Source organism: Ruegeria sp. BH6 (assembly GCF_056538105.1).
This window is the reverse complement of sequence record NZ_JBQFSR010000012.1, coordinates 1-57,671: the sequence shown is the minus strand read 5'-3', so window position 1 is coordinate 57,671 and position 57,671 is coordinate 1. Positions and strand designations below refer to the sequence as shown.

Below are 57,671 nucleotides of genomic sequence, written 5' to 3'. Positions count from 1 at the left end.
CCGAACCAGAGCCTGTAATAGGCCAGATGCAGAAAGCGCGCCCAGCCGAGGCTGATTTTGATCAGGAAAGACGACCACGCCGACTGCCGCGAGACGATCAGACGGTGGGTGGCCACCGATTCACCGCCATAGATCAGTTTGTATCCGTATGCGCCGATCCCGGCCTCGATCCGGGTCACGCCTGCGCTAATCAGTTGCTCGATCATCTGGATCAGGCCGATCTTGCCCAGACTCAGGCGTTCCAGTTCCGGGTCGGTCGATCTGGCGGGCAGCCGCCAGTGGCAAACCTGTCCCGAGACCAGACAAAACTGGGTGGAAAGGGGGCCGTCCCGACCGTGCTGTTCGACGAACCAGGTTTCATGGCTTTGTAGCATTGCATCCGCCAGATCGCTGTAGAATGCCGCGCTGCCGGGCCAGTCTATGAAATGGCCGCCCTTTCCGATCTCTTGCCATTGCCGGTTGTGAAAGCCGACAAAATCCCGGAACTGATTGCTGCCGGGATGGACCAGCGCAGTGGTCAGACCGTGATCTTTCTGCAGGTGTTTCAGGTCCCGCCGATACTGGCTGCGCCGCTTCTTGGACAGGTTTGCAAGATAGCCGTCAAACGTGTCGGGCAGTTCGAAAACGGTATGTGTGCCAGAGGGTGCATCGGACAGGGTCAGGGCCGGGGTGTTGTTGTTTTGAGTCACAACATCCCGAACACCGGTGAGTATGGTGCCACGCTCAGACGCGGGGCTGAAGCTGACCAGATGGACGCGGCCTTCATCTAGCAGGCCGGTGAGGGCTTCTGCAAGGCTCTGCGCCAGCACGTGGTTTTCGGCCGCCAGCCGGAAAAGCACCGTGTTTGGGTCCGTCGCGGCCAGTTTGGCGATGCGTATTCTGACCGGCCCGGCCCAGACCGAATGGATCATGAAGGGCAGCAGAGCGACCAGCTGACCCTGCGCATCGTGGACCACAAGGGTTCTGAGCGCCCTGCCGCGCCCGAAATGGGCCCACCAGGTCAGGACCCAGACCGGTGTGGCATAGATATCCGCCCCTGTCCGCTGGGCCAGAGCAGTCCATTCTGCGGCGATGTCCTCAAGGGGCTCTGTCCCATCGACCCATTGAAACATCATCTGGGTGCCCGTGTCCTTCACTCTGTCGGCTCCTGCCGGGTCAGGTGATACCGCAGCGAGGCTCGCGCCAGACGCCGCCTTGCGGCGGCCTCGTCCCGCCGGTTCGCGGCTGACAGGGCGAAGCGCAATATGGAAGAGCCGACAAAGATCATCCGGCCCAGGAGCGCGCCACTCAGACCATAGTGTTTGCGCAGGTAGATCATCTTGCTTTTCTGCATCTGTACGAACATGCGTGACCGGATCTGAACGGTGCTTTTTCCACCGCCATCCAGATGCAGGATCTGCGCCTCGGGCGCAAAGACGCAACGCCAGCCTGCATCGCGAATGCGGCGGCACCAATCGGCCTCTTCCGAGTAGACAAAGAAGGCCTCGTCCAGCAGGCCCACGGCTTCAAAGACACGACGGGGCACCAGCATGAACATGCCCGAAACAACGTCAACCTCGCGTTCCGAGCACCGGTCCCAGTCGCCATATTCAGCATGGTTGAGGAACCGGTTCTGCGCTGACAGGCGGCGCAGCCCAAACTCGCTCAGCGCCAGATTGCCCGGACCGGGATCGGCAAAACAGGTGCGCTGGATCGTGTCCTCATCCTCCAGAACCTGACATCCGACACAGCCGACGTCAGGATGCTGCGCCAGCCAGGCCAGCATGGTGTCGATTGCGCCATTCAGAATGATAGTGTCGGGATTGAGTAGCAGCAGGTTGTCGCCCTGCGCGATCTCCAGCCCCTGATTGTTCGCGGCGGCAAATCCCCGGTTGGCGTCGTTGGCAATCAGCCGGACATCGGAAAACTCATCGCGGACAAGATCGGCTGATCCGTCGCTTGATGCGTTGTCGACAACGATGACCTCATGCGGGTGCTGCGTTTCGCGTGCGATCGAGAGCAGGCAGTCCCGAAGAATATCCCGGGTATTCCAGTTCACGATTACGATGGAAACAGAGCATTCGGCATGTGTGCTATGCGACGATGAAATCATGAAACCCTATTCTCTTTAAACGCATACATCTTCAAATTGTTTAGCCATTGTTCGAATCTATGAATACACTGAACTCGGTCAAACGATGACCGTTGTTAAAAAGTAGCTGTGGAATTCAAAGTAAATATATCAGCGTATTGAGGTATTAGTTTGGCAGTGCAGCATTTTGCGGGGCAAGACAGCGTTAAGATTGAATGCATTGATACCCTGAGCGCAGAGCAACGCGCTGAGTGGGTGGCGTTCCTGAATGCGGCCAAACGCCAGCACCCCCGGCAATCGCCACTGTTTGCAAATTCGGAACAAAAGCTGGGAAACAAGGTGATTTATGCCTTGGCGCGCCGTGGTGAGGCGCTTGCAGGTGTTGCCCTGCTTTCACTTGAACCGCATCCGTTTCTACCTGGCGCCTGGTCCCGTGCCTTTTGCCTGAGCGGACCGGTTTGCGACAATACAGCAGACATGAAAAGCTTTCTGGAAGCCCTGTGCCGACAGCCCGAGCTTGCCCGGGTCGGCAGTCTGAATGTCACGCCGTTCTGGACCGAAGAAGATGCGGAAACGCTAGATGCGGTTCTTGCGCGCTCAGGGTGGCGCATCGCCGAAGAAGAACAGTTTCGTCAAACCGGATGGGTCGACATAACCGGAACGCCGGACGAGATAATGAAGGCTTTTTCCAAAAGCGCACGGCGCGAGGTCCGGCGCGCCGAGCGGCAAGGTGTTTCGATCCATGCAGCACGCACACCCGATGAATTTCACATCTTTTTAGAAAGCATGAACCGGTTGCGGCACCAGCGAGGGCTGCAAGAGCTGGATGTGCCTGCCTACGAGGCGACGTTCGAGGACGTGTTGTTGTCGGGCGATCTGGGAACCGTACTTTTGGCTTGGCAGCAAGAGGTCTTTCTGGCGGGGCTTTTGGTGTATCGCAGCAAGGATGTCGTGCACGGGCGGCATTTCACCACCGAACCGGACCATCTGCGCGTAGCGGGCAACCTGCGGATCGCGCCGGCCCTGTGGCTGGAGGCGATGGTCTGGGCCAGACAAAAGGGCTGCCGTGTTCTGGATGTCGAAGGGTACCGGACGCCGGTTCCTGGCGAAAAGAAATTCAAAATCCACAAATATAAATCGGAATTCAATCCGCAGGTGGTTCAGCGCATTTCTGCGCGGGAAAAGATTGTGAACAGGCATGTCTATCTGACAGGGAATGTGCGCAGTCTGATCCGGGGGAAGCTGAAAAAGGTCAAGCGGGCTGTCACGGGTTGACCCTGCACTCCCGGACGAATGGTTGGTGAAACGAAACATGAAGCTGGTAAAAAAAGGTAAGATACAGCTGATTCTGGGCGCCGCGCAGCGGGGACCGGGGGCCTTGGCCCGGCAGGTCTGGCTGGCCCTGATGGACAGCTTTGTCCGCAAGCGCCATCTGGTTTTTCGGCTGGACGCGGGCAGCCGTGAAGGCGGCCCTAAGGCCGGGCAAAATGCGGCGCAGGTGCGGGAGATCCTGTCGCCGGGTGATTTCCCTCAAGACGCGCTGGCTTTGCTGAATGATCCCGAGGCCGCGCATGACTGGGGGGCGATGGGGTGGCTCGAGGCCGGATGGCGGCTTTGGGTGCTGGAAAAAGACGGTCACGTTCAGGCGTTGGCCTGGGTCCGGGATGCCGCACATAGCCGCGATTTTTTTGTGCCCCTGAATGAGTACGAGGAGTTGTTCTGGCATATCTACGTCCTGCCGCAATATCGGGGTAGGAATTTGCAGGGCCAGCTTTGGAAGGCGATCGTCGCCGACCGGATGGCCGATGGGGTTCAGGGTTTTTTCACCAATTGCCGGGATTACAATGTGCCATCCAAACTCAATATTCAAAAAGTGGGGTTTGTGCCCGTTGGACATTGCGATGAAGGCCGCCTGACACGCCGTCGCGTTTGGCGAAGCTACTAAGGGGCAGTGGGTGAGATGACCACCGACACAGGGAAGAACGCGCTTTATTGCGGTGATCCGCCAATGCGGCTGGCCAATCTGTTTCGCCGCGATCCCGCAGGCGGATATGCGGCCCTGTTTCAGGACCGTTCGGTTTTCTGGAGCTTCAATACCCGTGTCGCGATCCGGGCGGCCTGCGATCTTCTTGACCTGCAGCCGGGGGACGAGGTTCTGGTCCCAGCTTACAATTGCGGATCGGAGGTTGACCCGCTGATCGACGCTGGTCTTTCGGTCCTGCAGTATCCGGTTGCCGAAAATCTGTGTGCCGATCCAGAGCGTATTGCGCCGCTTATTACGGAGAGGACGCGTGCCATTTATGTGACGCATTATTTTGGAGTGATCCAACCCGCCCTGGCAGAGTTGCGCGCATTGTGTGACCGGCACGGTCTGCGCCTGATCGAAGATTGCGCGCTGAGCCTGCTGAGCGGCACTTCTCCGGCGGATGGCCGAACTGGCGATGTGTCGGTGTTCTGTTTCTACAAATTCCTCCCCGTCCTGGGGGGGGGCGCGCTGGTGATCAACGCCCCGGACCTGACCACAGCAAATCCGTTTTCACGGCCTGCGCCGCATAAACGAGTGGCAAAGACGCTGGCCCGCACCGGTTTGGTCAATGTGCTGGGTCCGCAGCGCATCAAAGGGTTGAAACAGGCCTTGCGCGGATCAGATCAGGTGGAACCACAGGCTGGCCGTGCCGACGGGCAGCTCGAAGATATTCCTTGGCATTACTATTTCGACCCGACCCTGCGGAATGCGCGCATGAGCTTCTTTGCGTCACGTCCGCTGCAGGCCTTTTCCGTGTCTCAGGCCATTGCGATCAGGCGGTCGAACTGGGAACGCTATCGGGACCTGCTGGAGGGCATGCCGGGCATACAGATGCTTGTTCCCGCGCTTGCGCCCTCGACCTGTCCGCTCAATATGCCGGTCATGGTGGACGACCGGGACCGGATCGTGCAGCGGTTGCAGGACCGCGGGATCGGGGCAACGCCCTGGTGGGCAGGCTTCAACCGCAATCTGGGCTGGACAGGTCAGGAGGAGGCGATGGCGATCAAGGACCGCACTTTGACATTGCCGTTGCACCAATATCTGTCAGAGGCGCATGTCGATCACATCGTATCCGAACTGAAAGACGCGCTGTCGGTCTGAGCCTGCAGGGTAGAATCTCAATGCGCCGCGACGAATCTGGACCTGATCTTGGCCACCAGTTCAAAAACCAGGCTTTCAACACCCTTGGGCTTTCCGGCCAGTTGCCACAGCAGTAGATGCGTGCCGATATAGGCAAACACTCCGACCAGAACCTTGACCGCAAACCGGAAGCGCAGCAGCGGCAGGTCATCCGCCGTTTCATAGGCCCAGCCCACCGCGTCGCCGCTGCCATAGGCGCTGCTGACAAACAGCACAGCCGCGATCATGGCCAGCGTGGATGCAAAAGACCGCCAAGCAACGGTGAGTGGCCCAAAGAACGTGCGGGTTCCATAGCGCTTCGCGATCATCAGGGTCGTAAAGATCGTAACCAGACTGGCGGTCCCCGCTGCCAGCAATGCGCCCGTAAAGCCGAACTGAACGCCTTCGCGCATCAGCAGGCAGACAAAGACCAGAAGAAACGTGTTCCGGATGAACAGGATCTTGGTCGACCCTTCAATGTAAGAGGCCGACCGGACGTTTTCCTGCAGCGTTTCAAGCGCCTTGAGCGGTGCCAGGATCCAGATCACCTGTGCCACGCCCAGCCATTGCCAGCCGATCACCACAACGACGATGTGATTGGCGACCAGCGCCATTCCAAGGGAAATGGGTAGCACGATTGCAAGAAGCAGTTCGTTCAAGCGGTTAAACGCCTCATCCTGTCGATCGGTATTGCGTGATATGTCTGCAAGCCCAGGGTAAAGTACGCGTTGCAAGGGGGCGAACAGCTGTGTTGTGACAAGCGTGCTCAACCTGTTGCCCAACCGGAATATACCGCCATCGGCCAGCCCGAGGGTCGCGCCGATGATGAGTTGCGGCATGTTGTTCGAAAAAAACAGAGAGACCTGAGCGCCCGTGGTCCAGACCGAAAATGACAAGCAGTCGCGCCAGCGGGCCAAGGACAGTCGCATTGTCATGGGGGCCATGCTGAATGTTAGGATGCTGCGGGTTACGAGTGCGCAGAAGCTGGCGACAATTATTGCCCAGAAATCACCCCAAAGCCAAGCCAAGCTGATTGCAATAATCGAATACACGATCCGGCTTATGGTTTCTTCCCCGGCAGCGAAACTGAAGCGCAGCTTGCGTTCAAAAAGGACAAAGCGCGGACTTTTCAAGGCGATGATCAGGGACAAGACACACAGCACCGGGGCAAGCTGGATCAGCTCGGGTATGTCAAGCAGGGCAAGTAAAGGCTGGGTCACGTAAAAAAACAGCGCCCCGGCGACACCGAGGATCACCTGAAAAGTGAACACCGTGCTCAAGTGTTCCTGGCTGACTTCGTCAAGTCGTATGAGAACGACGGCGATCTGCCGCTGCATCATCTCAAGGAAGGCTGTTGCAACCAGGAAATAGGCTGCGATGCCGAAATCTTTGGGTGTCAGCAGCCGGGCTGTTACGATCAGGGTAAGCAGCCCCAGTACTTGCCGAAACAAGCTGGATGCAAACAATGTGGTTGCCCCCACCGCAAGAGCGGACGTGCGGGAAGATGTGCTTTTAGCCGGAGCAGGCTCGGACGGCTGCTTCAAGATATTAACCTTCTAAACTCACAACAAACGACGCATCTCTACGTTAATGTTTCCAAATTCGCGATCCTTTGAGGAGTCCTGAGACGTATAGGAGCGCGATTCTGGCTTTCTGTCCGGACGATTGATAGTTGCCCGCATAGTGCTATTTTGTATGCGCCTCGCGACGGTTTTGTTTCATTTTATCAGAGTATACTCGTATCTCGTACCAGTAGATTGAATTCTGTTTCAAAGTGTAATCTCAATTGGTGCCATGAATTGGACACCAAATGCAGAAAGAAGCCAAGCGCGACGGTTTGTATGTCTTTGGTCGCGGTCAGGCAGAGAATTGAGTGCTGAGTTTTAGAGCGGTATTGCGGTATGAAAATTGCGATTTTTGGTTTGGGATATGTGGGCTTCACGGCAGCGTGCTGTCTGACCCGCGAAGGGCACGAAGTGGTCGGCATTGATGTGAACGCTGACAAGGTCGCGGAAATCAATGCCGGGCAACCCCCGATCAAGGAACCGAAAGTGGCCGAGCTGCTGACCGAGGCGCTCAGCAGGAAACTGGTTCATGCTGTGGTCGAGATACCGGACCTGTTCGATGTGGATCTGGCCATTGTCTGTGTCGGTACGCCCAGCTCGACCGATGGGTCGCATAACATGGATTTTGTGGCCGAGGTGACGCGCCAGATTGCCGAGACCGTGTCGCCTGATCGGGTGCGACCGTTGACGGTTGCGTATCGGTCGACCTTCCGGCCCGGCACGGTGCGCCAGCTGATCGAGCCGATCTTCCGGAGCCAACTGGGGGATCAGACGGCGCAGGCCGTCGAAATCATCTATAACCCGGAATTCCTGCGCGAAGTGTCGGCGGTGGACGATTACTTCAACCCGCCCAAGATCGTTGTCGGAACCGCGGACGGAAACCGGTCTGACGTGATGGATGCCCTGCACGAAAATCTGGATGCCCCGGTGTTCTACACCGCCTTTGAAGAGGCCGAGATCACCAAGTTCGTCGACAATACCTGGCACGCAACCAAGGTAGCCTTTGCCAATGAGATCGGCCGGATCTGCCACCGGATGGGGGTGTCGGCAAAAACCATGCATGAGATTTTTGTCTCGGACACCAAGCTCAACATCTCACCCTATTACACCCGCCCCGGGGGCGCGTTTGGGGGGTCCTGCCTGCCCAAGGATGTCCGCGCGCTGCAGCATATCGCCAGTGAGGTGGGCGCGCATACGCATCTGATCGACAGCCTGTTGCAGACCAATCAGGCGCATAAGACCTATCAGGCGCAGGACATCATGGAGCGGCTGCCCGAAGGGGCCCGGGTGCTGATGGCGGGGCTGGCCTTCAAGGCCGGAACCGATGATCTGCGCGAAAGCCCCAATGTTGATATTGCCCGGCGGTTGCTGGACGCAGGCTATCAACTGTCGGTCTATGATCCGGGCATCGAACCTGCTGACCTGCGGGGCCAGAACCTGGGCTATGCCTTTACCCATTTGCCCAATGTGGGCAGCTTGCTGGTGAACCGCGCCACGGCCGAGGCCGGACCCTGGGATCTGGTGATCGGATCAAACCGGATCGTGCGTGATTTAAACCTTGGAGATACAGAGGTGGTGCGGACCTATGAATATGACTAGCCCTCCGCCTGCCGTTCAACCGATCTCGTTTGAGGAACTGCGCCAGACCCAACCTTTGAAGGGGCTGAAAGTTCTGATCGTGGTCGAAAACCTGCCCGTGCCCTTTGATCGCCGCGTCTGGATGGAGGCGCGCACGCTGGCCGCCGCAGGCGCGCTGGTCTCGGTCATCTGCCCCACTGGCAAAGGCCATGAGGAACGTGCCTGGGAGGACGAAGGCATCAAGGTCTATCGCCATCCTCTGCCTTTGGATGCCAGCGGGGCGCTGGGGTACCTGCTGGAATATGGCGCGGCGCTGTTCTGGGAAAGCTGGCTGGCGCTGAAGATCAAGTTCACCCGCGGTTTTCACGTCATCCATGGCTGCAACCCGCCCGATTTGATCTTTCTGGTGGCGCTGCCCTTCAAGCTGTTTGGCGTGCGCTACCTGTTCGACCACCACGACATCAACCCCGAGCTCTATGAGGCCAAATTCGACAAGCGCGGCTTCTTTTGGAAGCTTATGAAGACGTTCGAGCGGCTGACCTTCGCCTCGGCGCGGGTGTCGATTGCCACCAATGAAAGCTATCGCAGGATCGCTGTCGAACGGGGCCGCATGGCGCCCGAGGATGTCTTTGTTGTCCGCTCGGGCCCGGACCTCAGCCGTTTGCAGCACCTGACCCCGAACCCAGACTGGCGCAACGGTCGGACGTATATGGTGGGCTATGTCGGCGTGATGGGCGATCAGGAGGGGATCGACCTACTGCTGGAGTCGGTGGTGCATCTGGTGCAGGTCCATGGGCGCGACGATATCCAGTTCTGCCTTGTGGGCGGTGGTCCCAGTCTGGACAAACTGCGCCAGCAATCGGTGGATATGGGGCTGTCGGATTATGTCACCTTCACTGGCCGCGCACCGGATCATGACCTGTTCGAAGTGCTGTCGACCGCCGATGTCTGCGTGAACCCGGACCGGGTGAACGAGATGAACGACAAATCCACCATGAACAAGATCCTCGAATATATGGCGTTTGAAAAACCGATCGTTCAGTTCGACGTGACCGAAGGCCGGTATTCAGCGCAAGAGGCGTCTCTGTACGCGCGCGCCAATGATCCGGTGGACATGGCAAACAAGATCACCGAGCTGTTGGCGGATGAAGACCGCCGCGCCACCATGGGCCGTTATGGTCGCGCGCGGGTTGAGGCGGAAATGGCCTGGCCCCATCAGGTGCCCGCCCTGATCGCGGCGTATCAGCGGATTTGGAAAGGGTAAGGCCCGCCTATTTGGCGGTTTGTTTGGCCTTGATCCGCCCCGGCGCTTTGATCCGGTGCCTCAGTTTCATGGCGGGCGCTTCAACCAGATGCCAGGACAGAACGGCGCAGATCAGGGTGAAGGGCATCGCGATGGCCATGTTTATGGCAGGGGTCGTGACCCCCGATTGCGCCACAAGCTGCTGGATGGGAAAGGCGTAAATGTAAACGCCATAGGAATAGTCGCCCAGCCGATTGTAGTTCAGCAGCAGTGGTACTTTGGCGTATCCGGCAAAGAACACTGCATAAGACAGGCTGACGGCAAACACGGGCATGAACAGCGGTGTGAACCAGGCGACGACGGTCACGGCTGTCGCCCCGAAAAGCACGCCCCATGACAGGGGAATTTTGTCGCGCCAGATGTAAAACACCATCCCTGTAAGGAATGTCAGCCCAAGCTCTGCAAGCTGTTCGATGCGCGGGTTAAGCTGCAAAGCCATCGTTGCGGCATAGATGCACAGGAACAGTAGTGTTATCCCGGCAAAGACCTTTCGGCTTTTAAGCAGGCCAAGAAGGCCGCAAATAAAGACACCGGTATAACAGGTGACCTCATAGGACAGCGACCAGAGCGAGCCGTTGATCCCCGCACCGCCGGGGTTGGATTCGAACACGCCAGGCAGGTTGTATTTCAGATCGAACAACAGCATGTTGCGCGCGAAATATTCGCCGGTTGCGGTCCAGAACACAGCAGGATCAGCGTCGGTCACCACAAAGCCGGCTACCAGGATGGTCACGAAAAGCACTGTGGCAAGGGCGGGAAACAGCCGTAAGATCCGGGCTGTCAGGAACGAAACCACGGATGATTGCCGGTCAAAGCTGCGCGTGATGAAGAACCCGGAAATGGCGAAGAAAATCCACACACAGACCGTTCCCAATGTCAGGCCGTGCAGCAGCTTTTCAAGCGGCTGTGGGGCCTCGCCGCCCCAGCTAATAGGGTAGGCATGCGACACCAGAACACCACTGGCCGCAAGAATGCGGATCAGGTTGAAATTGTTATCGCGACCGTCCGCGCGGTCCGCGATGAACCTGGCGGTCCCTGTGGGTGATATGCTCGCAGCGCTTGCTTTCATCTATGGGTCTCTGGGTCGATCATATCCTGAAGGCGGGGCTATGGGGATGTTGCGCGTTGATACAGCGTCCACGGCTCGGTTGCGGCCAGTATCCTGAAGCCATCGACCTGTTGCCGGAAGGAATCCACCGCACAGACCACGACGGTATCCGCCTGTGCCTGTGACAAGACAGCCAGCGCCGAGGGCACCGTGTATTCCGTATCTCCGCTGATCTGCCGGGTTGCCGTCTGTATATCGTTCAGCGGTCCGACCAGCCGGATGGGCTGCTGTGTGGGATTGGCGAATGTCGGCACAGCGGTCCCGTTGAACACCATGAGAAATGACAAGGGGATACAACTGGGTCTGAACATCTGCGGATTTCTGGTGTCCTCCAGATAAGCCCCTGCACCTAGACTGAGCGTGTCGTGGGTGTTGAGCGCGTCGAGGAAGGCCGCGTAGTTCCTGCCATCCTGATACCACCCGGTGGTCAGCACCAGGTTCCGGATCAACAACAACCCGGCAAGCGTTGCGATTGCCGCTTGCCGGTAAGACGGTTTTGCGTCTGGGTCCAGGGACAGGCTGGCGGCCAGAAGCGTCAGCAACAGAAGCGGGGTCCGCTCGCTGAGATGTCCGACCCCAAACAGGTTGGGCGGTATGATCACAACCAGCACGGCGCAAAGCGCAACGGCAAGTTTCATGCGTTTGTCGATGTGCCAGACACCGGTCAGCAGGCCGCAGATCAGCGCCCCCCACAAAACAATGCCGAACCCGTAATCGAATGCACGCCAGGTTGAATCCGCCACCCGCAGAAAGCCGTCGATGCGCAGGAAAACCTCGGTGCTCAGCCGCTCCCACAAGGTTCCTTTTTCAGCATGTGCCAGCAGGTTTGAAACTGATGAGGCTGCGCCCCCGCCTGCGGTTTTCGTCTGCAGGAACAGCAGGACCGGGGCGACGGCGATCAAGGCCAGCCTGCCAGCCCGTCGCGCAGGTGTGGCAAAACCCGGGTAACCGGCGCGAAGCGCCAGTGACAGCTCGACCATACCCAGTATCAGACCCCAAAGCGCGAATGCGAAGCCGTGGATAAAAAACAGCAGAAGACCCAGCACAGATGCCACGAGCAGCTGGCGTTTCGGGCGGTCCTGTGTTGTAATCCAATACCCGGTTGCGCCCAAAAGAACGCCAAGCCCAAGCAGAAAGTTCGAAAATCCCCAGATCAGGATGTGGTTATATGCAATCAGCCCGGCCAGCAGCACGTTCAGTATCGCGATCCGGCCGTGCAGGACATGCGACAGGTAAAGGACGCCAACAAAGGGTGCGGCGATGATAAGCCCGGCGATCAACTTGGCCCCAAGCAATGGGTGAAGCACCTTCATGATGCTCACGCCGACAATATCGAGACCGAGATTTGGCAGCAAATGCCAGGCAGCTTCGTAATGCTGTTGCAGCGATTTTGAATCCGGTAGGTTTGCCAGAACATAGTAGCGTGCAATGTGGGCATAGAAATCCGTCAAAGGCAGAACGGGCGTCACGAACAACGGAAAAAGACTGACGAATATGGTCAGTACCAGAACCGTGCGCTGGACGTCACTATCGATAGACGTATTCATCTTTGCCGTACACTCATACTTTTTCATACACTCAATAATTAAACGTTTTGTCGGCCAACAATCAGAACCACCTCACCATACAGTTATTAGGTTCAGAAGTGATTTGAAATTTTAGATACACCTGTCATGAGGCAAAGGCTTGGCAGCCGTATAAATTGATCGTGCTCTGGTTGCATCTCCTTCACATGCGTCGTGCTGAACCGGGTAAAGAAATGGGTTGGTCATTCATATCTGAAAATGGCTGTCATTGCGGGACAAAGCGGGGCAGCGGCCTCAGGCTGGATTCCATGAAGCGCTGCAGTCTGGCATCCGCGTCGGCTTCGGTTTCGCCGGGCAGGATGGGGGTCACAAAGCGGACCAACGCGCCATCGGTCCGGCCCAAGGTGAACCCGTCCTGAATGACGCTGATCTTGGCGCGGAAATCGTTGACCATGCGTTTTCCGCGCTGTTCGAACCAGTAATAGACAAGCTGTTTTGACAGCTCTTTCTGGATCACCGCGCGGTTGACGGTGAAACTGCCATATGGGGTGTCGCCGGGATTGATCTCATACAGTTCCAGGCTGAAGATTTCCCAGCCGCCGACCGGCAAACAGACCTCGGGGGAGTGGATGCCGTCTCCATCGGTTTGCTTGTTGTAGAAGGCCACAAACATGTTCACGTAATCGCCGGAACCGGTGTCGATATAGGTGGCATTCAGATAATCACTGGCCCCCAGCGTGTTTTCTACCTCGGGGTTGAGGCTGGTGGTCGATCCCGACCAGGGTCCAAGCTGGCGTGGGTACAGGACAAACGGATCACGCTCGATGGGCTGCACGTCCGAGGCTGGCCGCAGAGTCCAGGCGGTTGATACGGCAAGTGTCAGCAGCGCCGCCACCGCCAGCGCGACCGAGGCGCGGATACTGAAAATGCGCAGCGCGATGGCCCCCAGCCCGTCGGTATCCAGATCGATGGTCTCGGCAAAGGGTTTCGGATCAGGGGCAAGGCGCTGCAACCCGATCGCCATGAGAAACAGGATGGCCACGCAGAGCAGGAAGATGATCCAGCCTTCGAAGAAATGCATGAACCCTTCGGCCTGTTCGATACCATGATGGTTGACCAGAACGCCGATCACGCCGATGCGGACCGAGTTCATCAGAACGGTCAGCGGCGCGGCCGAGATCAGCAGCACGGCCTTGTGCCAGACCGGGCCGCGATAGAGCAGGGCGAACAGATACGAGAAGCTGAGGATCGGGAACAGATAGCGCAGTCCGGAACAGGCCTCGGCCACCTGCAGTTTATAGACTCCCAAATCAATGACATTGCCTTCGATAAAGACCGAAACCCCGGCCAGCTGTACGAACCAGACCCCAAGCTCGGACGACACCCATTGCAGAAAAACCGTCAGTTTCCAGTAGACGAACTGCGGCAAGGGCAGCATGAAGACCAGATGGATCACGGGCAGTTGGTGATATTTGCCGCGCTGCCAGCCGAACACGGTCAGCATGACGCCGCCGGTCCAGATTATCATCGCATAGGTGACGATATCCGGAATACGCGCCAGATTGCCGAGAATGGCGATGGCCAGGGCCACGGCGATGACCGCGATGCCCGGCCAGCGGTCATGAACCGCTGGAGTGGCGGACGGGTAATTGCGCAGCTCGCGCAGGAACAGATACAGCGAGATGATGGGGATCAGCGGTCCGTGGCTGTATTCAGGGGTGCTCCACGCCGCGCCTAACGAGACAATTCCGATCCAGAGAACGGGAACCGATCCGAACAGCAGCAGGACAAACCAGAACAGCCCGGCGGCGTTGAGGGCCGGCAGGGACAGTCGGGCCGCCTCAATCACCTTGGTGCGACTATCGTTCGATTCGAAATCCTGCATCGCTTTTCATCATGCACAATCGGATGTGATCTGGAATTCCGGCAGTTCGGGGTCGCGGGCTTTTGATCCCCTGCCAAAACAATCAGATCATTGGGACGGTTTTGTTCAACGTTACAAACTGCGGTGAAAACGCGTCAGGGCTTAAGGGTGAAGCGCCGCCCAAGGGTCAAAAAGATCGAACTCGAGCTTGCCTTAAAGCCGTTCTGATCATCGCTTTCGTATTGATATCCGACGTTCATCGCCCAGTCTCTTGTAATCGCGCGGCTGTAGGACGCATTGAACGTGCCGCGTTGACGTGGGTTCGACGGCCCCGATCCTTCGGTTTCTTGGTCAATGAAGTCAAGGCTGAAGGACAGGCCGGACACTGAGTTAATGAAATAGTCATATGTCAGGAAGGCCAGCGTCTGACGGGTTTCCAGACTGTCGGTGCTGGTGCCGACCCGGCGTTGGATCGTCGCCCCGATCCGGGAACTAGGCAGTTGGTACGAATAGTCGATCTGACCGATCGGGGTGATCTCATCAAACGGCCCCCGGGTGAACCCGACATTGAAAGCTAATGATCCGGTGGCCCGCCGATAGCTGCGTCCGGCAGTTGCGTTAAGTCTGGAGCCGTTTACCCCGAAAATCTGGTCAATCTGAACATCGGCATTGCCGTCGGCCAGCGTCTTGTTCCAGGCAAAATTCCAGACGAAATCTTCAGTTACATCATTCGTATTGGTGGCGCGTTCCGTGTCGTCAACCTGAGTGTATCCGGCATTGGCGGTGACAGTGGTTATGGCAGAGATATTATAGGTTCCGCCCGCCGTGACGGTCGTTGTCTGCCGGTCGGTTTGGACGCTGTCATCCGCCGTAAAATCTTCGTAATTGACCCTCAGGTTTCCCTGCAGAATTGGTGAAATCCGGAACAGCGTGGTAGCGGTGTAAATGTCCGAGCTGTTCTCGAACAGGTTTGGATCGATGGTATTGCTATAGCGGCGCTCGCGGTGGCGGTAGTCGAGTTGGAATCCCAAGGGGGCATTCAGGCCCACAGCCCAGTTCAGGATCGCGTCGGTGTTTATCTGATCTCCGACGGTGCCGATCACGTCAGCGGAATCGATTATGCCATCGAAATTGGTGTCTGTCAGCGATCGGTTGAAGGCCAGATCCTGCTCGCGGTACCCCAGTTGCAGGCCAAGTTGGCTGTTTGCGCGCGTACGCTGATATGCCAGCTGCGCGGATGGATCTGAAAACGACGATTCTGTCCCTATGATTGGCTCGTTGGCGATCCGGTATAAGCCCGACAGATCTATGGCCAAAGTGGAATCGGATGCTTGCCTCAGGACATTCAGGGCAAGCGTGTTTTCCCACCATGTTGTCGATCCAAGCGACGGGTCAGTCAGCCTGAGGTTGTTGTCATGCCTGAGCGACGTCAGATAATCCAGTGTAACACTCAGGCCGGTTCCTGTGCCGGTCGGTTGGATGGCCGTGGGCAGGCCAACCTGACGGGCCGGGTTCTGTAGGGCTTGTTGCGCGATCAACTGTTGGCTAGGTGTTTGCTGCACAAGCGTTGATGGCGCAGTAGCCTGCTGCAGGTTCGTTTGCGCAGAAGTTGTTGGCAGTGCCGTCGTCTGCTGTACGGATGCCTGTGGTATTTGGGTCTGTTGACCGATTGCTGGCGTCAGTGAAACGGCAAAAACTATCCCGCCCCCCAACGCAGAGGATAGCTTGTTCCTGAATTTCCCCACCTGTATAGCCCCTATTCGAACAAGCGGCGTGCTGGTACGACAACAACGTCTCCGGGCTTAAGTATGGTATTACCTTGAATGCCGCCGCCCGAGCCATTGTAGTTATAAGTGTATTTTTTCATCACGCCTGTTTTAGTGTCAGCCCGACGCAATTCGACGCGTTTGCGGGCCGCGAAATTGGTCAGGCCGCCAGCCTGCGCCAAAACCTGAAGAATGGTTGTACCTTCTGTCGCAAGGTACTTTCCGGGTATGGTGACCTCGCCCATTATGAAGACCTCGATCGTCGGTCCGGTCGGGGCAAGCGCGCCCAGCAGTGGAGGCGGTGCAAGCGAAGCCACCGAGATAAATACGGTCGGCGGTGTATTGAAATTCCTAGACAGCGCCGAAGATAGGGATGAGCTTAGCCCGTTGGTGGACTGACCGGCTGCCCTCAACGAACCGACAAGAGGGAAGTTGATGGAGCCATCGGGCAGAACCAAAATGGTTCGGTTGAGGGTTGGGTCCTCCAGAACTTCGACCTGAAGTGCATCGCCCGGCTGGATTTGATATGAGCCTTGTGCCCATGATCCCGTTGCCACGACCATGGCAAGGACAAGAGTGGTCAATAATCCAATAACTGTACGCATACTCAAATCTTTCACTTTTTCTCTTCATTTATGCCTGTCTTCAACTTTCTAGGCAATCCACAGGATGTTTGAAGACTGCAAGATGCGGCAGAAATACAGCGCTCTTTTTATTGCCCATTATTGTCCAGCGATGCTTGCCGCACTCAATTGTTCCATTTCCTCCTCAAGTGTTGGGGAGACATTCAGGGAAATTCCGGTCTTCTGCGCGGCCTGAAATGCACGCAGCGCGTCGTCATTCCGATCAACTGCGGCATATGCCTTGCCCAGATGGTAAAGAACCAAAGGCTGGTCCGGGAAGGCGCGGGCCGCCGGTTCGAGATAAATAAGTGCCTCTTCATAACGGCCCAGCCGATAGGCAACCCAGCCATAGGTGTCCTGATAGGCGGGTACTCTTGTGCCGCGCAGCCGCCGCACCAGATGCTGTGCCTGCTCCAGGCTTTCGTCATCGCTGCGGTGGGTCGTCAGAAGGCTTGCCAGATTGTTGGCCACGACCAGCGACCGGTTGCTGAGCGGGTACAGCGTTTCATAGACCGCAATCGCCTGATCCAGCTCTCCGGCGCGTTCGTGTTCTGCCGCCTGCAGCATCAGAAGATCCGGGTTCTCGGGCAGGGCGGTCAGTGCTTCCTCCAGTACGGCGCGGGCCTGCTGGGGCTGCGCGCGCTGATTGTGCAGCGAAAACAATGAGGCCCAAGCGCGGGCCGCATCCGGTTGATCCTTGAGGATCGCGCGGTAGAGTTGTTCGGCGTCGTCAAGCTTTCCTTCACCGGTCAGAACGCGGGCTTTCACAAACCGCAGGGTCAGTGAGTCCGGATCTTCCGCAAGCAACTCATCCAGGCGTTCGGTGGCACCGGCCACGTCGCCCTGCGTCAGCATCAGCCGGATGAGGGCAATGTCGGCGGACAGCCCGAATTCAGGATCATTTGCCAGTTCCTGCAAAAAGGCTTCCAGTTCATCCTTGCGTTCCTGGGTCGCCAGCATCTGTGCCCTAAGTTCATTTGACCGCCGTAACGCATCGGGATCGTCCAGAGCGCGGACAGTGTTCAGCACTACCTCAAGACGCTCCCAGTTCTGCAGGTTCAGATAGACGCTGCCGAGTGCCAGCAATAAATCCGGATTCTCGGGATTTTGCTGCAGGGCGTCGATCAGAATACGTTCGGCGATTTCCAGATCGCCCCCGGCAACCAGAAACTGGGCATAGTTCAGCGTCTCTTCCGGCGCGTTCTGGGACACCTCTGTCGCAAGCGCCAGCATTTCCCCCATCAGTTCCCGGTCGCCGTTGCGCTCATGCGCGCGGGCCATCAGGGTCATCAGCCGCGAATCCCGGGGGGTCTGGTGCAGCGCTTCGCGCAACAGCACGATCGCATCGCCGGTTTGTTCTTCCTCGATCAGCCAGGCGGCCTTCAGCTTTACCGCTTCAGTCTGTGTCGGGTCTTCGGTCAGAACCTGTTCGATCACAGCCCGCCCCTCGTCGGACTGGCCGACAATCAACAGCATCCGGGCCAGTTCCACTTCGCTGTCGCGGGTCTGGGTGGTGCGTTCGGCGCCTTCAAGCAAATCCCGCATCTCGCCAAGCGCGGTTTGGGTGTCTCCGAGTTGGAACTTCAGCGCCGCCCGCATGGTTTTGAAGCGCGGCGTATTGGCCCCCCCGGTTGCGATGATGTCATCCAACTCGGCAATTGCCGCGTCAGAGCCACGGTGTTCTGCCAAAAACGCGATAAGTCTTTGTACCGAAAGTGAATCCTGTGCTTCCAGATCTACTTGGTCGCGTAAAACGCCTTCGGCGGCATCCACATTGTTCTGGTCGATATAATGCTCGAAAAGCGTCTGTTGCACGCCGGTATCTCCAGGGAAAACCTGTAGCATTTGCAGCAGCTGTTTTTCGATTTCATCGGGTCTTTGCAACTCCTGCAACGCGCGCAGCCGAATGGCATATAAATTGCTCTGCTCCGGGGTAAAGCCAAGGGCCGTATCGGTTTCGTCCAGCACAGCCGCCCAATCCTGGGAGCGGACCAGATCATCGATGACAATCTGCCGCGCGGTCATCAGGTCGGGGCGGTCATTCAGGATTTCATGGGCCGTGTCGATGGTCCGGTTCGCCCCGGCATCATTGTTGGCCTTGACCGCATCGGTATAGGCCAGCGTGTTGTTGAGCGATTTGATTTCGATGTCATCGGGGGCAAGGTCCTTTGCCGCCCCCGCATAGCGACGCAGGTCCTCCCAGTTCCCAATATCCAGGGCCATCTCCGCCAAAGCGCGATGTCCTTCAAGGTTGTCCGGATATTGTTCGACCAGCAGCAGATATTGTCGGTATGCGGCAGAGATATTGCCCCGGTCGCGCTCCAGCCGGGCAAAGGTCAACCGGGCCTCTTTGTGCTGACCGTTCAGCTTGAAGACATTCCTGAATTCGACCAGCGCGCGTTCAACATCACCGTTTTCCAGATGCGCCAGCCCGGCTTGGAAATGCGCTTCGGCCCTTTCTTCGGCCGAGTCGCAGGCGCTGAGAGCCAAGGACAAGACGAAAAAGACAATCGCCAGACGATTGCTGGCCAGAAGGGACATTCTTCTTATGATTGACATGTTCATTTACCCGGTGCCGAAGGAAAAAGGTGGTAGGCCTGATTACATCCGGCAACGGGTCACGTCGTCAACAGCCGGTGCCGCGCAGCACAACGGAAACCGTCCGCATCAGGATGGACAGATCCGAGGCGAAAGACATGTTCTTCCAATATTCAGTGTCGTGATACGCGCGCTCGGCAAAGGAAGATTGACTGCGTCTGGACACCTGCCATGGTCCCGAAAGGCCGGGACGCATGGAGTTATAGAACTTGCCAGGATAGAGTTCTCGCTGGTTAACCATCATCGGGCGGGGCCCGACCATAGACATATCGCCTACAAAAACGTTCCAGAACTGCGGCAGTTCATCCATGGATGATTTACGCAGAAGCGATCCGAACTTGATGATGCGTGGGTCATTGCGGAGCTTCTGGTTGCGGTTCCACTCATCCCGGGCCTCGGGGTTGGATGCCAGATGTTCCTTAAGCACCGCCTCAGCATCATGCACCATGGTGCGCAGCTTGAGCATTTTGAAGGTCTGGCCGTTTTTGCCAACCCGATCCTGCCGGTAGAACGGGGTTACGCCCTGACAAGCCAGAAACACCGCCAGAAAGAATACCAGCGGCACAACAAATGGAGTCGCCAGAAACACAAACGCCAGATCAAAGGCACGTTTCCCTAAGCTTCTGTAGAGGCTTGGGGTGTTCGCCGAAGCGGGTATAACAGGGATTTCAGAGTAGCCAGCGTCGGCTACATCCTTTGAATGAATTGTCACTATTTAAACCCCCAGCGCACACAAAAAGCCATGAACTGACTACCGAACTCATAAACCGACTACGCTCAACCTCAGTTTATATGTAAAATATTCCATATTATTATGTCTTTTCGCCCTGCCGTTACACACAAGCCGGCAGACCATTCTGCCCGCAATTGTTAACAAATTCCGGTCATCTTGCAAAACATTAATCCTGTCTGGGCTGCCTGGCGTTCATGAAAATAGGAAGAAATTCCGTGTTGTAGGGCCTGATCTGATCGAAGTTCTTCAAGTATCTGTTTGGCAATTGAGCACAATGAGAAGGTTATGGGTTCTTTGGTTCCCCATCGGGAACTATTGAAGGCGGCAGAGATTTTGTCTGCCTTCTCTGCCTTTGACTTGTTTGCCGCTTTTCTGGTCAGGTTTCTCAGGAGTTTGACAGGCATCGCCGCGGGCACCCGTCTTGATTGAGAGGGTAACAAAGTCAAATCAATACGTGTGAAGTTTAGTGCTGATTGCTATCTTCATTTTATGGCAGAGTGATGCCCAGGTACTTTAGATTTATGTGATATGCTCGTTGAGTAAGAGGTTTCTGGTGGTTCAGAGTATGGGTTTGGGTAATCTCCGGGGGGCCAGTACAGGGTTTGACAAGGCGGAAGGCAACCGTGGTGCAATGGCGTCCAATGACGGGTTTTATTTAGAATTCTTTGGGCTGGACCGGCGCCCTTTCACGCTGCTTCCGGACCCCGGGTTCTTGTATTGGTCTCCGCTGCACAAGCGCGGCTATTCTGTCCTGCAATTCGGCATCATGAGCTGCGCGCCGATCACGGTACTGACGGGTGAAATTGGTGCCGGAAAAACAACATTGGTTCAGCACCTTCTGAGCGAAATGCAGCAGGAGATTACGGTTGGGCTGATCTCGAACGCGCAGGGCGGGCGCGGAGAGTTGTTGCAGTGGGTGCTGCACGCATTGGGCCTGCCGATCGAAAAAGATGCGGCCTATGTACAGCTGTTCCGGGCGCTGCAGGATTTTCTTGTCTCGGAGTATGCCGCAGGGCGGCGTGTGGTTCTGATTTTTGACGAGGCGCAGAACCTGACGGTCGAGGGATTAGAAGAAATCCGCATGTTGACCAATATTAATGCCAATACGGACGAGTTGATCCAGCTTGTTCTGGTTGGGCAGCCCGAATTGCGGGATTTGGTCATGGATCCCAAGATGCGCCAGCTGACGCAAAGGGTGACCGCAAGTTTTCATCTGGAACGAATGGATGAGGCCTCGGTCGAACGCTATATTAAACACAGAATGAAGATCGCCGGCGGCTCGGGCGAAGAGTTCACGGAAAACGCCTGCAAGATGATTTTCCAGCAGACACGCGGTGTGCCGCGTCTTGTGAATCAGTTTTGTGATTTCGCCCTGCTCTACGCCTGGACAAGTGAAGCGGACAAGGTGGATGAAGGCGTCGTCAATCAGGTGGTCGAGGATGGTGTGTTCTTTGGTGGCAACTCGCTTGAGAAGGAGCTGATAGGCTGAAATGGGTCCGGTTCGTTACTATTCTTCCATTTTTCTGAGGCGGCTCCCATATTTCCTTGTTGTGGCGCTGGTTGTTTCGGTGACGTCCGTCATCATCGCGATGAGCTTGCCTTCGACATATGTGTCGCAGATGCGGCTGATCGTTGAATCGCCGCAGATTCCGGGCAACCTTGCGGCCAGCACAGTCAATACCTCGGCCGGCGAACAGTTGCAGATCGTTGAACAACGTCTGCTTACACGGCCGGTCCTTCTGGATATCGCGCGAAAGCAGCTGGTTCTGGACAATCAGGACGACGCATCTCCGGATCAAATCGTAGATGCGATGCGGGCGAACACAGATATCCGCATCAACTCGGGCCTGAACCAAGCCAGCCTGATGAGCATTTCTTTTGAGGCCAGGTCCGGTCAAATTGCCGCCGGCGTGCTCAATGAATATCTGACAGAAATCCAGAAGCTCGACGTATCTTACCGCAAAGGGCGCGCATCGGACACGCTGAGCTTTTTCCAGCAGGAAGTGGAGCGCCTTGGCAATGCATTGGATAAGCGAAGCGCCCGCATTCTGGAATTCGAAAGAGAGAACTCCGGTGCCTTGCCAAGCAGCCTGCAGTTCCGGCTGGCACAACAAGGGGCATTGCAGACCAATCTAGAACAAACGGATCAGCAGATTTTTGCAAAAAAAAGCCAGCGGGAGAATCTACTGGAGATTTACAATTCGACCGGCCAGATTAGTAACGTAGCTCCGCAAACCCAGACATCTGCGCAGTTGGAGTTGGAGCAGTTGCGACGCGAGCTTGACGCAAAGCTTGCGATCTATTCGGAAGTCAATCCGCAAATCAAACTCTTGAGGGCCAGAATCGCGCAGTTGGAAAAAACGGTGGCCGCCGAGCAGGTGGCCAATACCGCACCGGTCAACCCTCAGACGGGGAACTCGTCAGTGGATCTGCAACTGGCCCAGCTTGATTCCGAGATCACAGCGCTGGAGGATCAGAGCGTTTCGATTGCGGATCGCCTTGCCAAGCTGACGCTGACCATCGATCAGACTCCGGCCAACGCGATCACGCTGGCGGAACTGCAGCGGGATCATGACAACATCCAGGCCCAGTACAACAACGCTGTCGACCGTTTGGCCGCAGCATCGACCGGTGAGCGGATCGAAGTGACCTCGCAAGGTCAGCGCATTTCAGTGATCGAATATCCCGTGGCACCAAGTTCGCCGACCAAACCCAACCGCATGTTCATTGCCGCAGGCGGCATTGCCTTTGGGATTTTGCTGGGCACGGCCCTAGTTGTGCTGCTGGAGCTTCTGAACCGATCCGTGCGCCGGCCCGAAGACCTGATCAACAAGCTAGATGTCTGGCCGATAGCCACCATTCCCTATGCGCCCTCCCGTGGCGAGATAATCCGGCGCCGGGTCGCCTGGATCATGGTGATCATGGCTATTATGATCGGCGTTCCCGCAGCGGTCTGGGCCGTACATACCTATTATTTACCGCTGGATCTGATCGCTGAAAAAGTGATCGACAAGTTGGAGGTTTATTGGTGATTTTTGCTTCTACAGGATTGGATAGGACGTAATGGACCGTCTTCAGGAGGCAATTCGCAAAGCCCGCGATGAGCGCGCAAGCCGCCAGACAGAACCGCCCGTGCCGCCCGAAGCACCGCAGCCAGTTCTACCGGAAAACCGGGGCGGGACCTGGGATGCTCTGCCCGAGTTGCAGATTGACCAGCACCTGATTACGCGCAATCGCCTGATTGCCTATCATGGCGGAGCCGAGGCCGCGCCCTATGACATGTTGCGGACAAAGATGCTGCAGCAGATTCAGTCCAACGGCTGGCGTCGCGTGGCTTTGACCTCTCCCTATAGCGGCTGCGGCAAAAGCACGGCGGCCGCCAATCTGGCCTTTAGCCTGGGCCGACAGAAGGACCTGCGTACGATTGTCATCGATTTTGACATGCGGCGCATGGGGCTGGCCGAGATCCTGCGCCAGACGGGCAATTACAGTATGGCCGATGTTATTCACGGAAACATCGCGTTTCAGCAGCATGCGCTGCGCCATGGTCAGAATGTCATCTTCGGGCTGAATTACTCTTCGACACGCAATCCGGCCGAGGTTTTACAAAGCCGGGCAATGATCGAAACGCTGGAACGGATCGAGGAAGAGTATCAGCCGGATATCATGCTGTTCGATACCCCACCGCTGATGGCAAGCGACGACAGCCACGGGTTTCTGAAGAACGTTGACTGCGCCCTGCTGTTGGGTGCGGCCGAGGAAACCAGCATCGACCATATCGATGTGGCCGAACAGCAGCTGGCGGAACTGACAAAGGTCATGGGCATCGTGCTGACCAAATGCCGCTATATCAGCGAGGCTTTCGGCTATGAGTACGGCTCTTACTGATCCGGGTCCGGCAGATGCTGTCATAATTCCCCATTACAACGATCTTCCCAGGCTCAAGCGCTGCCTGCGGGCGTTGATGGAAAATGACATCGCCAACACCGAAATCATGGTGGTGGACAATGCCTCACCGGTCTCGCTGGATGGGATAAGCCAGGCCTTTCCACAGGTTCGGTTTATAACCGAATCCCAAAAGGGCGCAGCCCATGCTCGCAACAGGGGCGTGGCCGAAACCACGGCGCAGCGGTTGTTTTTCATCGATGCCGATTGTGTGCCCGAGTCTGACTGGCTGACGGTCGGCCGCGAGATTGCAAACCGGGCCGATCTGATCGGGGGACGGGTCGATGTTTTTGACGAAACCCCGCCACCACGCAGCGGTGCCGAGGCGTTTGAGGCTGTTTTTGCCTTCAACTTCCGCAGATATATCGAAGTTCAGGGATTTTCCGGTGCGGGCAACCTGCTGACCCGACGCGATGTGTTTGATGCGATTGGCGGGTTCATCAATGGCGTGTCCGAAGATCGGGAATGGACCATGCGGGCGGTGTCGCGCGGGTATTCTCTGATCTATGAAGACCGGTTCAAGGTCAGCCATCCGTCGCGGCAGGACTGGCCCGCGCTCAAGACCAAATGGCGGCGGACAACGCAGGAAGCCTATCAGTTGAACGGCGGCGGATTGGCCGCACGCCTGCGATGGGCCCTTCGCGGTCTGGCCATGCCCGCCAGCGCGGTGGTGCATACTCCTAAAATTCTGGCAAGTCGCAAACTGGTGTCACCGGGTGAGACCCTGAAGGCTGTCGTGACGCTGATCCGGTTAAGGTGCACGCGCATGATCTGGATGCTGCGGCAGGCGATCGGCGGCAAAATCTGACCCGGACACGAAAAAAGGGCCGTGCATCGACCCTTTTACCATAACATCTGTTATGAAGCTGTTCTTAGGCCGCAATCTTGCGGCGGCGCATCAGGCCCAGCCCGCCAAGCGCGGTCAGAAGCAACACACCTCCGGCAGGCAGCGGCACCGCAGCAACGTCAAAGTCAAACCCAATCTCCCCGCCATTTGTCGGAGTGGCCGAAGACGCCCACGAGAACACCAGGGTCTGGTTCAGGCTGGTGCTTGCGCTGCTGAAAAGTGTGTTGAGCGTCGTCTGGAAGCCGTTGCCCAGGATCGCAGCCGTGGCAAATGGCACACCGCCGGGATTGGCCGTGTCGACCCAGCTCATGGTCAGACCGGTGAACAGGCCAAACACATTGATCGTAACCGACGCGTTTGCCTTCCCGCCCAGCGGATCAACGGGCGAAAAGAAATCGACTGTATAACTACCCGGGCCACCCGGGCTTGTTGCTGTGCCGATGAAAAGGTTGTCGGACGTGATGTCGTAAGGACCTGCGCCGGTTGTCACCGTTGTCACGGCGCTTGCCGTTCCGGTCATCAATACGGCGGCTGCCAAAGCGAACGCCATCGCCTTTAAGGATTTAAGCATCTATTCCACCCTCGTAACTCATTAATTATGGCGCACTGAATGTCTTTGCCTTCGGCAGCACCCGTTAACACTTACTTAACAACTACATAATTTGTCACTTGGACGCGAGCGTTTTTAGCATCAATATGTTTTTTTTGTGTTTTCTTATGTGGCCTTAGCCCCCAATGGCCGATTTATACGGGCACTGTTGCCCTATCGTGAACGACATTTCGCCATGTGTGCTTGGCTCACCACCCTATTCCCGCAGCAATCGGGTACAACCGTGCCGGTAAATCCCAGTACTTGCGCTGCTCGCACCTATTCAAAGAATCCGACCTCTTTCGCGCAGCGTCTTTTGACGCCGTCAAAACAATATCGGCGCGATTCCCGAATTGTTGCACTCTCCGTCAGCAGCGGGTTCCGAGGGCTGCATCCTACGGAAAAAAAATCATGAAATCCGCAACGCTTTCATATTTATCCTTCGTCGCCCCAAAAACTTCGTGTAGCGTCGGACAAGATGTACATACTGAGTGCGGGCACTCAATTTTGCAGCCGAATTCTGTATTTTATTCGTTTGTAGTGTCCGGCCGTTTTTAAAAAACTGATACGCGCTAATGCCGGTCGGGACTTAACTGCAGAGAACGCTGATGAACGCGTCTGATTTTGACCACAACGATATGCATCTGAACGCCAAACGGATTCTGGTAACAGGAGGCGCCGGATTCTTGGGCTCGCACCTGTGTGAAGCCCTGCTGGAACAGGGGCACGAGGTTTTATGCGCCGATAACTTTTTCACTGGGCGGAGGGGGAACCTGTACCATCTGCTGAACAATCCCCGGTTCGAGGTCATGCGCCACGATGTGACCTTTCCGCTCTATGTAGAGGTGGATCAGATTTACAATCTGGCCTGTCCGGCCTCGCCCTTCCATTACCAGCACGATCCGGTGCAGACGACCAAGACGGCGGTGCACGGGGCGATCAACATGCTGGGCCTGGCCAAGCGGATTGGCGCGCGCATCCTGCAGGCCTCGACATCCGAGGTTTATGGAGACCCGCAAATCCATCCGCAGACCGAGGACTACGTTGGTCACGTCAATCCGATCGGGCCGCGCTCGTGCTATGACGAAGGCAAACGCTGTGCTGAGACGTTGTTCTTTGACTATTACCGCCAGCACAACCTGCCAATCAAAGTGGCGCGGATTTTCAACACTTACGGGCCGAACATGCACCCCGATGACGGGCGTGTGGTGTCCAATTTCATCATGCAGGCTCTGAACGGTGAGGCGATCACCATTTACGGCGATGGCAGTCAGACCCGATCCTTCTGTTTCGTATCCGATCTGATCGACGGGCTGATCAAACTGATGGAATCCCCCGATGACGTCACCGGGCCGATCAATCTTGGCAATCCAGTCGAGATGAGCATCCGCGAACTGGCCGAAGCCGTGATCCGCCTGACCGGGTCGAAATCCGAACTGGTGATGCGCCCTCTGCCGCAAGACGACCCGATCCAGCGCCAGCCGGATATTACCCGCGCCCGGGAACAGCTGGGCTGGGCTCCGCAGGTAGCGCTGGAGGATGGGCTGAAGGCCACCATTGCTTATTTTCAGCGCATAGCTGTGGCAGCGGAGAACGCTGTAGAACGGAGATGAACGTATCGGTTCCCTCTGATAAATCGACTTGGAGGGTTAGCCCATTCCTGCTGCTTGCCGTGGCCGTAATTGCTTGCTTGTCAGTGCTGCTGATCAATGGCGGCCCTCTCTACTATTATGACACCGGCAGTTACATCCGACAGGGCAACGTGGCGCTGAACACTTTTCTGCCGACTATTAACGAGGGTGGCGATGCGGCAGGAGGGATCCGCGCTGATCAGGACAGTACAGCCACCGGCTCTCGGTCGCTGATATACGGCATTGTCATGGCTATCTTTTTTCGCGCCAGTGCCCTTACCGCCATTTCGTTCTTTCATCTGGCGAGCGTATTGCTGGCTGTATGGCTGCTGGCGCGCGCGGCCAATAAGTCCCTGGAAGAATCCCGTAACACGACGCTGCTGACTGCAGTGCCACTGCTGATTGCAGCCATCACCTCATTGCCTTTTTACATCGCCTACATGATGCCGGACATATTCGCGCCGGTTCTGCTGATCGTTATAGCAATATTAACAGCATTCGGCCGGTCCATGCAGGTTTGGGAATTGTTGCTGCTGACCGCGCTGGCTGTGTTTTCCGTCATTTCACACCCGTCACATCTGGCTATTGCAGGGCTTATGGTGCCTTTTGTCATCCTGGCCGCCCTAAGCGTTAAGACACCAGGACGCTGGCGGGCAGTGATGCTGGTTTTAATGATTCTCGCGATTGCCGTCGTCGAACGCAAAGCATTTCAGATCGCCGTGGAAACCAGAACAGATAAAGAGGTCGTCTACACACCTCACATCACCGCGCGGTTGATTGTTGACGGGCCAGGTATGGACTACTTGGACGAGGTCTGCCCGAACGAAGATGTACCGACCTGTGCCTTGCACGAGGCGCTTTCATGGTCTGATGATCCCTATCGACTGACGGTATCGCATATCATTTTTGAGCGCTCCCCCAGGCTTGGATCATTCCGGCTCATGACAGCGGAAGACCGAAAGAACGTTGCGCTGGCCCAGCGTGACTTCGCCAAGGCAGTTTTCCTTTCCCGGCCCATTGCCACAACACTGGCACTGGCCGAGAATGGCTATCGCCAAATTCTGCGCGACAGCATTTGGATGACAATCCCGACGGAACAGGCGCTGGACAATGCCCGTCATCTTGCCAGGCTGGACGACGATGAGCAGAATCTGATTCAGGGCGGCCTGTTGTCGAAAGATCGCGGGTGGATCGAGGCGGTCGATATTCTGCATGGCACCGTCTACGCCGCATCATTTGTAACCATTGTGGTTCTGTTGCTGATACCGCGCAGCGTATCGCGGGACATCAAGCTGTTTGCCCTGTTCATCCTAATTGGAATTGCGGTCAACGCGCTGGTTTGTGGCGGCGTATCACAGCCGGCGGACCGCTATGGCGCGCGCGTGATGTGGTTATTGCCATTCACCGCGGCCTTTCTTCTTGTCGTAAGGTGGTCCGCAGCCCCGCGTGTCGTTACCGAAAGGGATTTGTGATGTCGGATCAATCTCTGTCCATCAGTGTCGTGATGCCCGCCTACAATGCCGAGCATCTGTTGCCCCGCGTTCTGACTCCCCTGATTAAGTTGCTGAATGCCGGTCAGGTACAGCAGGTTCTGGTTGTGGATGATCAATCCCCTGACGGCACGGCCGCGCTTGCGCGCGAGATGGGGGCGTCGGTCCTGACAACGCCCGTCAATGGTGGGCCGGGCGCGGCACGCAACCTAGCCGCACAGCACGCCACGGGTGATATACTATGGTTCGTCGATTCCGACGTCATCGCCTGGCCTGACGGACCGGAACATATCCGCCGCGCCATGTCCGAGGACAATGTCGCGGCTGTCTTCGGCTCGTATGACGATGCGCCGGACGGGCAGTCCTGGTTCTCGCGCTATAAAAACCTATTGCACCGCTACCACCATCAGCGCGCGCGACGCGAGGCCCGGACCTTCTGGGCTGGATGCGGCGCAATCCGGCGTGATGTCTTCCTTGAGGTCGGCGGGTTCGACGTAAAAACCTATGAAGTCCCCTCGATTGAAGATATCGAGCTGGGGTATCGGATTGCCAATGCCGGATACCGTATTCTTGTTGAGCCGCAATTGCAGGGCAAGCATTTGAAGGTCTGGACCATGCGCAACAGCCTCAGCACGGACATCTATTGCCGCGCCCTGCCCTGGGCCCGGCTGATGATCTCGCGGGAAGGGCTGACAGACGATCTGAACACCTCGATGGCCGAACGGGCCCGAGCCGCGATTGCGGGTTTGCTGCTGCTGTCGGTTCTGGCCCTGCCCGTCTGGCCGGGCACTTGGCCCCTGCCCTTACTGCTGCTTGTGGCGGCTTTGGTTGCAAATTTCGATTTGGTGCGCACGATGGCCGGGCATGGTGGGGCGTGGTTTGCCTTTAAATGCCTGCTGTATCACCAAGTCTACTACGTCTATTCGGCCGCGGTTTATGTCTGGTGCCTGTTCGAATATCACGTTCTGGGGCAAAAGCAGAAACTCCATGTCACCCGAAACTGAGTTTTTGGGCTCCGCAGCACGGATGCCGGATTTCCTAATCCTTGGCGCCGCGCGGGCCGGTACAACGGCGCTGTACAGCCATCTGCGGCAAAACCCGAGTATCTTTATGCCATCAGCCAAAGAGCCCAATTTCTTTGCCTTCGAGGGCGAAGCCTTGAATTTCTCTGGGCCGGGCGCGGACTATGTCAACAACTCGGTCACGCAGATCGCCGACTATCAAACTCTGTTTTCCCATGCGCCAGTGGAGGCGGTCTGCGGAGAAGCATCCCCGCTATATCTTTATGCACCCAAGGCGCCTGAACGCATTCATCGCCGTATTCCCCGGGTGCGTATGGTGGTTATTCTGCGAAATCCAATAGATCAGGCCTTGTCCCATTACCTTTATGCGGTAAAGCAACGGATCGAACCGCTCGAGGATTTTTCCGCTGCATTGGACGCCGAAAACGAACGGCTTGCCGCAGGTTGGCAACCCCTGTTTGGGTATTCGCGCTTTCCGCTCTATGCACAGCAATTGTCGCGCTATTTCGAACTGTTCGATCGCAATCAATTCCTGATCCGAACCTATGAAGAATTTCAGGACGATCCGAAAGACGTCATCGACAGCATCACTGCATTCATCGGGGCCGATACAAGCTTCCAATCTGACCTGTCATCGCGGGTAAATGCCGGCGGCGTGCCGCGCAGCCGTCTGTTTCAGGATTTCCTGATGAAACCCAACCCGATCACCGGAATGATCGCCCGTGTCATGTCACAGGAACTGCGCTGGAAAATCAGGGATCGCCTGTCCCAATTCAACCTCAAACGCGAGGTGGAAATGCCAGACCGCGCACGCGCGATCCTGCGTGAGAGGTTGCTGCAGGAAATCGAAGACCTCGAACACCTTCTGGATCGCGACCTGAGCATCTGGCGGACCTGACCGGGTGAGTTAGCCGGGTGGCAACAATTTTTCCAAAATCCAGGGAATGTACATGCAGCACTGAGTGCTTTGAATTTCTGGTCGCACGCAACCGACAATACTTTGATTTTGAGCAACATGCTTTAGGATAGGCTCTGTGTTTTTTAGCCCGTTACGCGGTTGATCGTAATTTTTTTGCCGGGCAAGGGTGGTTTAATAGTGACGGTTTTTCATGGACGAAATTGACAGAGCAACAGCCTCGTCGCAAATGACACCAGACAGTGAACCGCGCCGATTGTTCATGAGCCCTGTTCTGGCACGGCGTATAATTCTTTGTCTTTCGCTGCTCATGTGCGCCCTGGCAATGGCTTACCTGCTGTTGAAAATCACACAATTGTCTACCCTGCCCGCAGGGTATGATTTCCGGTTCATCTGGGTAGCCGGCGACATGTGGCATGCTGGCATAAACCCCTACGGGCCTGCGTATCTGGCGCATGGCGAAACCAATATAGATACCGGACATATCCCGGAACTATGGCCCTACCCACCGACATGGTGGGTGTTTGCCGCGCCTTTGGGTGCGCTGGATTTGAACACAGCAAATGTCGTCTGGAATATTTTTGGCCTTACCATTGTCATTGCAATTTGCTGCCTGCTGACCAGCGCCTTCACAACCGCCTTTCCCGAGCGCAGTCAGATGCTTGCTGATTTCACCGGAAGGCAGATCTATGTCCCCCTCTTCAGCGTGCTGTTCTTTCTTCTGGCAATCCTCGAAGCAACGGCGATCCTGTTTTCTGTTGGCCAGACAACGCTGGTCGCAGGGCTTGGTATTGCCGCGATGCTATGGAGCCGCGTCAGCGGGCGCATCTTCTTCGAAGCCGTCGGGTTGACGCTGGTATTGCTCAAGCCGCAGATCGGTGCGCCCTTTGTGGTTCTGTACCTGCTGTTCGATGCGCATTCCCGGAAAGTGGTTCTGATGGCCATTCTGCTTTCGGCCCTTCTGACACTGCCATCGCTTGTCACCGCCCCCAGCACCATTCTGGATTTCTTCCGCAATCTGGCCGCCTATGACGGCTTTACAATTGCCAACCTTCCGCAATCCATGACGGGCCTCCGGCTGATCATATGGGAAGTGACAGGTCTTGATGTCGGCAGTTCTGCTGCAACGATCATCACGCTCGCGATCATTCTGGCGCTGTGTTACGGCCCCACCCGGCTGACGCGGGCCAGCGACGCCAATGAACATACCTGGCAGGTTTTCGGATTGGCGAGCGCAGCTATCGTCGCGCTGGCCCCGCTGCATATTTATGACTTTGTGCTGCTGGCCGCGCCGCTTGCGCTGCTCTTCAGGGGGCGGGCCATCAGCATCGTGTTTGCGGGGCTTGGCGCCTTGCTGATCTGGCGATCGGAAAACCTTGCCGGTATCTGGGCCTTTCATGTGGAAGGGGTCGAGATTTTTCCAAGCTCGCGTTTGGCGACCATCGGCGCCTTGCTGTTTCTGGTGGCGGTTATCGACACTGTTCTGCAACTGAACAGAGAGAACGCCAACGCTTCAAACCAGCCTTCACGCGCATGACCGCCTTTATGAACTCATCGCCCGCGCCGTCACGACTGTGGCGCATTATGCTTGCTGCTTTTGCCGGGCTGGCCGCAGGGCTGATATTCGCCATTTCTGCACAGGGTGCGCTGTCTGGCGTTCGCGATCTGGCGCATTGGTGGGTGCTGATGGTGGCGCTGTCTCTGACCATCTTTTCCCTTTTTGTGCTGTGGGATCTGACGCTGCCAGGTTTGATGGTGTTGCTTCTGTTTGTGGGTGGGGCATCGCAGCTTTATGTGACGCAGCCGCTTTGGTACCCCGCACTTCGCCTGCCGCCCAGATCGGCAATCGAAATGGCGATGTACGCCATAATTTTGGGGCAGGCCGGCATTGCGGCTTTTGTACTTTCCAAGCATTCAGGTAGTAACAAGGTCTCGCAGGTTATCGGCGCTCTGGGTTCAATGCGCACCGCTCTGTTCCTTTTGCTCAGCGGCGCGTTCACCGTACCGATCCTCAACCATCTGCGCCTGAACGAAATCGACGTCTATTTCATCCAGCTTGCTGCGGGCCTGATCCTTGTGCTCATCAATCTGGTGACGGTGATTGCAATCGCGGCCACCTTGCCCAGAGGCTTGAAAATGCCAACGGGCTGGCGATGGGCGGGTTGCATGGCGGCCGTCTTTCTGACTGCGACGCTGATACTGGAATGGTTCGCCTTTGAGCGGGTTCCTCATGTTCAGGATGAGCTTGCCTACATGTTTCAGGCCCAGACCTATGCAGGTGGGGCCCTGTATGTACCCGCTTTGCCAGAGGGGCCCCGAGAGGCGTTTGAGCACTACCTGCTCGATCACCATGACGGGTATTGGATATCGGCTTTCACGCCCGGCTGGCCTGCGATGCTGGCATTGGGGGTTCTTCTAGGGGCGCCGTGGCTGGTGAACCCGCTTCTGGGCGTTGCGTCCATCTTTCTGGCGCAAGGCGTGGTGCAGCGGTTAACGAATGCCCGCACAGCAAGCATCAGCATTCTGATCTTGGCGACCTCCCCCTGGTTTATTGCAATGTCCGCATCCCTGATGGCCCATACATTCGCGCTGTTTCTGCTTTTGCTCGCGTGGCTTTTGATCCTGCGCGCCGAAGAAGGTGAATTGAAACGGGCCGTTTTACTGGTCTTCATTGCCGGGTTGTCGCTGGGATGGTTGTTTTTGACGCGCAATCTCGACGGCCTGCTACTTGGAATTCTGACGGGTCTGTTTCTGCTATGGCACGGAGGTGTTTTGCGCCATCCCCTGACCGTGATCAGCTACAGCGCGGGATGCGTGGCAACCGGAAGCTTGATCTTCTTCTACAATTACTACTTCACCGGCGACCCGCTGCTGACAACATTGTCGGATTATTATCACCGGGTCTGGATCGATGGCTCCAACGCCTTTGGGTTCGGCCAGAACATAGGCGCACCGGAAGGCTGGGGCCACATGGAACTGCGCCCGCACGAGCATTCCCTGTTCGAAGGCTTGATCAACACACTGACGAATATCAGCGCTCTGCATACCGATTTCATGGGTTGGGGGATCGGGTCTCTGGTCTTTGTCTGGGTTCTGCTGATCTATGGGCGGGTCGATGCAACAGACCGAATGATGCTTACGATCATTATCGTAGTCGCAGGCGCGCACGCCCTGTATTGGTTTGTCGCCAGCTTCTACGTAGGACCCCGATACTGGTTCATGTTGATCGCGCCTCTGGTGTTGCTGAGCACCAAAGGGTTTCTGGAAACCGGCACCCGGCTGGAAGCCGTCGGTCTTTCATCAGCAGCGGGCAAACTGAATGCCGTGCTTCTTATTCTATGTTTGTTTTCCGTGACGGTTTTTTTGTCCTACCGGGGCGTCACAAGATATCACGACCATCGTACCTATGATGATCACTACCGTTCTGTCGTGCTACCCGAAACGGAAGGCACAGCTCAACCGCTTGTCCTTGTTAAACTCAGAAGCCAACTCGCCTCGGCGTTGTTCTTCAATGATCCGTGGTTCCCATTGGACAAACCGGTCTACGCCAAGAATCTGGGGGACGACGCGAATGAGGCCGTGATCAACGCCTTTCCGGGGCGCCCCGTCCTGTACTACGACGAGCGCGAAGAGACCTTTCATCGGAAATAGGCACCTTGCCCGCCCCGGCTATCTGAGCCCCAACAGCTTGGCGATATCCCAGACCTGACGCGAACCGCTTTGAGCGCCGCGGCCAAAAATCGTTTCCAGCGGCACCTGGTACGCAGGCGCAATGCTGACCGGGGCATCCGCATTGCGAAAGTCCGCCTCATAGGCGGGCAAATGGTTTGTCACCAGAACTCTGCCGTCCAGAGCGTCACCCAGCACTGCTTCACCAGCCGCCAGAGGCTCGGATTCCATGCGGACAAAATAGTTGGGCGTAACGCCAGCCGGAACCGGCCCCCGCGCATAGATATAGACCGAGACGCTTCCCGCCACGTACTGGTCCTGCAACTCGGCGTCGGACCAGACCGGGGGAAAGGCATTCCGGATCAGGGTCGGCGTGACCCGGATCTCATCAAGGTCAAAAAACGGATCGGCTTCGATTTCAATCGCAATGCGCTGCCCCAGATCCCGGGTCACGGTAAAGGGGCGTAGTGTCTCGGGCCAGCTGAGCCAGGCACCGCAGGCAAGACCCGCCAGCGCCAGTGCAAATGCCGGGGCCGGGGCAGCCTGAACCGGGCGCAATCGCCAGAACACGATCAACGGCAACAAAATCACCGGGGCGAAATGATGCGGCAGAATGCGATAGGCTTGCACGTAGAAGAACAGCACATAGGCCACCGTCATCAGCGTCAGCGTTCTGGACAGCGTGTCCTGCCAGCGCCACGCCAACAGCGTCAGACCGGGGAAAATCCCGCAGGGCAACAGCCAGAACAAGAACCGATGTGTATCGAATATCGTCACATAGCGCAGACGCCGCAGAATGGCCCCTGTGCTGAATTCGCCGGAAACACCTGTCAGGCCCGTTTTTTCCAGCACGGCCATGGCCAAAGAGGTCAGCATCAGAACCGCCAGAGCAATCAGGCCACCCAGGATCACCTGCTTGATGGGTTGGAACCGGCCCAAAAGCAGATGCGCCATAAGGAAGAACCCGATCAGCAGAATGCCGTTCGGTGCCGTGCAAAGCGCCAGTGTTGAAACACCCGCCATCCAGCCGAATTTCTTGTCACAGAAGAACAGGATGTAGCCCAACACCCCAAGCAGGATAAGCGGCTCGCGCGTCATCGGCATGGCGATGTCGGCAAAATACGGGTTGTAGGATGGGTTAAACGCCATCGCGAAAGAAAACAGAAGCAAGCCCCCGCCCAGCCCGCAAACAGACCACACGGTCGTGCGGTTATCCGGTGCACGGATAAAGGCTAGCGTTACGCCGAACAAAACCGACACGCCGGGCAGATACGCAAACCGAAGGGCGGCCTCGGACGAACCAAACACCCGAATAAAGCTGGATTGCAGGAAAACCTCGGTCATCATTTTCGGGTTCGGATAGCTGGTCAGCGGACCTGAATCCGGGGGCCAGAACGGCAGGCCACGGGTGATGAACAGGGTCGCGCTCAGTAAACTATGCGCCCCATCATCGTTGAGCGATTCCCAATAAAATTTGGGCGTTAGCAACAGCAAAGCCAGCAGGGGCAGCAGAACCATACCGGCCACATCCCACCTCCGGCCCCGGAAGAGTTCCGGCGCTGGCTTTCCAAGGATTAAACCGATCCCGGGCAGACAAAGCAGTGCGGTCAGCAGGATAAAGGCCGTTCCCGCCATCTGAATGCCGCTGATAGCCTGCACGATGGCCGCAAGCGTTGACACGCCGAAGAGGGAAAGCGTAAATCCTTTTAGCAGGACATGTTCGAAACGGTCTTCGGGCTGGGCAATACCCAGCGCCAATAGCAGACCGGGGGCGAGAATAAGTACTGAGGCCGACACGGCCACCAGAGGGACCCAAACATACAAAAACAGCGCATCGCTGGCGATGAAATAGGGCGACGGCCCGTCTGCGAACGCGGCCTTTGCCGCAATCGGGCCCGCGATATCCTGTCCACTCCAGACAATGCAGACCAGAATTGCCAGCAAGACAAGATATCGAAATTGCTTCACGGTTCCGGTCAATCCGTCGTTTCGAAACTCAGGAGGCTGATCCCCCAAAAACTCCTGCACAGACAGGTGAGCCCCGAAGCTCACCCGCTCATTCGAGTACGGCTTCCTTTCTCTAACGCTGTCTCAGAGGTTTTCTTTTTCGGCTTTGCCTCGAATTCCTCGTGATAGGACCGTTCGACATTGACATCCCAGACGTCGTTTTCCTCGCCCATGATATTGCGGGCCGCATACATGGCGGACAGCATCGAATGGTCCTGGTTGTTATACCGGTGCAGGCCGTTGCGCCCGACGGTTTGGAAATTCTCAAGCGTCTTCAGCCAATCGCTTACAGTATCCAGCGCTTCCTTGTATTCGCCATCATAGACCGGATAGGCCTTGGGCTGCCGGATCACGCTAAAGTCTATGACATCGGTAGCCTTGGCCAGGCCCAGCTGTTCCAGTTCCTGGCTGGCAAGTTCCCGGAGCTCCTCATCGGAAGACGACCACAGCCCGTCCCCCTTCTGGCAGAAATACTCCATCCCGATGGACGAAGTGTTCTGATCGGGCAGCATTTCCTTGGACCAGGCGCGGAAATTCTGGATACGTCCGACCTTGACCTTGGGGCTGTGGATGTAAATCCAGTTATCCGGGAACGGGTCGGCATGATCCAGCATCAGGGTCACGATCAGGAAATCGCGATATCTCAAGCGATCGGCGGCCTCTATGACTTCTGGCGGCGGCGGCGGATCAAACGCATGGATAAGGTCGCGCACGGCCATTGAGTTGATGAACTCTTCGCCTTCGACCCGCTCGGTCGTTTTGTCACCGCTTTCGTCCCAATGGCGCACATCGATCGAGGTGACCCGGTTGCCGTTGAGGTTCACCCGGACCACTTCGGAATGTGTCTGAACCGTGCCACCCTTTTCCCGGATTAAGTCACGGGTTTTTTCCCACATCATGCCGGGGCCCAGGCGCGGATACTGGAATTCCTCAATCAGACTGGCGGTGTCGTTGGCACCAGAAATTGCATTCCAGACCGCCTTGGGCAATGACAGGTTCTTGATCCGCTGCGCAGCCCAGTCCGCCCGAATTTCGGACGGCGGGATACCCCAGACCTTTTTGGTATAGCTGTGGAAGAAATGCATATAAAGCCGCCCGCCAAAGCGGTTGATCACCCATTCTTCAAAGGTATCCTCTTGTTTTTTTGGGCGGATCTTCCATTTTACAAAGCTGCCGATGATCTTATAGGTCTCATAGGGGCCTATGTTGCCAAGGGCATTGAAGATGCGCAGCGGGTAATCGTAGAATTTACCGCGATAGAAAATTCGGCTTAGACGCTGCACGGTGATGAAATCGTCACCCATCACCTCGTGCCACATGTCTTCGACTTCGCGCACTTTTGTAAAAAACCGGTGGCCACCTATGTCGAAACGATAGCCTTTATGGGTTTCGGTGCGTGAAATGCCGCCAACCATGTCCGAGGCCTCGTAGACCTGAGGAACATGCGTCTCACTAAGTTTCTGGAGCTCGTGGGCTGCAGTCAACCCGGCAGGCCCGCCACCGATAATTACGACAGGAACGGTATCTTTTTGCAAATAACTAACACCCGTACTCAAAAAAACTAACATTAAGCTATAAGAGGATAACATCGATTCACAACAAAATCCTCACAGGCCGCTTAAATATTGAACGCGGGATTTTCATGCGGCCAGCGCGTGCAGAAAAAATGGCGCACGGGCCGGGCCGATGGCCCCGTAAAAAATCACCGCATAACCTATGCCTGTTTTCCCGCCAAAGCGGATACCGGCGGGTTACCCGATCCATAAGCGGGTTCACTGGCAGGGCATCCACCGGCACTGTTCAACAGCTTGAGTTGCAAGGCTTATTTTTACCACACCAAGGGTGGCAGGAGCGACCTTTCCGACAGCCCGGTAAGCATATAGGGAATGATCCTCAAAGCCGTGTTCCCCCTGCGCACCCAGAGGGTTGCCCAAGCAGCGGCAAGGGTGAAAATCCGTCCGACCACCGGTCGGAAACCCGCATCAACAATGCGATCAACTTCCCCGCATTGTACGCCCATCAGGATCAGTTCGGGTGCAATTCCCAACCCCCCGAACTTCGCTGCCCGGTGAATCTTGACATGGGCATGGTGCTTCCGCCTACTGCGCTTGGATGTTTGCCGGGAACAAGGTCATGGCTGGCCAAGGCTCGTCGTTTATGATTGATGACTGACCCCTTATTGCAAAGGGAGCAATTTTATGAAGTGCGTTATTCTGGCCGGCGGTTTGGGCACCCGGCTCAGCGAAGAAACCGTTAGAATACCAAAACCCATGGTCGAGATCGGCGAGCGGCCCATCCTCTGGCACATCATGAAAATTTATGCGGCCCATGGAATTACCGATTTCGTCGTCTGTCTGGGTTACAAAGGCTATGTAATCAAAGAATATTTTGCGAATTTCTTTCTGCACAATTCGGATGTGACGGTCGATCTGGCCAATGGCAAGCTTGAGATTGCAAACAGCAGATCGGAACCGTGGCGGGTGACGCTGGTCGATACCGGCGAAGACAGCCAGACCGGCGGGCGGCTGCGCCGGGTCATGCATCTGCTCAAGGATGAAGAGGCCTTTTGCATGACCTACGGGGACGGGGTCGGCAATGTCGACATCCGTGCACTGGTCGCGTTTCATAAGAACCACCGCAAACGTGCGACGCTGACTGCGGTTGTGCCGCCGGGGCGTTTTGGCGCGCTGGAACTGGCCGGTGACCAGATCGAACGTTTCGCCGAAAAGCCGGGCGGCGACGGCGGCTTTATCAATGGCGGGTTCTTCGTGCTGCACCCCTCGGTCGGTGAACTGCTGCATGGGGATCTGGAAATCTGGGAGCGCGATCCGTTGGAAAAACTGGCTGCAGAGGGCGACCTGATGGCTTTCCGCCATCACGGCTTCTGGCAGCCAATGGACACGCTCCGCGATCGTCGTCAGCTCGAGGAACGCTGGCAGGAAGGCAATGCTCCATGGAAGGTCTGGGAATGACGCTGGGTTCCGCTCCGAAAATCATACTGCTTGGCAATCTGGGTTATATTGGCCCGGTCGTGGCTGCGAACTTGCGGAAATCCTATCCCAACGCCAATCTGATCGGCCTTGATCCCGGGTTTTTCTCGGACCGGCTGACCACACATGACGCTTGGCCCGAACGATATCTGAACCAGCAGATCATCGCTGATATTCGTGACATTGACGCCTGGCTGTTTCAGGGGGCCGATGCGGTTGTTGCGCTGGCCGCCATCTCGAACGATCCGATGGGCGCGCGGTTCGAAGCCGTCACCACCGAGATCAATCAGGACGCCATTGTTCAGGCGGCGCATCTGGCCGCCGAGGCGGGGGTGTCGCGCTTTGTGTTCGCCTCCAGCTGTTCGGTCTATGGCTTTGCCGAGGGCGATGCCCGCTCCGAGGATGCACCTTTGAACCCGCTGACCGCCTATGCCCGCAGCAAGATCGGGACCGAACGGGCGCTGGCGGCCATGGACACGCCGGGGATGCTGCGCACCGCGCTGCGTTTTGCCACCGCCTGCGGGCCGTCGCCCCGGCTGCGGCTGGATTTGGTGCTGAACGATTTTGCCGCCTGCGCGGTCACCGCCGGCAAGATCACCGTGCTGAGCGATGGCAGCCCGTGGCGGCCGCTCATCGACGTGCGCGACATGGCGCGGGCCATCGACTGGGCGATCACCCGGACCGAAGAGGCCGGTGGCCAATGGCTGGCGGTCAATGCCGGGTCGGATGTATGGAATTACCAGATCCGCAATCTTGCGCAGGCAGTGGCCAATGCGGTTCCGGGCGCCAGCTATTCGATCAATCCCGATGCCTCGCCCGACAACCGGTCGTACAAGGTCGACTTTTCGCTCTACAGCCAACTGGCCCCCGCGTATCAGCCGGTTCAGACGCTTGAAGGCACCATCCGGGATCTGCTGCAACTGCTGAACGATATCAGTTTTGGAGATGTCGATTTCAGGTCCTCGCCACTGATGCGGCTGAAGGCGCTCGAAGAGCATATCCGCAATGGCACGCTGAGCGAGGATCTGCGCTGGAGGATGCCGCAATGACACACCCCGTTTGCCGGAGCTGTGGCGCAACCCTGACCCAGACACTGGTCGATCTGGGGCTTTCACCGCTGGCCAATTCCTACGTCCCACCCGAACGCGCGAATACAGCCTGTCCGCGCTATCCGCTGCACGCTTGGGTCTGCAACGGCTGCTATCTGGTTCAGGTCGAAGATGCGGTGCCGGCGGATGAGATATTCAATGCGGATTACGCCTATTTCTCCAGCTATTCGGATAGCTGGCTGGCCCATGCCAAGGCTTATGTCCAGAAGATGGTCGCCCGACTTGATCTGGGGCCGGATGATCTGGTGATCGAGATCGCCTCGAATGATGGGTATCTACTGCAGTATTTCGTCGAACAGGGCATCCCGGTGCTGGGGATCGAGCCATCGGGCAATGTAGCTGCTGCCGCTGAGGAGAAAGGTGTGCGCACGCTGGTCGACTACTTTGGCGAGGCGCTGGCCCAAAAGGTTTCTGAAACCGAGAAACCTCCGTCGCTGATCGCCTCGGCTAATGTTCTGGCGCATGTGCCCGACATCAACGATTTCGTTGCCGGCATCGCCACCCTACTGTCAGATGATGCGGTTTACACGGTCGAGTTTCCACATCTTCTCAACCTGATCAAAAGCGTGCAGTTCGACACGATCTATCACGAGCATTATTCTTACCTGTCGCTGCTGGCGGTCGAGAAGATCTTTGCCAAGGCGGGCCTACGCGTGTTCGATGTCGAGGAACTGCCGACCCATGGCGGATCACTGCGGGTCTATGCCTGTCTCGAAGGTGCCAACCATCCCGAAGGTATTGGTGTGGCAAAGGTCCGCGCCGACGAAGCGGCCGCACAACTTGATCGGCCCGAAGGCTATATGGGTTTCACCGGTCAGGTCGAGGCGCTGCGCGACGGGCTACTCGCCTTCCTGCGCGAGGTTAAAGCCCGCGGCGACACCATCGCCGCCTATGGTGCCGCAGCCAAGGGCAACACGCTGTTGAACTATGCCGGGATCGGCCCCGATCTGATTTCCTACTGCGTCGACCGTAACCCGGCCAAGCAGAACACCCTGCTGCCTGGCAGCCATATCCCCGTGCACGGGGTCGAGACGCTGCGCGCGGCACCACCCAATTACGTGCTGATCTTGCCGTGGAATATCCGCGAGGAAGTCACGGATCAGCTGGCCGACCTCAAAGCCCACGGGACCCGGTTCGCAACTGCCGTGCCCGAGGTCAGGATCAGCTGATGGCACGGGTTCTGCTGACCGGCGCAACCGGCCTGATCGGGCGCGCGACGGCCGCGGCTCTGACAAAGGCGGGCCATGAGGTGGTGACGCTGGGCCGGAACCCGGCCAGCGACATCCCCTGCGATCTGCTGGACCCCGATGCGACGACCAAAGCCCTTGAAACAGCCCGCGCCAGCCATCTGGTTCATCTGGCGTGGCATGACGGACCGCGCGACCGCTGGACCTCTGGGGCCAATCTGGACTGGATGGCGGCCACACTGCATCTGGTGCGGGGCTTCGCGCGCGCAGGCGGCCAGCGCGCGGTCTGCGCCGGAAGCTGCGCTGAATATGACTGGTCAGTTGCGGAGCTGACCGAAACAAGCCCCCTCCAACCCCGCACCCTGTATGGGGCAGCCAAGGCCGGGACCGGTCTGGCGCTGTGTAAGGGACAGGATGCGCTTGGCTTGTCTCTGGTCTGGGCGCGTATCTTTTTTGTTTACGGATCAGGTGAGCCGCCGGGACGGTTGCTTGGCGATCTGATCTCAAACCTGCGGGCCGGTCAGCCGGTGGACTGTACCGACGGGCTGCAGGAGCGGGATTTCCTGCATGTGGACGATCTGGCCCGCGCGCTGTTACGGCTGCTGGAAACCGATGTGACCGGCGCGGTCAATGTTGCCAGCGGTACCGCAATCCCGGTGCGAGACCTGATTGAAGAGGTCGCAAACCAGATGCATCACCCCGACCTGATCCGGCTGGGTGCCATCGCGCGCGCACCGGACGACCCGGATCGGCTGGCGGCAGACGTGACCCGGCTGCGGGACGAGGCCGGATTTGCGCCGCACCATGATATCGTCTCGGGGGTGGCCCGGATTCTGGGGGCCAAAAAGGAACCGGGATGAAACGCGCACCTGTTCTTCGCAAGCAGTCCTTTATGCTTTTCGCCCTAGTCGGCGTGGTGAATACCGCCTTTGGCTTTGCGCTTTTCAGCGTTCTGAATCTTGCGGGCCTGCCGCCGCAGGTGGCCCTGATCCTGGCCTTCATTGTCGGCATGATGTGGAATTTCATGACCCACGCCCGGCTTGTATTCGACACCAAGGGGTTTGGAAAACTGCCACTTTACCTGCTGTCTTACGGGGCGGTCTACATATTCAACGCCCTCTCGCTGGAGGGGTTGCTGATGGCCGGGCTACAGCCAATCGTCGCGCAGGGGCTGGTGGTCCTGCCGGCTGCCGTTCTGGCCTTTATACTTGTTTCCAGGGCACTCACCGAGCGATTTCCGTGGCAGGCAGAGGTCTGATATAGTGATCCTGAAACCGCATATAGAAACACTTTCGATCCGCTGCCGGTCTGTCCGGCGTGGCATCATATCGGAGCATATTTATTAATCAGTACCAGAAGGGTAATCGTCGATGCGTCTTTATCTTGCCGATCTTGGTCATAACCTTGTCACTGCAACATCGGACACCTATCCCCTGGGTGTCGGGAATCTTGCGACTTTCCCCAAAGCTTATGCCAAAAGCCCAACGCCGATTGAGGTCGAGATATTTCGCGACCCGCAAGAGCTCAGAACCGCGATCGACACCGCCGCCCCGGATGTGATCGGCTTTTCCAGTTATTCCTGGAACCACCATCTGGCCCTGTCTTTCGCCGATTATATCAAAGCGGTCAGCCCAGACACCCTGACCCTGATGGGTGGTCCCAACTTTCCGTTGACCGAAGACGAACAGGACAGCTGGATCCGGACCATGCCGCAGATCGACATGCATGTGCGCGGTCCCACCTACGAAGGCGAACGCGCCTTTCTGAGCACGCTGCAGCGATTCATCGATGTCGGTGCCCGCCGCGAGGGCATGTGGGAAGAAGCGGTCGATGGCGCGCTTTACGTCCACCCCCAAAGCGGCGAGATCCTGCGGGGGGGCGAACCGCCCCGCATCCGTGATCTGGACGAAATCCCCTCGCCCTATCTTGCCGGATTGATGGATAAGTTCTTCGACACCGGGCTTTTTGCACTGATGCAGTTGGCGCGCGGCTGCCCCTTCACCTGTGCGTTCTGCAACTCGGCGGTCAAATCGAACTCGAAGGTATTCCGCCATTCGTTCGAACGCACCAAGGCTGATCTGGATTACATCGTGGCCCGCATCAACCACGCCAGCCCGCTCTGTTTTGCCGACGACAATTTCGGCATGTATGTGCAGGATGAAGAGGTGGCCGATTATCTGGGCCATCTGATGGAACGGTACGACTGGCCCAAATACATCCGCACAACTACCGGCAAGAACCGGGGCGACCGGATCATCAAGGTGATGCGCAAGGCCAAGGGCCGGTTGCCCATGACCTCGTCGGTTCAGTCTCTGAATCCGGAAGTTCTGAAGAACATCAACCGCGACAATATCAGTCTGGATACCTATACCGAGGTCCAGCAAGAACTGCATTCAAAGGGCATGCAGTCCTACGGCGAACTGATCCTGTGCATGCCGGGTGAAACCAAGGAATCCTTCATGGATGCGGTGGACAAGCTGATCGAAACCGGAGTCAGCCGGGTGGCTGCACATCAGTTGATGCTGCTGCACGGCGCACCGCTGGCCAATCCCGACAGCCGCGAGAAATTCGGATTCAAGACCCTGCACCGGGTCGTCGCCCGTTGCCTGGGTAAATATACCGGCCCAACCGTGGTCGAGACCGAAGAAATGGTGGTGCAGTCCGAGAATTTCTCGTTCCAGGACTATCTGGATACCCGCGTTTTCCATCTGCTGCTGACGATCTTCTACTACGAAGACAATTTCGAAGAAGCCTTCCGGCTGGCGCGGTCCCGCGGCATCCGGCCCTTCCTAATCGTCAAACATATGCAGGAGATTCTCGCTCAGGCCCCCGAGCCTTTCCGGGATGCGGTGGCCGGGTATCTGGAAGAGAACCAGCAGGAACTGTTCGAAACCCGAGAAGATTGTGCCGCTTGGGCGCAGGAAAATTATGATGACCTGATCAGCGGAGAACTGGGGGGCAATCTGCTCAGCAAATACTCAATGATTGGCAGGTTCATCGTGCTGGACGAGGCGCTTGATTTCCTGAAGCAGGCCATCAGCGACCTTTTGGACAAGGATGACCACCAAGCGCACACAATGCTTGATACGATCATCAATTACTACAGCGCCGTGATGCTGCATGTGCCGTTCTCCGAGACCCTGGAGCATGAACCCGTCTGGAGTTCGTCATTCGATGTCGAGGCCTGGCGGAATTCGGGGTATGAAGGCGCATTGCATGATTACCAGTTCGATGAACCGCGCAATTTCCAGACCCAGGTCGATCCGAGAGTGAAAACCACCCTGTTGTCCCGGATCGAAACCTTTGGCGAACACGCCTCGGGGCTGGGGCGGTTTACACGCACGATGTTTGCCAATGATTTCCGGCGCAACTTCGTGAATGGTGATACCCGGCACGCCGCCGAATAATCCTTTCGCCTAGTCGGGGCCTCCCAGATAGATAACCTCGCGCCCCGGGAAGGCCTCGATCACGGCTGCGTTTTGCTCTACCCCCAGATCGCGCAGGAAAATCGGCTTGTCGGGCGGCAGGAATGGATCGTTGAGGTAAAGCGCGGACCCGATATTGCGTTGCGAGGACACAAACACCAGCGCGTTCCCAATATCTTCGGCCTGCGCCATCCGTCTTACGTCGCCGGAATAGTTGCCATAGTCCTGATATTTCGAAACACCGCGCCATGTTGTGAAGCTGACGACCGAGATCGCGCATAACAACAGGACAACGCCACCCAGACGACCGTGGTATTTTTTGGGCAGGCGGCGGCGGACCTCTTCAATCCCGGCCCCAGCCAGAACCAGCGCCGGCAGCGCCGCTGTGTACCAGTATCGCGGGCCGATATAGAACCCGCCGATAAACCAATAAAAGAACAGTGCGCCGATGATGGTGACGAAAACCAGAATCATCGCCCAGTCGAACTTAGTCAGGCTATTGCGCCAGAGCAGGGCAACCCAGATCGGTATGAGTGATCCGAAAACCCAGCCCAGAAGCTCCATATTGAGCGCCGCAAACCCGTGCAGCATGTTCACCAGCCCTTCCAGCGGGCTGTGACCGGGCCACGTGTCGAGCGCGCCAAAGTCTTTCGCGGGCGGCCCGACGGTTGGGCCGAACCCAAAGGCATTACCGGTTTCCCCCCAGATGCGGACGAAGTAATCCGCCTGTGGCGTCAGCAGAATCTGCCCGGTGAAGGCGTAATTGAACAACAGGAAGGCTGACCCGGACAGAACCCCGCCCACGGCATAGGTCGTGACCTGCCCGAATCCGGCAGGAAGGCGGCGCAGCAGCCACAGGCCCGCCAGGCCCCCTACGATTACCCCGTCGAGTGGCCGGATCACAAAAACCCAGCCCAGGGCCAGCCCGGCAACAAACGTCAATGCAACACTGCGCAGCGTCGATCCTGGCCCCGCCCGCAAAAGGCACCACAGGCCAACAAGAATCATGAAGACTGTCGCCGAATGCGCCATCAAAGACGCGCCCACGGCCAGAACCCACGGTGAGGTCGCCATCAGCAGGGCCACCAGATCGGCACGCTCCTGACTGACAGTGCGCCGCAGGATGTCATGGGTCAGCCAGACCGAGGCCCCTGTCAGCAGCGGGTTGATCAGCCAGGGTGCCCCTATGAGCACACCGATGGACAGGATCGCAGACCAGCCCGGCGCAAAGACCGAGAGCCATCGGTCATCCCGAATATCGAGCAGGAAATACTCCAGCGCAGGCTGGGCGGCCTCGGGTGGTGCCGGGCTCCATAGGGCGCCGCTGGCAAAGATACGGGCCTGGAAAAGATAACACAGTTCATCTTCCACATGCGGCACACGATCAAAGGCCGTCCAGGCGAGTGCCGCGCTGGCCAAAGTGGCGAAGATGGCTAGGCCGGACACCGGAAGGCGCGGGGCTTGATCGGGGCCCGAAACCGTGAAAATCGCAACCAGCGTGGCGATCTGGACAAGAGACAGAACACCTCCGACGCCGATCTGCATCCCGAAGGCGGTATAGTAGCCATAGTTGATGTAAGGCGTGGCTGATACGCTGAAAGCCGCGATCAGCACCACCAGCAGGGCCAGGCGTACTCCCCCGGCCTGCGCGAACAGGCCACGTATTGCCGCCCGCCCGGCAGGCCGCATCAGGACGAAAAGCGCCAGCCCCGCCTGCGCGGCCAGTACCGCCAGCATGATCAGGTTTTCAGGCGGGTCCGCCGAAATCTCGAGCCTTGGAAACCAAAGCGGCTGTGTCAGCCACAATCTGGCCGCGCTGCCCAAAAGCACCACCGCGCCCAAAAGACCGAACAGCAATTTCCCGCGAGGCCAGAACACAGCCAGCAAAAGCACCGATGCCGCCGCCATCGCGGCAAACCAGATACGCATCTCGGCCAGTGTGGCGTTTGTAACCACAGCATCCGCGGCCCAGACCGGCCCGCCGCATGCCCAAAGTATCAACGCACCACCGCACCACCGCAGTGGAACCAGACATGCTCTCATGCCGAATGCTCGTCTTTGATCAGCGCCGGATCCCGGGCAGGGCCTTCAATGTTGATACGTTCCTGTTCGGTGACAATCGGGCCGCCTCGGACCTGATTGTGGATCGAAGTGATGTATTCTCCCAACATGCCGATGAACAGCATCTGAATCCCCGACAGGAAAAACAGCGCCACAATGATGGTCGTGGTTCCGCGCGGGGCTTGGTTCGGATCAAGAAAATACATCAGCACGGCAAACAGGGAAAACAGAATGCAGCTTGCGGCAATCGCCAACCCGCTGAATGTACAGAACCGCATCGGTGCGCGCGTGAATGAGAAAATGGCATTCAGCGCCTGATCGGTCAGCGCCATCAGGCTGTGTTTCGATAAACCTCTTTTCCGGGCCCGCCAGACATAAGGCACAATAATCCTGCGGAACCCGCAGCTTGCGATGATGCCACGGATATACGGATAGTGGTCGTTATGGGACAGGACAGCCTTCAGAACCTTGCGGTCGATCAGCTGAAATTCTCCTACCGACGGTTCCAGCCATACATCCGACAACCCATTGACAATAGAGTAAAAAATGCCGCGCGCCCTGCGCATCATGAACCCTTCTTCCCTGGTGCTGCGCGCGCCGGCGACGACGTCATATCCGCTTTCCCAAAGCTCGACGAATTCCGGGATCATTTCGGGGGGATCCTGCAGGTCCACCGGCAAAATGACGATAACCGCATCCCCTTCGGCATAACGCAACCCGTTGAAGGCAGACCGAAATACGCCGAAATTCCGAGCATTCACCACCACCTTCACATCGGGATCGTTTTTCGCAATGTTGCGAAGGATTTCGACTGTCCGGTCGGTCGACGCATTGTCGATGAAAATATGCTCGCGCCTATAACCGGGCAGATCCTTGTCGAAAATTGCTTTAACGGTTTCGTAGCAATCCGCGACATTGTCTTCTTCATTGAAACACGGCGAGACAATAGAAATCGTTTTCATATCATTTCTTTGCTTAACATCTACGAATGCCGGTTACACACCGCCGGCTCGGTCACGCTTATACCATCCTGTGCAATTGCAGATTCGCGCAACAGTCAATCGGCAGGAATGTTTTAGAATGCAGTGTGCTTGCCGCCACAGACCCGGTCTAAATCCCCGGGGCATGGATATCGCCTGCGTTCTTGCGTCCTTCTTTTCGACCCAATTAATTGCTTTACTATCACCCGAATCCATTGGTCGATTGTGTTCACATGACTCGTAAATTTCGTAACCAGTTATTCCGGCTTCACACCTGGATCGGTTTATATCTTTCCGTCTTTTTCACTTTCATGTTTCTGACGGGTACATTGCTTGTGGCCGGGTTCGAGCTTGAATCCATAGGCAGACCCGCGATCTGGACTTCCATCGCTGAAGAAGAGCGCACGGCAAGTTTCGGCGACATCTACGAGGGCATCAAAACCGCCCACCCCGAAGGCGATGCGTTTGTGATCCTCAAGCGGCCTGCCCCGTGGTTTGTGGACCGTACGTTCGGGCGCTCGGGATGGGGGGAACGCGTAAGCTACTGGACGGACCCCACCACAGGTGCCGTCGTCTATGAGACAGGCGACCCGGGGTTTGCCAGCATTCTTGCGGGCCTTCACGATACGTTTCTGACTGACAACAGAATCGTGTTCATTCTTTTCAGCGCAACGTCGATCCTGCTGCTGTTTCAGATGGTCAGCGGGCTGATCACATACCGGCGGTTCTGGAAAGGGTTTTTCAGGTGGCCCAGCAGCGCGGGCGGGCTCCGGTCATGGGCCGGGGGGGCCCATCGGCTGACGGCCTTGTGGACATTGCCGCTGATTCTTGTGATTGCCATCACCAGTTTTTATTTCCTGCTGGGCGGTTTGGGGATTGAAGGGGAAAAGCTGAAATTCCCACCCCCTGCCCCGCGCGAAACCGCCCTGCCCGAAGGGTTTGACGGGGCCCTTATCGACCAGGCCGAAGCGCATGCGCGCGCCGCCCTGCCCGGCCTTGAGCCGAACATCCTGATCATTCCCGGCGGCAAGCGCGGTGCTTTGAAATTCGGCGGTCCGCATCCGGATTTTTCCCATCTTCGCGGCGGCAGCACCGTCGCCGTAGATCCGCTGACGCTTGAGGTTCTTGGCGTCCACACACCGGGCGACCTAAAGGGGCTGGGCACATTGGAACTGTTGATGGAACTGCTTCATTACGGGCTTTGGGGCGGTGCGTTTTCAATGGCGCTCTGGATTGTGCTGGGGCTTGTGGCCACAGGTCTGGCCTTTACCGGCTCGCTGATTTACGCGGCCCGTCTGGCCCCTGCTGCGACTTCGGCGGGGGGCTCTTTCAGGCGCATCTGGCGCGGGATGGGCGTTCTGCGCTGGATCTATCCGCTGCTCCTGCTGGGCATGCTTTCCGTCATATATTGGCGTGTGAATCCGGACGCCTATATACCGTCGCGCGTGAACCCGGTTGATGCCAAAGGCGCAGTAGCACAGCTGATCCTGCATGAACCGCTAAGGCGCGATACCCCGATTGAGATCGAACTGCAGATCGGCGCAGCCGATGTCGACACAGCCCTGGTCGGGGTCAACGGCGCAGCAGCCCAACCGGTTGATCTGACCCGGGACGGAGATAAAGCTCTGGGCCGTTTCGGATTTGATCCGCTGGAAGCGGGCAACGAGGTCATCGCTTACCTGAAAAAACAGGACGGCGATGAACAGAAAATCACGTTCCGAATGGGCAGCCCCATCTGGTGAGATCACACCCGGGCGGCCAGAGCCCTGAGCACAGCAAACCTGTCCCGCATCGTCACAAAGGCGAGGCAGGTGTAAATCACCACACCTGTCACGATGCCCACGCCCAGACGCAGGATGTTTGTCTGATCACCCAAAAGCGCCAGGCATCCCACAACACCCGCCGCCATGACCCCCGCCGAGATCAGGGGCAGGGCATGCAGCGACGCCAGCCTAAGCGCAGGCTGCCCCGAGATCCTTGCCAGATTTGCGAATTTGAACGGCCACATGATCAGAAAGACGGCGATAAAGGCTGTTGTGACGACCGACACGCCATACGGGGCGGTAACCGTGATCGCAATGGCCGCAAGCACCACCTCGATCCATGACAGCACGGCCAGCCTGCCTGGCTGACCAGACGCCAGGCAGAATGTCTGCTGCACCCTTTCGGTGCAGAGATACATTCCGAAAACGGACATCAGGCTCAGAACCGGCGCGGCCGGAATCCACTTCTGTCCAAACAGCAGAACCAGCACCGGCTCCGACAGAACCGCCAATCCGGCAAAGGCCGGAAAGGTCACGAACCCCGTCAGGCGCATGACATCCAAAAGCATCTCGGACGCCTTGCCGCCCCCGCGCGTCACCGCCGCAAAAGCGGGCTGCGAGACCATGCGCAATGGCGTGATGGTCAGGAACGACGCCGTTTCCACAACCCGCCAGGCAATCGCATAATACCCGGCTGAGACCGGACCCAGCATCGCCCCGATCAGAACCGCAGGGGACTGCACCGCCACCAATTCGGCCGCGCGCAGCCCGATGATGCGGTGGCTGAAATGCAGATCCTGCCGGATCTGATGCCCCGAGACGTGAAAACTCGGCCGCCACGATACGGCCCCCCAGGCCATCACGATATTGGTGGCGGTCATCGCCACCCGCTGACCAACCAGGCTCCAGACCCCGTAGCCCGCAAGGGCCATTCCGATCCCGACAGCCCCGCCAACGATGGCCCCAAGCACCGCGCGCAGGGCAAGAACACGAAACCGCATCTCGCGCCGCAACAGCGCCACAGGCACCGCCGTGAGCGAGATCATCAGCACCGTTGGCGACAATCCAATCAGCAATTGCCCGGCAATCGCTTCGTCATAAAAGGTCGATACCGGCCCCGCACCCAGAATGATCAGCACGGTCAGACAAGCCCCCAGAAGTGCCAGCAGCCAAAAGACCGAATTCAGCCGTTCGGGCGTCAGCGTGTCATGGGTCAGCAAAATCTCGGATATGGTTTCGCGGACCAGAAATTCGGAAAACAGGACAAAGGCGGCAGCCATTGCCACCAGGCCAAAGGCCTCGGCCCCAAGCAACCGCGCAAGAATGGCGATGATTATGAAATTGAATGCCTGTTCGGCCCAGACGCCAACAGACATCCAGGCAACGCCGCTGGTGAAACGCCGCCCCCGCGACATCAGAATCCTTCCCACTGCCCTACTGCCGCACGAAACCGCCGACATTCTGAAGTGTAGCGTAGCGGTTCAGAAACAATGCTGTCGAGACCACCCATCCTTCTTTGGCGCTGCGACCAACCAGCTTCCATTCTCAAAACCCCTCGGACAATAGTCGTGGACATTGGGCATATCCTGCCAACGTCTCAATATTTCGCCAACGGGCACCGGGGCTGTACAGCAAGAGTTTCAAGTCACTTAAGGATCAACCGGACGGTCAGGTCATTATTGATCTTATTTTGGAAACAATATTTTCGTAACCTCGTGGTTAAAAAGCATCCGTGTTTATCAGAAAAACCACGATTAATCCGCCCGGCCCGGCAGGGAAAACCAAAGCCATGACCGCCATTTTTGAATTACAGGGTAGGATTACAACAAGGTGGCGTAAAATGCGGCAAGTGACACGCGGGACTTGATGTTAGAAAAACCGAATTTGGTCAAAATTATTGTCTATATTCAGCTTGTCTGTGTTTGAATACTATAGGCAGCGATGGGAATTGAGCCCGTCACACCCTGAACAGCATGCATGCCAAACGGGGCAGAATACATATTAAGTACGCAAAGGGATTTCATTTTCATGAACAAGGTTGCCGAGCAGATCACCCCGGACAACATCCCAACCGGCACGCCGGACACTTCTGGCATGAGCCTGAGCGTGGTCATCCCTGCCTATAACGAAGAAAACGCCGTCCGTGGCACTGTTGAAGATGTGCGGGCCCATCTCGAACCGCTGGGTATTCCGTACGAGATCATCGTGGTCGACGATGCCAGCCAGGACAACACCCGCGCCGAAGCCGAGGCCAGCGGTGCCACCGTCACCTTCAACGACGTCAATTCCGGATACGGCGCCAGCCTCAAGCGCGGGGTGCGGATGGCGCAATACGAATACTTGGCCATCCTTGATGCCGACAGCACCTATCCGGCGCGTTACCTGCCGGGCATGCTGGCCATGTGCCGCGATCAGGACATGGTGGTGGGCGATCGGGGCGCCGCAATGAAGAACGTGCCGCTGCTGCGGCGGCCGGCCAAGAAGTTCCTGTTCGCCTTTGCCTCATTCCTGGCCGAGCGCAAGATCAACGACCTCAATTCCGGGCTGCGTGTGTTCCGCAAATCCGAGCTGATCCCGTTCCTGCCACTGCTGCCACAGAATTTCTCGTTCACCACCACGATCACACTGTGCATGACCTCGAATGGCAAGCGGATGATCTATACGCCGATCGAATACGGTAAGCGGGTGGGTAAATCAAAAATCCGACCGATCGATTTTCTGAACTTCATCATCCTGATCCTGCGCATCAGCACTCTGTTCAACCCGCTGCGGGTGTTCATCCCGTTGGGACTGGTGTTTTTCACGTTGGGTACGGTGAAGTTCATTATCGACATGTTCTACTGGAACCTCAGCGAAACGGCGGTGTTCTCATTCCTGGCGGCGATCATGATCTGGTCGTTGGGGTTGATTGCCGACATGATTTCGCGGCTGCACCTCAGACCCTGATATGAGCGGCGGCATGCTTTCCGATCCAACTCAACGGCGCTGGCTGATCCGGCTGGCCGGGTCGGCTTTGGTGTTGGCGATCCTGTTCTGGATCCTTCCGGCCGAGGCTATCGTGGCGGCATTCAAGGCAATCCCGATCTGGGTGTTCCTGAGCGTACTGGTCCTGTTCCTGTTGGCCCATGTGGGTGCAGCGCTGAAATGGTGGCTGCTGCTGGGCCGCGGGCTTTCGCCCCTGCTGGCTGTCCGGGCGCATTTTGCCGGTCTGGCTGCCAATCTGTGCCTGCCGGGCGCGATTGGGGGCGATACGGTGCGCGCCGGGATGGCACAAGCGGCAATGAAAGACGGGGCGCGGGTCGTCGCAGGCGCAACCGTGGATCGGCTGATCGACATGGTGGCCTTGTTGACCTTGTCCTGCCTTGGGCTTGTCCTGACATGGGAACGGGCCGAGGGCGGACATATGATCTGGCCTGTGGCGCTGGTCTTGCTTGCGGCGCTGGCGGGTATGGTCGCATTGCCGCGCCTGCTGCCCCTGCCCTGGCGCTATGTCCCGTCTCTGCCTGGTAAGGGCTTTGCGCGTCGTCTGGCCGATGCGCTGACCAGGTTGGGCCGCAAGCCCGGCACGCTGGCGGCGGCCTTTATCGCGTCGGTTTTGATCCAGTTGTTGTTGGTCATGCTGGCCTGGTGGCTGGCCATCGCGGCGGGTGTCGATGTGGCAGCCGGACCGTGGATATTTGCCTGGCCTCTGGCCAAGATTATCGCAGTTCTGCCGGTGTCGTTGAACGGGCTGGGCCTGCGCGAGGCCACGCTGGCGGGCTTTCTGACCCCCTTTGGTGCCAGCGCGCCTGCCGTCGTGGCAGCCGGGCTGGTCTGGCAGGTTGTTCTGTTTACAGCGGGCGGGTTTGGCGCGCTGGTTCTGACAATGTCCGGGATGCGGTTTAGCGCTCCGGCGAATTCCCAAAAGGAAGAGTGCAAGTGACGGATGTTTCCCGGCCAACAGGCGAGGATAAGCCTGAAATCATCATACTCGGTGCCGGACCCGCTGGTCTGGCCGCAGCATACGCCCTGACCGGGCAGGCAAAGGTGACCGTGATCGAACGCGCACCCATTGCAGGCGGCAATTCGGCCTCGTTCCCGGTCGAAGGCGTGATTTGCGATTATGGCTCGCACCGGTTTCACCCTGCGGCAGAGCCTGAGGTGCTGCAGGATGTGAAAACGCTGTTGGGTGACGATCTGCTGCTGCGCCCGCGCCATGGGCGTATCCGGCTGGGCGGCAAATGGATTCACTTCCCGCTGAAACTGACCGATGCCCTGATGCGTCTGCCCAAACCCTTTGCCGCATCGCTGGTCGGGGACATGGTGCTGAAACCTTTTCGCAAGAAAAGCACGGGCCCCGAGACATTCTCGACCGTGCTTTATGACGGGTTGGGGCCAACGATTTCGGACAATTTCTATTTCCCCTACGTGCGCAAACTCTGGGGGCTGGATCCGGAAAAGCTGGCCGTCAAGCTGGCCGAGCGCCGGGTCGGCAGCGGATCGGTCGGCAAGATCCTGATGAAGATGCTGCGCCTGGTGCCTGGGCTGCGCAGCGAAACCGCCGGGCGGTTTTTCTATCCGCGCAAAGGGTTCGGACAAATCTCCGACGCAATGCTTGAAAGCGCGCGCACAAATGGCGCCACCTTCATGTTCAACACCGAAATCACTGGGATTGACCGCGACGGCGACCGTATCACCGGGTTGACGATCCGCGACGGCGACAGCGAGCGGCATGTGACCGGCGATCTGATCCTGTCGACCATTCCTCTGACCGGGTTGACGCGCCTGATCGACGCCCCTCCGCCGGAAGTGGTCGATGCCGCCCGCGCCATCCGGTTTAGGGGCATGATCCTGCTGTATCTGGTACTCGAGACAGACCAGTTCACCGAGTTCGACGCGCATTACTTTCCGGAATTGTCGATCCCGATCAGCCGGATGTCGGAGCCTAAGAACTATAACGCCAGTGGCGCGCCGAAGGGCGTGACCGTGCTGTGCGCCGAACTGCCCTGCGACCCGGATGAAAAGTGGTGGTCCATGTCCGACGAAGAACTGGGGCAGGAGTTCACCAAATGGTTGGACCAGCTGGGCCTGCCGGTCACCGTGCCGGTGCGCCGCTGTGAATCCCGACGGCTGAGCCACGCCTATCCGGTTTACGACGTGGGGTATGAGGCGCGGTTTGATACGGTTGATCAGTGGCTCTCAAATCTGGACGGATTGCTCGTATTTGGACGTCAGGGATTGTTCGCCCATGACAACACCCACCACGCCTTTGCCATGGCCTATGGCGCGGCGGATTGTATCAACGGCACAGGTCAGGTCGACCGCGCGAAATGGAATAAATATCGCGAGGTCTTTGCTACTCATGTGGTGGAAGACTGACCCATGACCGCCTGGCAGGCCGATATCCTGATGTATCATTCGATCTCGGATGCGTCTGGACCGACCTCAATCGCGCCCGAGGTGTTCAAGGCCCAGATGCAGGCGCTGGCGGCATCCGGCCTGCCGGTGGTCACGCCCGATGCGCTGGCCAACCCGCCCGACCCCCGCGTGGTCATCATCAGTTTCGATGACGGGTTCGAAGATTTCGCCGATACCGCCTGGCCCATTCTGCGCGATCATGGCTTCTGCCCCATCGTCTATCTGCCCTCGGGCCTGATGGGCGGGATGGACCACTGGGTCGGAGGCAACATCCCGCCCCGCCCCCTGATGGGTTGGGACAGGATCGAAGCCCTGGCAGGGGAAGGGGTCTGTTTTGGCGCGCATAGTGTCAACCACCCCGATCTCACCACGCTGGATACGCTCATGCTGGAAGAGGAAGTAAGTGGCTCCGGTCAGGACATTGCCGCGCGGCTGGGCCAGCCTGTCAGACATTTCGCACCGCCTTACGGCGCGTCGAATAGCAGCGTACTCAGACAGATCGCTCAGCATTACGACACTTCGGTCGGCACCAGGCTGGGCGTGGCCAAGGCGGGGGACGATATCCACGATCTGCCCCGGCTCGAGATGTTTTACTTTACCGACATCGCCCGTTGGAAAGCGCATTTGGAAGGGCGCGGCAAAGCCTATCTGACGGCGCGCAAGACAATGCGAGGGGTGCGCGCGGCAATACGCGGGCAACCGTGGTGAACAGATCTTTTCCGTCTGCGGCTATAGCCGGATACGCAGCGCGGGTTGTACGATCCGGGTATATTGGTTTTGAACAAGTAACAGGTACGAACAAATGCATATTCTGGTTACCGGAGGCGCCGGGTTTATAGGCTCTCATCTGACGGAACAACTGATCCGGGATGGCCACACGGTCACGGTCCTTGATGATCTCTCGACTGGGCGGGTGGCAAATCTGGCCTCTGTTGCGGACCACCCAAATTTCACATTCACGGAAGGCTCAATTCTGGATCGCCAGATGGTCACCGATCTGGTTCGCCCGGCCGATGTTGTTTTTCATCTGGCCGCCGCCGTTGGTGTCAAACTGATCATGGATGAACCCAGCCGCTCGATCCTAACCAATGTCGCCGGCACCGAGAATGTTCTGGATGCGGCCTTGCCGAGCAAGACCTATACATTTGTCGCCTCCACTTCCGAGGTTTACGGGAAAAGTACAAAATTCCCATTTCAGGAAGACGACGATCTGACCATTGGGGCCACGCGCAACCTGCGCTGGTCCTACGCCTGTGCCAAAACGCTGGATGAGTTTCTGGCGCTGGCCCATGCGCGCGAATCCGGTCTGCCGGTCACGGTTCTGCGGTTTTTTAACACCACCGGGCCGCGACAGACGGGCCGCTATGGCATGGTGTTGCCGAATTTCGTGAAAGCCGCGCTGGAGGGTGCGCCCCTGATGGTGCATGGCAGTGGCGAGCAGTCGCGTTGCTTCGGTCACGTGGCCGATGTCGTCAAGGCATTGGGGTTGCTGATGAACGCACCACAGGCAAAAGGCGAGGTGTTCAATATCGGCTCGAACGAAGAAGTCACAATCCGCGCTTTGGCTGAAAAGGTCATTGAACTCACCGGGTCCAACTCGGAAATCCGCTATGTTCCCTATGACGCGGTATATCCCGAAGGGTTCGAGGATATGCAGCGCCGGCTGCCCGATGTGTCAAAGCTGGAGCGCGTCACTGGATTCCGCCCGATGCGCACGCTGCAGCAGACTATCGAAGATATCATCACTGAAATGCAGGCCCCGGTTTCCGCATGAGCCGTCAGGTTCCCATCTGTGACTGATCTGGTGATCGGCTCCGGGCCGTCCGGCGTGTCTGTGGCCATGGCTTTGCTGAACCGGGGGCGTCAGGTTCTGATGCTGGACCCGGGCGGCAGGCTGGAGGCCCCAGCGCAAGACCGCCGTGACAAACTTGCGGCTTCGGATCCCGACACCTGGTCTGTTGATGACCAAAAAAAATGGCAGGCCCCGCAATTCGACACACCGCCCGGGCAGGTGCGCCGGTTCGGGTCGGATTTTGCCATGGTGCCGGGCGCCAAGACACTGGTGTCGCCGGATCAAATCGGCTTGCGGGCCTCGCATGCCACTGGCGGGTTGTCCAACCTTTGGGGGTCGGCGGTTTTGCCCAACCGCGCCGAAGATATCGCCGACTGGCCGATCAGCATTGAGGACCTGTCACCGCATTACCAAGCCGTCGCCCAGTTCCTTCCGATAAGCGGTCGGCAGGATGCATTGCAGGCTCTGTTCCCTGCCCTTTCGATGCAGGACCGGGTGCCATTGACCCCATCCCCACAGGCGCAGCAGATGTTGCAGCTGCTGGAGCATCAGAAAAGCGGCCTGTCAGAGCTGGGCGCCCATGCCGGACTGGCCCGTTTGGCCGTTGAGCCCGATTGCCGGTATTGCGGTCAATGCCTGCATGGATGCCCCTGGGGGTACATCTATTCAGCCAGAAAAACGTTCGATGACTTGCGCCATCACTCTGCGTTTCAGTACCACACCGGTCTGGCCCGTCGGTTCCAGGAACATGCCGACCACGTTGCGGTAACGTTGGACAATGGGGAAACCCTGCAAGCAACTCGTGTCTTTGTTGCTGCAGGGGTTCTGGAAACGGCGCGTCTGCTTCTGACCTCGTCGCCGGACCCGACCACCCGTTTGCAGTTGCAGGACAGTCAGCATTTCTTTCTGCCCAGCCTGCACCGCTGGCGCACACCGCGCCGTCCGGACCAAAGGCCCTATCACACCCTGCC

Annotated in this window: 44 protein-coding genes (1 of these 44 running past the window's edge); 28 read left to right on the top strand and 16 right to left on the bottom strand. The window is 57.6% G+C overall.

Translation table 11 applies throughout. The annotated features are described in order from the left end of the window. A protein-coding gene (locus ACR0B8_RS19395) for a GNAT family N-acetyltransferase (protein ID WP_170359762.1) crosses the window boundary here: on the bottom strand, window positions 1-1,136 show its 5' portion. Its footprint begins 82 nt before the window's first position; only the first 1,136 of its 1,218 coding nucleotides appear in the window; the start codon lies at window positions 1,134-1,136; the stop codon falls past the left edge of the window. Next, on the bottom strand, window positions 1,133-2,092 hold the full coding sequence (locus tag ACR0B8_RS19390; RefSeq protein ID WP_170359764.1) for a glycosyltransferase family 2 protein: 960 nt from the start codon (window positions 2,090-2,092) through the stop codon (window positions 1,133-1,135). Before ACR0B8_RS19390 ends, ACR0B8_RS19395 begins: the two co-directional genes overlap by 4 nt. Window positions 2,093-2,248: 156 nt before the next feature. Here ACR0B8_RS19390 and ACR0B8_RS19385 point away from each other — a divergent pair, with 156 nt between their 5' ends. Genes ACR0B8_RS19385 through ACR0B8_RS19375 form a run of 3 tightly spaced genes read left to right on the top strand, consistent with a single transcriptional unit; the run spans window position 2,249 to window position 5,198 of the window. Next, window positions 2,249-3,346, top strand: a complete 1,098-nt coding sequence (locus ACR0B8_RS19385) for a GNAT family N-acetyltransferase (RefSeq protein ID WP_226689890.1) — start codon at window positions 2,249-2,251, stop codon at window positions 3,344-3,346. 37 nt (window positions 3,347-3,383) lie between these two features. Beyond that, complete coding sequence (locus tag ACR0B8_RS19380; protein ID WP_170554112.1) at window positions 3,384-4,016, top strand: GNAT family N-acetyltransferase; 633 nt, start codon at window positions 3,384-3,386, stop codon at window positions 4,014-4,016. Between the two features lie 15 nt (window positions 4,017-4,031). After that, entirely contained in the window at window positions 4,032-5,198 is a 1,167-nt protein-coding gene (locus ACR0B8_RS19375) for a DegT/DnrJ/EryC1/StrS family aminotransferase (RefSeq protein WP_170359770.1), read from the top strand. 17 nt (window positions 5,199-5,215) lie between these two features. On the opposite strand, the gene ACR0B8_RS19370 is transcribed toward ACR0B8_RS19375, so the two are convergent. Beyond that, window positions 5,216-6,760, bottom strand: a complete 1,545-nt coding sequence (locus tag ACR0B8_RS19370; protein WP_226689888.1) for an oligosaccharide flippase family protein — start codon at window positions 6,758-6,760, stop codon at window positions 5,216-5,218. A 357-nt stretch (window positions 6,761-7,117) separates the two neighbouring features. Here ACR0B8_RS19370 and ACR0B8_RS19365 point away from each other — a divergent pair, with 357 nt between their 5' ends. After that, on the top strand, window positions 7,118-8,380 hold the full coding sequence (locus ACR0B8_RS19365) for a nucleotide sugar dehydrogenase (protein WP_226689887.1): 1,263 nt from the start codon (window positions 7,118-7,120) through the stop codon (window positions 8,378-8,380). Continuing rightward, complete coding sequence (locus ACR0B8_RS19360) at window positions 8,373-9,623, top strand: glycosyltransferase family 4 protein (protein WP_226689886.1); 1,251 nt, start codon at window positions 8,373-8,375, stop codon at window positions 9,621-9,623. The genes ACR0B8_RS19365 and ACR0B8_RS19360 overlap by 8 nt, the downstream gene beginning before the upstream one ends. Window positions 9,624-9,630: 7 nt before the next feature. Here ACR0B8_RS19360 and ACR0B8_RS19355 read toward each other — a convergent pair whose 3' ends face one another. From ACR0B8_RS19355 to ACR0B8_RS19325, 7 genes are all read right to left on the bottom strand, one after another. Further along, on the bottom strand, window positions 9,631-10,731 hold the full coding sequence (locus ACR0B8_RS19355; protein ID WP_170359776.1) for an acyltransferase family protein: 1,101 nt from the start codon (window positions 10,729-10,731) through the stop codon (window positions 9,631-9,633). 38 nt (window positions 10,732-10,769) lie between these two features. Then, entirely contained in the window at window positions 10,770-12,317 is a 1,548-nt protein-coding gene (locus ACR0B8_RS19350) for a hypothetical protein (RefSeq protein WP_170359779.1), read from the bottom strand. 244 nt (window positions 12,318-12,561) lie between these two features. Further along, the gene (xrtD, locus tag ACR0B8_RS19345) at window positions 12,562-14,181 is read right to left on the bottom strand and encodes a VPLPA-CTERM-specific exosortase XrtD (protein WP_170359781.1); all 1,620 of its coding nucleotides are present in this window, start codon (window positions 14,179-14,181) and stop codon (window positions 12,562-12,564) included. A gap of 134 nt (window positions 14,182-14,315) precedes the next feature. Next, entirely contained in the window at window positions 14,316-15,722 is a 1,407-nt protein-coding gene (locus ACR0B8_RS19340) for a hypothetical protein (RefSeq protein WP_170359783.1), read from the bottom strand. Window positions 15,723-15,916: 194 nt separating this feature from the next. Beyond that, window positions 15,917-16,531 (bottom strand): polysaccharide biosynthesis/export family protein, encoded by a 615-nt coding sequence (locus ACR0B8_RS19335; protein WP_170359785.1) that lies wholly within the window; start codon window positions 16,529-16,531, stop codon window positions 15,917-15,919. A gap of 117 nt (window positions 16,532-16,648) precedes the next feature. Then, window positions 16,649-19,090: a tetratricopeptide repeat protein gene (locus ACR0B8_RS19330; RefSeq protein WP_170359786.1), complete on the bottom strand. Its 2,442-nt coding sequence runs from the start codon at window positions 19,088-19,090 to the stop codon at window positions 16,649-16,651. Between the two features lie 85 nt (window positions 19,091-19,175). After that, entirely contained in the window at window positions 19,176-19,859 is a 684-nt protein-coding gene (locus ACR0B8_RS19325) for a sugar transferase (RefSeq protein ID WP_170359788.1), read from the bottom strand. A gap of 574 nt (window positions 19,860-20,433) precedes the next feature. On the opposite strand from ACR0B8_RS19325, the gene ACR0B8_RS19320 reads away from it, so the two are divergent. The 4 genes from ACR0B8_RS19320 to ACR0B8_RS19305 are packed head-to-tail and all read left to right on the top strand — an operon-like array spanning window position 20,434 to window position 24,633. Continuing rightward, window positions 20,434-21,369 carry an ExeA family protein gene (locus ACR0B8_RS19320; protein WP_226689885.1) on the top strand — a complete coding sequence of 312 codons (936 nt, stop codon included), beginning with the start codon at window positions 20,434-20,436 and terminating at the stop codon, window positions 21,367-21,369. Between the two features lies 1 nt (window position 21,370). Continuing rightward, window positions 21,371-22,912, top strand: a complete 1,542-nt coding sequence (locus tag ACR0B8_RS19315; RefSeq protein WP_226689884.1) for a GumC family protein — start codon at window positions 21,371-21,373, stop codon at window positions 22,910-22,912. Between the two features lie 31 nt (window positions 22,913-22,943). After that, complete coding sequence (locus tag ACR0B8_RS19310) at window positions 22,944-23,768, top strand: CpsD/CapB family tyrosine-protein kinase (protein ID WP_226689883.1); 825 nt, start codon at window positions 22,944-22,946, stop codon at window positions 23,766-23,768. Continuing rightward, on the top strand, window positions 23,749-24,633 hold the full coding sequence (locus ACR0B8_RS19305; protein ID WP_170359796.1) for a glycosyltransferase family 2 protein: 885 nt from the start codon (window positions 23,749-23,751) through the stop codon (window positions 24,631-24,633). The genes ACR0B8_RS19310 and ACR0B8_RS19305 overlap by 20 nt, the downstream gene beginning before the upstream one ends. Window positions 24,634-24,697: 64 nt before the next feature. On the opposite strand, the gene ACR0B8_RS19300 is transcribed toward ACR0B8_RS19305, so the two are convergent. Continuing rightward, the gene (locus ACR0B8_RS19300) at window positions 24,698-25,243 is read right to left on the bottom strand and encodes a VPLPA-CTERM sorting domain-containing protein (protein WP_170359798.1); all 546 of its coding nucleotides are present in this window, start codon (window positions 25,241-25,243) and stop codon (window positions 24,698-24,700) included. Window positions 25,244-25,869: 626 nt separating this feature from the next. Between ACR0B8_RS19300 and ACR0B8_RS19295 the strand changes: the two genes are divergently transcribed. From ACR0B8_RS19295 to ACR0B8_RS19270, 6 genes are all read left to right on the top strand, one after another. Next, complete coding sequence (locus tag ACR0B8_RS19295) at window positions 25,870-26,874, top strand: UDP-glucuronic acid decarboxylase family protein (protein ID WP_413247499.1); 1,005 nt, start codon at window positions 25,870-25,872, stop codon at window positions 26,872-26,874. Next, a complete protein-coding gene (locus ACR0B8_RS19290; RefSeq protein WP_226689882.1) occupies window positions 26,871-28,364 on the top strand; it encodes a hypothetical protein in 1,494 nt (497 codons plus the stop codon). The genes ACR0B8_RS19295 and ACR0B8_RS19290 overlap by 4 nt, the downstream gene beginning before the upstream one ends. Further along, the gene (locus ACR0B8_RS19285) at window positions 28,364-29,386 is read left to right on the top strand and encodes a glycosyltransferase family 2 protein (RefSeq protein WP_226689881.1); all 1,023 of its coding nucleotides are present in this window, start codon (window positions 28,364-28,366) and stop codon (window positions 29,384-29,386) included. The genes ACR0B8_RS19290 and ACR0B8_RS19285 overlap by 1 nt, the downstream gene beginning before the upstream one ends. After that, on the top strand, window positions 29,370-30,302 hold the full coding sequence (locus ACR0B8_RS19280) for a sulfotransferase domain-containing protein (RefSeq protein ID WP_226689880.1): 933 nt from the start codon (window positions 29,370-29,372) through the stop codon (window positions 30,300-30,302). Before ACR0B8_RS19285 ends, ACR0B8_RS19280 begins: the two co-directional genes overlap by 17 nt. Before the next feature lie 211 nt (window positions 30,303-30,513). Continuing rightward, window positions 30,514-31,857 carry a glycosyltransferase family 87 protein gene (locus tag ACR0B8_RS19275; RefSeq protein WP_170554093.1) on the top strand — a complete coding sequence of 448 codons (1,344 nt, stop codon included), beginning with the start codon at window positions 30,514-30,516 and terminating at the stop codon, window positions 31,855-31,857. Between the two features lie 8 nt (window positions 31,858-31,865). Beyond that, complete coding sequence (locus ACR0B8_RS19270; protein WP_226689879.1) at window positions 31,866-33,971, top strand: glycosyltransferase family 39 protein; 2,106 nt, start codon at window positions 31,866-31,868, stop codon at window positions 33,969-33,971. 18 nt (window positions 33,972-33,989) lie between these two features. Here the strand turns inward: ACR0B8_RS19270 and ACR0B8_RS19265 are convergent, their stop codons facing one another. Then, a complete protein-coding gene (locus tag ACR0B8_RS19265; protein ID WP_226689878.1) occupies window positions 33,990-35,957 on the bottom strand; it encodes a hypothetical protein in 1,968 nt (655 codons plus the stop codon). A gap of 80 nt (window positions 35,958-36,037) precedes the next feature. Then, a complete protein-coding gene (locus ACR0B8_RS19260; RefSeq protein WP_226689877.1) occupies window positions 36,038-37,531 on the bottom strand; it encodes an NAD(P)/FAD-dependent oxidoreductase in 1,494 nt (497 codons plus the stop codon). A gap of 663 nt (window positions 37,532-38,194) precedes the next feature. Between ACR0B8_RS19260 and rfbF the strand changes: the two genes are divergently transcribed. The 6 genes from rfbF (at window position 38,195) to ACR0B8_RS19230 (ending at window position 44,689) form a co-directional block, all read left to right on the top strand. Then, entirely contained in the window at window positions 38,195-38,968 is a 774-nt protein-coding gene (gene rfbF / locus ACR0B8_RS19255) for a glucose-1-phosphate cytidylyltransferase (RefSeq protein ID WP_170359815.1), read from the top strand. Further along, the gene (locus ACR0B8_RS19250) at window positions 38,950-40,035 is read left to right on the top strand and encodes an NAD-dependent epimerase/dehydratase family protein (RefSeq protein ID WP_217356015.1); all 1,086 of its coding nucleotides are present in this window, start codon (window positions 38,950-38,952) and stop codon (window positions 40,033-40,035) included. The genes rfbF and ACR0B8_RS19250 overlap by 19 nt, the downstream gene beginning before the upstream one ends. After that, the gene (locus ACR0B8_RS19245) at window positions 40,032-41,264 is read left to right on the top strand and encodes a class I SAM-dependent methyltransferase (protein WP_170359817.1); all 1,233 of its coding nucleotides are present in this window, start codon (window positions 40,032-40,034) and stop codon (window positions 41,262-41,264) included. Before ACR0B8_RS19250 ends, ACR0B8_RS19245 begins: the two co-directional genes overlap by 4 nt. Continuing rightward, window positions 41,264-42,142, top strand: a complete 879-nt coding sequence (locus tag ACR0B8_RS19240; protein ID WP_226689876.1) for an NAD-dependent epimerase/dehydratase family protein — start codon at window positions 41,264-41,266, stop codon at window positions 42,140-42,142. Before ACR0B8_RS19245 ends, ACR0B8_RS19240 begins: the two co-directional genes overlap by 1 nt. A 32-nt stretch (window positions 42,143-42,174) precedes the next feature. Beyond that, the gene (locus ACR0B8_RS19235) at window positions 42,175-42,540 is read left to right on the top strand and encodes a GtrA family protein (protein WP_226689875.1); all 366 of its coding nucleotides are present in this window, start codon (window positions 42,175-42,177) and stop codon (window positions 42,538-42,540) included. A 112-nt stretch (window positions 42,541-42,652) separates the two neighbouring features. Further along, on the top strand, window positions 42,653-44,689 hold the full coding sequence (locus tag ACR0B8_RS19230; protein WP_170359823.1) for a B12-binding domain-containing radical SAM protein: 2,037 nt from the start codon (window positions 42,653-42,655) through the stop codon (window positions 44,687-44,689). A 9-nt stretch (window positions 44,690-44,698) separates the two neighbouring features. Here ACR0B8_RS19230 and ACR0B8_RS19225 read toward each other — a convergent pair whose 3' ends face one another. Beyond that, the gene (locus tag ACR0B8_RS19225; protein ID WP_226689874.1) at window positions 44,699-46,750 is read right to left on the bottom strand and encodes a hypothetical protein; all 2,052 of its coding nucleotides are present in this window, start codon (window positions 46,748-46,750) and stop codon (window positions 44,699-44,701) included. Beyond that, complete coding sequence (locus ACR0B8_RS19220) at window positions 46,747-47,730, bottom strand: glycosyltransferase (RefSeq protein ID WP_226689873.1); 984 nt, start codon at window positions 47,728-47,730, stop codon at window positions 46,747-46,749. The genes ACR0B8_RS19225 and ACR0B8_RS19220 overlap by 4 nt, the downstream gene beginning before the upstream one ends. 251 nt (window positions 47,731-47,981) lie before the next feature. Here ACR0B8_RS19220 and ACR0B8_RS19215 point away from each other — a divergent pair, with 251 nt between their 5' ends. Then, window positions 47,982-49,490 carry a PepSY-associated TM helix domain-containing protein gene (locus ACR0B8_RS19215; RefSeq protein ID WP_226689872.1) on the top strand — a complete coding sequence of 503 codons (1,509 nt, stop codon included), beginning with the start codon at window positions 47,982-47,984 and terminating at the stop codon, window positions 49,488-49,490. 2 nt (window positions 49,491-49,492) lie between these two features. On the opposite strand, the gene ACR0B8_RS19210 is transcribed toward ACR0B8_RS19215, so the two are convergent. After that, window positions 49,493-50,926: a lipopolysaccharide biosynthesis protein gene (locus tag ACR0B8_RS19210; protein ID WP_226689871.1), complete on the bottom strand. Its 1,434-nt coding sequence runs from the start codon at window positions 50,924-50,926 to the stop codon at window positions 49,493-49,495. A gap of 613 nt (window positions 50,927-51,539) precedes the next feature. Between ACR0B8_RS19210 and ACR0B8_RS19205 the strand changes: the two genes are divergently transcribed. The 6 genes from ACR0B8_RS19205 to ACR0B8_RS19180 form a co-directional block, all read left to right on the top strand. After that, a complete protein-coding gene (locus tag ACR0B8_RS19205) occupies window positions 51,540-52,457 on the top strand; it encodes a glycosyltransferase family 2 protein (RefSeq protein ID WP_226689870.1) in 918 nt (305 codons plus the stop codon). Between the two features lie 13 nt (window positions 52,458-52,470). Next, window positions 52,471-53,433, top strand: a complete 963-nt coding sequence (locus ACR0B8_RS19200; RefSeq protein ID WP_226689869.1) for a lysylphosphatidylglycerol synthase transmembrane domain-containing protein — start codon at window positions 52,471-52,473, stop codon at window positions 53,431-53,433. Beyond that, the gene (locus ACR0B8_RS19195) at window positions 53,430-54,869 is read left to right on the top strand and encodes a protoporphyrinogen/coproporphyrinogen oxidase (protein ID WP_226689868.1); all 1,440 of its coding nucleotides are present in this window, start codon (window positions 53,430-53,432) and stop codon (window positions 54,867-54,869) included. The genes ACR0B8_RS19200 and ACR0B8_RS19195 overlap by 4 nt, the downstream gene beginning before the upstream one ends. 3 nt (window positions 54,870-54,872) lie before the next feature. Then, window positions 54,873-55,616 carry a polysaccharide deacetylase family protein gene (locus ACR0B8_RS19190; RefSeq protein ID WP_226689867.1) on the top strand — a complete coding sequence of 248 codons (744 nt, stop codon included), beginning with the start codon at window positions 54,873-54,875 and terminating at the stop codon, window positions 55,614-55,616. A gap of 94 nt (window positions 55,617-55,710) precedes the next feature. Next, window positions 55,711-56,682 carry an NAD-dependent epimerase/dehydratase family protein gene (locus tag ACR0B8_RS19185; RefSeq protein ID WP_226689866.1) on the top strand — a complete coding sequence of 324 codons (972 nt, stop codon included), beginning with the start codon at window positions 55,711-55,713 and terminating at the stop codon, window positions 56,680-56,682. Between the two features lie 18 nt (window positions 56,683-56,700). Continuing rightward, a partial coding sequence (locus tag ACR0B8_RS19180; protein WP_480686159.1) for a hypothetical protein occupies window positions 56,701-57,671 on the top strand: 971 nt, incomplete at its 3' end.

Coding starts and splice junctions, on each gene's coding strand:
- ACR0B8_RS19365 (WP_226689887.1), top strand. CDS start 7,118: ATGAAAATTGCGATTTTTGGTTTGGGATATGTGGGCTTCACGGCAGCG.
- ACR0B8_RS19310 (WP_226689883.1), top strand. CDS start 22,944: ATGGACCGTCTTCAGGAGGCAATTCGCAAAGCCCGCGATGAGCGCGCA.
- ACR0B8_RS19350 (WP_170359779.1), bottom strand. CDS start 12,317: ATGAATACGTCTATCGATAGTGACGTCCAGCGCACGGTTCTGGTACTG.
- ACR0B8_RS19305 (WP_170359796.1), top strand. CDS start 23,749: ATGAGTACGGCTCTTACTGATCCGGGTCCGGCAGATGCTGTCATAATT.
- xrtD (WP_170359781.1), bottom strand. CDS start 14,181: ATGCAGGATTTCGAATCGAACGATAGTCGCACCAAGGTGATTGAGGCG.
- ACR0B8_RS19225 (WP_226689874.1), bottom strand. CDS start 46,750: ATGAGAGCATGTCTGGTTCCACTGCGGTGGTGCGGTGGTGCGTTGATA.
- ACR0B8_RS19205 (WP_226689870.1), top strand. CDS start 51,540: ATGAACAAGGTTGCCGAGCAGATCACCCCGGACAACATCCCAACCGGC.
- ACR0B8_RS19335 (WP_170359785.1), bottom strand. CDS start 16,531: ATGCGTACAGTTATTGGATTATTGACCACTCTTGTCCTTGCCATGGTC.
- ACR0B8_RS19360 (WP_226689886.1), top strand. CDS start 8,373: ATGACTAGCCCTCCGCCTGCCGTTCAACCGATCTCGTTTGAGGAACTG.
- ACR0B8_RS19250 (WP_217356015.1), top strand. CDS start 38,950: ATGGAAGGTCTGGGAATGACGCTGGGTTCCGCTCCGAAAATCATACTG.
- ACR0B8_RS19235 (WP_226689875.1), top strand. CDS start 42,175: ATGCTTTTCGCCCTAGTCGGCGTGGTGAATACCGCCTTTGGCTTTGCG.
- ACR0B8_RS19380 (WP_170554112.1), top strand. CDS start 3,384: ATGAAGCTGGTAAAAAAAGGTAAGATACAGCTGATTCTGGGCGCCGCG.
- ACR0B8_RS19270 (WP_226689879.1), top strand. CDS start 31,866: ATGAACTCATCGCCCGCGCCGTCACGACTGTGGCGCATTATGCTTGCT.
- ACR0B8_RS19220 (WP_226689873.1), bottom strand. CDS start 47,730: ATGAAAACGATTTCTATTGTCTCGCCGTGTTTCAATGAAGAAGACAAT.
- ACR0B8_RS19275 (WP_170554093.1), top strand. CDS start 30,514: ATGGACGAAATTGACAGAGCAACAGCCTCGTCGCAAATGACACCAGAC.
- ACR0B8_RS19330 (WP_170359786.1), bottom strand. CDS start 19,090: ATGTCCCTTCTGGCCAGCAATCGTCTGGCGATTGTCTTTTTCGTCTTG.
- rfbF (WP_170359815.1), top strand. CDS start 38,195: ATGAAGTGCGTTATTCTGGCCGGCGGTTTGGGCACCCGGCTCAGCGAA.
- ACR0B8_RS19285 (WP_226689881.1), top strand. CDS start 28,364: ATGTCGGATCAATCTCTGTCCATCAGTGTCGTGATGCCCGCCTACAAT.
- ACR0B8_RS19215 (WP_226689872.1), top strand. CDS start 47,982: ATGACTCGTAAATTTCGTAACCAGTTATTCCGGCTTCACACCTGGATC.
- ACR0B8_RS19230 (WP_170359823.1), top strand. CDS start 42,653: ATGCGTCTTTATCTTGCCGATCTTGGTCATAACCTTGTCACTGCAACA.
- ACR0B8_RS19295 (WP_413247499.1), top strand. CDS start 25,870: ATGAACGCGTCTGATTTTGACCACAACGATATGCATCTGAACGCCAAA.
- ACR0B8_RS19390 (WP_170359764.1), bottom strand. CDS start 2,092: ATGATTTCATCGTCGCATAGCACACATGCCGAATGCTCTGTTTCCATC.
- ACR0B8_RS19240 (WP_226689876.1), top strand. CDS start 41,264: ATGGCACGGGTTCTGCTGACCGGCGCAACCGGCCTGATCGGGCGCGCG.
- ACR0B8_RS19245 (WP_170359817.1), top strand. CDS start 40,032: ATGACACACCCCGTTTGCCGGAGCTGTGGCGCAACCCTGACCCAGACA.
- ACR0B8_RS19375 (WP_170359770.1), top strand. CDS start 4,032: ATGACCACCGACACAGGGAAGAACGCGCTTTATTGCGGTGATCCGCCA.
- ACR0B8_RS19290 (WP_226689882.1), top strand. CDS start 26,871: ATGAACGTATCGGTTCCCTCTGATAAATCGACTTGGAGGGTTAGCCCA.
- ACR0B8_RS19210 (WP_226689871.1), bottom strand. CDS start 50,926: ATGTCGCGGGGGCGGCGTTTCACCAGCGGCGTTGCCTGGATGTCTGTT.
- ACR0B8_RS19190 (WP_226689867.1), top strand. CDS start 54,873: ATGACCGCCTGGCAGGCCGATATCCTGATGTATCATTCGATCTCGGAT.
- ACR0B8_RS19300 (WP_170359798.1), bottom strand. CDS start 25,243: ATGCTTAAATCCTTAAAGGCGATGGCGTTCGCTTTGGCAGCCGCCGTA.
- ACR0B8_RS19280 (WP_226689880.1), top strand. CDS start 29,370: ATGTCACCCGAAACTGAGTTTTTGGGCTCCGCAGCACGGATGCCGGAT.
- ACR0B8_RS19315 (WP_226689884.1), top strand. CDS start 21,371: ATGGGTCCGGTTCGTTACTATTCTTCCATTTTTCTGAGGCGGCTCCCA.
- ACR0B8_RS19355 (WP_170359776.1), bottom strand. CDS start 10,731: ATGAAAGCAAGCGCTGCGAGCATATCACCCACAGGGACCGCCAGGTTC.
- ACR0B8_RS19200 (WP_226689869.1), top strand. CDS start 52,471: ATGCTTTCCGATCCAACTCAACGGCGCTGGCTGATCCGGCTGGCCGGG.
- ACR0B8_RS19185 (WP_226689866.1), top strand. CDS start 55,711: ATGCATATTCTGGTTACCGGAGGCGCCGGGTTTATAGGCTCTCATCTG.